Origin of the sequence: Pseudomonas sp. Pse1 (assembly GCF_024519635.1) — a bacterium.
Taxonomy (GTDB): domain Bacteria; phylum Pseudomonadota; class Gammaproteobacteria; order Pseudomonadales; family Pseudomonadaceae; genus Aquipseudomonas.
Genome location: NZ_JALJRO010000008.1, coordinates 112,311 through 168,816, shown reverse-complemented (window position 1 = coordinate 168,816; position 56,506 = coordinate 112,311). Strand labels below are relative to the sequence as shown.

The following is a 56,506-nucleotide window of genomic DNA, read 5'->3' as shown; positions in this document are numbered from 1 at the left end:
ACCCAATAGCGCATAGGCCACCACCAACGCCACGCCGCAGAACAGGGTGAAGGGCGTCAGCCAGTCCAGCGAACCACCGACAAACTGCCGGTCGACCACCTTGAAGCCATCGATAAACGCCCCGAGCGCCACGCCCTGGAAGAAGGTCGCGGTCACCGAACCACCGATAAACGCCTTGTCCCAGATGTGCACCTTGTCGTCCTTGACCTTGAAGCGGAACTCGAACGCCACGCCGCGAAAAATCAGGCCGATGAGCATCAGGATCAGCGGCAGGTAGAGCGCCGACAACACCACCGAATAGGCCAGCGGGAAGGCGCCGAACAACGCCGCCCCGCCCAGCACCAGCCAGGTTTCATTGCCGTCCCAGACCGGGGCGACGGTGTTCATCATCACGTCACGATCGCCCTTGTCCTTGATGAACGGAAAGAGAATCCCGATCCCCAGGTCGAAGCCGTCCATGACCACGTACATCATGATGCCGAAGATGATGATCACGGCCCAGATCAGCGGAAGATCAATACCCATGACTCAATTCCCCTTGTTCAGGCTGTCGCCGTGATCACTTTCGGTGCCGTCATCGGCAGCGGAAAGCGGACGGGCTGGCGTACGTTGCTGGCCAGGGCCACCGTGGCTCGGCTCGGCACCTTCATTGAGCTTCGGACCTTTGCGCACCAGGCGCATCATGTAGCTCAAGCCCACACCAAACAGCGAGAAATACACCACGACAAACAACGCCAGGGTGATGCTCATCTGCACCACGCTGTGCCCCGAAGAGGCGTCAGCGGTGCGCATCACCCCGTAGATCACCCAGGGCTGTCGACCGATTTCAGTGGTGAACCAGCCGGCGAGAATGGCGATCAGGCCCGATGGCCCCATCCACAACGCCAGGTGCAGGAACGCGCGATTGGAATACAGGCGTTCGCGCTTGCGTAGCCACAGACTCCACAGGCCGGTGAAGATCATCAGCATGCCCAGGCCGACCATGATCCGGAACGACCAGAACACGATGGTGGAATTGGCCCGGTCTTCAGGCGGGAATTCCTTGAGCGCCGGAACCTGCTTGTCCAGCGAGTGCGTCAGGATCAGGCTGCCCAGATACGGAATCTCGACCGCGTACTTGGTCCGCTCTTCCTTCATGTCCGGCCAGCCGAACAGGATCAACGGCGTCGGTTCATCACCCACGTTTTCCCAGTGACCTTCGATGGCGGCAATTTTCGCCGGTTGGTGCTTGAGCGTGTTGAGCCCATGGAAGTCACCGATAACCGCCTGGATCGGCGCGACGATCAGTGCCATCCACATGGCCATCGAGAGCATGGTGCGGATGGCCGGGTTGTCACGTCCGCGAAGCAGGTGCCAGGCAGCGGAGGAGCCGACGAAGAACGCGGTGGCGACGAAGGCGGCCGTCGCCATGTGCAGCAGGCGGTACGGGAATGACGGGTTGAAAATGATCGCCAACCAGTCCACCGGAATGACTTGGCCGTTGACGATTTCGTAACCCTGGGGGGTCTGCATCCAGCTATTGGAGGCAAGGATCCAAAAGGTCGAGATCAGCGTGCCAATGGCCACCATGACGGTGGAAAAGAAGTGCAGCTTGCGCCCCACCTTGTTCCAGCCAAACAGCATGACACCAAGAAAGCCGGCCTCGAGAAAGAACGCCGTGAGCACTTCATAGGTGAGCAAGGGCCCGGTGACCGATCCGGCGAAATCCGAGAATCGGCTCCAGTTGGTCCCGAACTGGTAGGCCATGACCAGTCCCGAGACCACGCCCATGCCGAAGTTGACGGCAAAGATCTTCGACCAGAAATGGTAGAGGTCACGGTAGGTGTTGTTGTTGGTTTTCAGCCACAGCCCTTCGAGTACTGCCAAGTAACTCGCCAGGCCGATGGTGATCGCCGGGAACAGGATGTGAAATGAGATGGTGAATGCGAACTGAATTCGGGCGAGATCAAGTGCCTCCAAACCGAACATAAGTCTTCCTCTGTCAGGTAATACGGCTACAGGCTCGTGGCCTGCACCCACCGCCCCCACGGGTATGGAGTGTGGCGAATTGGAATTCGTTCTTTTTTTTCTACCTTCAGCACAACGCAGGGAGTCTGGCCATCTGGCCTTCAGAGCAAATCCTGAAAAGGCTTTGATCTGGATCAAGTAACGATCAAAGAGTAGTCGCATTTTTGCTGACAGACTGTGTGGTCTTTTGCCGCGTGACAGGTTGCCTCAGGAGGTGGACACAAGGTTTCATGAGCCTGACGCAACTTCTGGTTACAACTTGATGATAATCTCGCTGTTTCAGCCGTCAGATTTGCCCGCCGATGCCCACTCCAGAGCCCTTGTTGTTACGTCACCAGCGCCCTTTCCTGGCGTTCTGGCTGGCGCGAATTTTCACCGCCAGCGGTTTTCAGATGCTCACTGTGGCTATTGGCTGGAACCTCTACCAACTCACCGGCAATGTGCTGGATCTGGGCCTGGTGGGGCTGGTGGAGTTCGCGCCACGGGTGCTGTTCATGCTGCATACGGGGCATGTGGCTGACCGCTATGACCGGCGCAAAGTTGCGGCTCTCTGTCAGTCGTTGCAGGCGTTGATCGCCCTCGCCCTGGCGATCGGCAGCGCCACTGATCAGGTGACTCGCGAGATGATTTTCATCCTTGCCTTCCTGCTCGGCGCGGCTCGCTCGTTCGAGATGCCCACCACCCAGGCGTTGCTGCCCAGTATCGTGCCCAGCGCGCTGTTTCCCCGAGCAGTCGCCGCCGCACAATCGGCGCAGCAGTCGGCCACCATCGTCGCCCCGGCACTGGGTGGCCTGCTCTATGCGTTCGGCAGTGTGTGGGTGTATGGCCCGACGGTGGTGCTGTACGTCATCGCCTGCTGCCTGATGCTCAATTTGCCAGCCCGGCAGACCCCACTCAACAAAGGCAAGGCCACGCTCGACTCATTGCTGGCGGGCGTGCGTTTTATCCGCAGCCGCCCGGACATTCTCGGGGCCATCTCGCTGGACCTGTTCGCGGTGTTGCTCGGCGGCGCCACGGCCTTATTGCCGGTGTTTGCCAAGGACATTCTGCTGACCGGGCCCTGGGGCCTTGGCCTGCTGCGCTCGGCACCGGCGGTCGGCGCCTTGCTGATGTCACTCTGGCTGGCGCGATTTGCCGTCGAACGCAAGGTCGGCCGGATAATGTTTACCGCCGTCGGTGTATTCGGCGTGGCAACCATTGCCTTCGGCCTGTCGACTTCATTCTGGTTTTCGCTGGCGGTGCTGGTGGTGCTCGGCGCGGCCGACATGATCAGCATGGTGATCCGCGCCTCGTTCGTGCAACTGGAGACCCCGGATGAAATGCGCGGGCGGGTCAGCGCCGTGAACGGCTTGTTCATCGGCGCCTCGAACCAGTTGGGTGAGTTCGAATCCGGCCTCACCGCACACTGGTTCGGCACCGTACCAGCGGTGGTCATGGGTGGCGTAGGCACACTGGTGGTCACCGGGGCGTGGATCAAACTCTTCCCGACCCTGGCCCAACGCGATCGCATGCATACGCCGGTGCAGAGCCCGCAAGACACGCCAGCCGCTGTTACGCCAGTAACTCCCGCGCCACCGTCAGCCTGACGGCCTTGCCTTGCAGCTGCTCGACCAGTTGCAAGGCAAACGCCAGCGCCGCCCCCGAGCCCTGTGCCGTGATGCAATTACCGTCAACCACCACAGGCTGGTCGACAAAGGTGCAGCCAAGCAGTTGATGACTGACCGTTGGCAAACAGGTCATGCGCCGCTGGCGCAGTACACCAGAGGCTTGCAGGGCCAATGCGGGAGACTCGCCAATCGCGGCAAACAGGCGGCCAGCAGCGGACTGATCCTTGAGCAATTGCTGTAACGGTTGATGGCTGGCCAGGTGTTGACTGCCGACGGCACCGCCGGGCAGGACAATCAGGTCGAAAGGCTGCGCCAGCACGTCCACCAGCATGCCATCGGCAGTCAGGCGCGTACCACGGGCACAGGTCAGCATCCGCCTGGCCTCGATGCTGGCAACTACCACTTCGACTTCAGCACGGCGCAAGACATCGATGAGGGTGACGCTTTGCAGGTCGTCGATACCCTCGGCAAGGGTAATCAGAGCTCTAGAGGTCATGGTCGGCTTCCACAGGTGTGTCCTTGAAGCTTAGCCAGATTTGAAAAGAGTGACCCGGCGGCGCGAGAGGGCGCAGCGCTACTTGATATACAGCTGAGTCGACAGGGTATTGCCCGGGCTGTTGATCGAGGTATTGCTGAACGTGAAAGTACCGCGCTGTTTGCCGGCCAAATCAAAGATATAGAGGAAACCGACGATCTTGCTCACGGCGCCCGAACACTCCGTCAGGTTGCCGTTGTCGTAGGCGCACACCCGTTCACGTACACCGTTGACCTCAATCCCGTCCAGAGCAACCTGCGGCGCGCGACCGTAGCCGACTTCCAGCACGTAGACCTTGATGTTCGGCCCCTCGTGGTCGCAAGTGGTTTGCGCCTGCCTGGGGCGGATGTCTTCCAACCCACAGGACGGCGACTGAACCTTGAGCACCTTGATCTCGGTCAGAGGCGGCGCGGAAGCTGCCGAGGCCACTTGTGCGCCCATGATCCATGCCAGCGCCGCCAACACGCCGAAAAATCTGCTTTTACCTCTGATTCCCATATGCCCCCCCCACAAAACAAGCGCGCAGTATGCACCAGTGGCAGAACCGGCAAAAACACCGCTTGACCCGCCACTTGGTGAATGACGGCCTATCTCACACAGATGCAGGCAGCCATCACCGTTTTCGGCTGGTATGATGCGCGGCTTTTTCCGACCGACAGAAAAATCCAGGCGCCTGCAGCGGTCTGTGCTTTGCTGTTGAAGTCGATACATTCACGGCGCAAGACGCGCCACGGGGAGCAGACATGCTGGAAAGGCTGTTTCAACTCAAGGCACACAACACCAACGTGCGGACCGAGATTCTTGCGGGCGTCACGACCTTTTTGGCCATGGCCTACATTCTGTTCGTCAACCCGAGCATTCTCGGCGAGACCGGCATGGACAAAGGCGCAGTGTTTGTCGCGACCTGCCTTGCAGCCGCCATCGGCTCCGCAGTGATGGGCCTGATCGCCAACTACCCGATTGCGCTGGCACCGGGCATGGGCCTGAACGCCTTCTTCACCTACACCGTGGTCCTGCACATGGGCCATACCTGGCAAGTGGCGCTGGGTGCGGTGTTCATTTCGGCCGTGTGCTTCTTTCTGCTGTCGATCTTCCGCATTCGTGAATGGATCATCAACAGTATCCCGCTGCCGCTGCGCTCGGCTATCGCCGCCGGTATCGGCCTGTTCCTGGCGCTGATTGCCCTGCACAACGCCGGCATCGTCGTCAGCAACCCGGCGACCATGGTCGGCCTGGGCGACCTGAAACAACCGGCACCAATTCTCGCGACCCTCGGCTTTGCCCTGATCGTTGCCCTGGAAGCCCTTGCCGTGCGCGGTGCTGTTCTGATCGGCATCCTGGTAGTGACCATCGCCTCGATCGCCCTGGGCTTCACGCCATTTGGTGGCGTGGTGTCGATGCCGCCTTCCCTCGCCCCTACGTTCCTGCAACTGGACATCAAGGGCGCGCTGGACATCGGCCTTGTCAGCGTGATCTTCGCCTTCCTGTTCGTCGACCTGTTCGACAACTCCGGCACACTGATCGGCGTGGCCAAACGTGCTGGCTTGATGGGCAAGGACGGTCACATGCCGAAAATGGGCCGTGCGCTGATTGCCGACAGTACCGCCGCCATGGCCGGTTCCCTGCTGGGCACCTCGACCACTACCAGCTACATCGAATCGGCAGCGGGCGTCAGCGCCGGTGGTCGTACCGGCCTGACGGCGATCGTGGTCGCGTTCCTGTTCCTGCTGGCCTTGTTCTTCTCGCCACTGGCCGCCAGCGTCCCGGCGTTCGCCACCGCGCCGGCCCTGCTGTTCGTCGCCGTGCTGATGACTTCCGGCCTGGCAGAAATAGACTGGGATGACATCACCGTCGCCGCTCCTGTGGTCATCACCGCCCTGGCGATGCCGTTCACTTACTCGATCGCCAACGGCATTGCGTTCGGTTTCATCGCCTGGACGGCGATCAAGCTGATGTCCGGTCGTGGTCGTGAACTGAATCCGGCGCTGGTGATTCTTTCCATCCTGTTCGTGATCAAGTTGGGTTGGTTCAACGCATGACATTCGATTCCCAGGCTTACGCCGCTCAGCTCGAAGACAAGGTCGCGCGCCTGCGCGATCTGCTGAAACCGTTCGATGCACCTGAACCGACGGTATTCGACTCGCCGCTGGCCAACTTTCGCCTGCGCGCCGAATTCCGCCTGTGGCGTGAAGCCGGCGAGCGTCACTACGCGATGTTTTCCCAGGAAGACAAGCGCACGCCGATCCTGATCGAAGAGTTCCCGATCGCCAGCCTGCGTATCAACCAATTGATGCCGCAACTCAAGGCGGCCTGGCAGGTCAGCGCGCCCCTGAGCCACAAGCTGTTTCAGGTGGAGTTCCTGACCACCCTCGCCGGCGATGCGATGATTACCCTGTGTTATCACCGTCCACTGGACGAGCATTGGCACGCGGCAGCTACTCAGCTCGCCGCAGACTTGAACGTCAGCGTAATCGGTCGCTCGAAAGGCAAGCGCGAGGTGATCGGCCATGATTATGTGGTCGAGAAGCTCGAAGTCGGCGGTCGTACGTTCAGCTATCGCCAACCCGAAGGCGCGTTCACCCAGCCCAACGGTACGGTGAACCAGAAGATGCTCAACTGGGCATTTGACGCCCTGGGCGAACGCTCCGACGATTTGCTCGAACTGTATTGCGGCAACGGCAACTTCACCCTGCCCCTGGCGACCCGCGTGCGCAAAGTGCTGGCCACCGAGATCAGCAAGACCTCCGTGAATGCAGCCCTGAGCAACCTGAGCGAAAACGCTGTGGATAACGTCACTTTGGTGCGCTTGTCCGCCGAAGAGCTGACCGAAGCGCTGAATGAAGTGCGCCCGTTCCGACGCCTGCGCGGCATTGACCTGAAGAGCTACGAGTTCGGCAGCGTGTTCGTCGACCCGCCACGCGCCGGCATGGACCCGGATACCTGCGAACTGACTCGGCGTTTCGACAACATCCTGTATATCTCGTGCAACCCGGAAACGCTGGCAGCCAACATTGCCCAGTTGCATGACACGCACCGCATCACCCGCTGCGCGATGTTCGACCAATTCCCGTGGACACACCACATGGAATCCGGAGTCATGCTGACTCGACGTTGATTGCCTGCTGCGTTAACAGAATAGCCGTCGTCACGACGGCTTTTTTGTCGGTGCTCAAGTGGGATTATCGACCTTGCGCGGCCGCCCACCCTTGCGCCCATTGGCGCGGGCAGCTTGAGCCTTGGCGAGACTGCTTTGCCGGCCATTGCGGCTGGCGATCACCGAGGCCGCCATATCCATCAGCGGTTTACTGGCTTGAATCATCCCGGCGATGGACAGGTGCAAGTCCTTGCCTTCATGACACAGTGCGGTACCGGCAAAACCTACTTGCAACGCCTGTAAGTCCGACTCAGCGAAATCATTAAACTCCGGGTAATGGTCCAGCGGCAGCACGACGGCACTGCCATCCTCGAAACCAATCGCCAGATGCCGCCCTTCGACGCTGACCCGCGTGGCATTCACGCCACTGCGATTCGCCCGACCCCGCTCAATGGCTTCATCCAGCACTGCCGCGGTCAACGGACGATCCACTGGATACTTTGCCTGTATCGTTTTCATAAGATTATCTCCACGCCTTGCGGTGCGCCTTCCAGATCCATCAAGGTTGAATTGCTCCATATCTCATACCGAGCCGAGGCAATCCGGTAGATCGGCCGATTGACCAAATTGAGCAGCACCACCTCATTGATTTTCCCATCCCACAATTGATTGCCCAGACAGGTCGTTTGCAGCTTGGACCACCAGATCCGCCGTGCGCGGCGCAAGTGGACGGACTGCCTGAGGGTTTGGCGCAGCCCTTCCAGAACCGCCAGGGGTGGTCGGCGCGACAGCGGGACGACATCCCAAAGGTCGACAGCGTTGTGCCAAAAGCTGAAAACGAACCGTGCACCCCATGCGCCCGCATCGACATGCACATGCGGCGGGCAATGCTCGTCACGCAACAGGATCACCAGAGACAGTCCCTTGTAGCTGCATATTTTCATGCTAACCCATCCGTTAGGTTTTTTTACTCGGTTCCGACGACCGGCACCTCGGCGCCAGCCGGCAATGCCTGAATCAGGCTAGTCCCGGCCTGCCAACGGCAACATGCAATCTTCGGAAAAATCGGTAAGCAGTTCTTTCCCAGCGCACCGCCGTCCGATCATCGAACACTCTTTGCAGCCCTGATATGCAACTCGGTTGGCCGCCCATTGTAAAAAGTAACTATTCGGTACATTTTGTTTTCACAGGTTGCTTCTTACTCAACCTGCACCAAAAACAACAATGGAGAATGCCTCGATGGCTCCGATCATCCTGGTGCTGAACGGCCCCAACCTGAACCTGTTGGGCACCCGCGAGCCCGCCACTTATGGCCATGAAACCCTGGCTGACATCTCGGCACTCTGCGGCCAGGCTGGCGAGGAATTAGGACTGAAGGTCGAGTTTCGTCAGACCAACCATGAAGGCGAGTTGCTCGACTGGATTCATGGTGCACGTGGCCGCTGCTCAGGGATCGTCATCAACCCTGCCGCCTGGACCCACACCTCGGTGGCGATCCGCGATGCGTTGGTCGCCAGCGAATTGCCAGTGATTGAAGTTCACTTGTCCAATGTCCATGCCCGCGAACCCTTCCGCCATCACTCTTTCGTCTCAGCGATCGCCAGCGCCGTGCTCTGCGGCTTTGGCAGCCATGGTTATCGCCTGGCGCTCGCACACTTCAGTCAGCGCTTGCAGGGATGAACGACATGTCGCAGACCACAACAGTTCTCGCCGGCCTGATTGGAGCCGGCATCCAGGCCTCGCGCACGCCTGCGCTGCATGAGCATGAAGGGGACGCCCAAGGCATGCGCTATCTCTACCGATTGATCGACCTCGATCAGTTGCAGCTCGACAGTACCGCCCTTGGCGATTTGCTGACGGCGGCCGAGCGCATGAACTTCACCGGACTCAACATCACCTTTCCGTGCAAGCAAGCCATCTTGCCGCTGCTTGATGAACTCTCAGCTGAAGCGCAAGGTATCGGCGCGGTCAATACAGTCGTGCTCAAGGACGGCAAGCGGATCGGCCACAACACCGACTGCCTGGGTTTTGCCGAGGGCTTTCGCCGAGGTTTGAACGGCGTCGCACGCGAACGTGTGGTGCAGATGGGCGCCGGTGGCGCGGGAGCGGCGGTGGCCCACGCACTCCTGGGTGAGGGCGTACAAACGCTGATTATTTTTGATGTGGACAGCAGCCGTGCTCAGAGCCTGGCGGATAACCTCAACCAGCATTTTGGCAGCGGCCGGGCCTGCGCGGGCCATGATCTTCCCGGCGCCCTGGCACTGGCCGACGGACTGGTCAACACCACACCAATGGGCATGGCCAAGCTGCCGGGCACGCCGGTGCCCGCCGAGCTGCTGCGAAGCCAATTATGGGTGGCCGAGATTGTTTACTTTCCGCTGGAAACCGAACTGTTGCGTGTCGCCCGAAGCCTGGGATGCCGCACTCTGGATGGCAGCAGCATGGCGGTGTTCCAGGCCGTCAAAGCATTCGAATTATTCAGCGGTGTGGCACCGGACGCCCAACGCATGCTTGAACATTTTCACGGCATAAGAAATTGAAATCCCACGCGGGGCGCTCGCCGCCCCGCCTCTGTTCAAGCCTGCAGGTAACGCAGTACCGATTCGCAGATCATCTCGCGATGCCGTCGCTTGATCGCCTCGTTGGGCAGATCGATCTGGAAAATCTCGCCAATGGTGTGACGGTTCGACACCCGATAAAAGCAGAACGAACTGATCAGCAAGTGCACATCCAGCGCGATCAGCCCCTGCCGGAAAATACCTTCCTCGGCCCCCCGGCTCAGGATCACCCCGAGTGAATCGAGGATAGTGTTGTTCATCGCCTTGATCGGCTGGGACTGCTTGACGAACTCGGCGTTATGGATGTTTTCGATGCTGACGATCCGCACAAAATCCACATTGCGGTCGTGATGGTCGAAGGTGAACTCGACGAGACGCCGGATCGCCTCCTGCGGCGCCAACTCGGCAAGGTGCAAGCGACTTTCGGTGCTGCGAATATCACCGTAGAGCTTCTCCAGTACCTCGACGTACAGTTGCTCCTTACTGCCGAAGTAGTAATAGATCATACGTTTGGAGGTATGGATTCGCTCAGCAATGGCATCCACCCGCGCACCGGACAAACCCTGTTGAACAAACTCGACGATGGCTTCCTGAAGGATGTTCTCGCGGGTTTTCTCCGGGTTGTTCTTGCGACTCTTGCGCGGCTCGAGCGCGGAGGCGCCGGGCGCTAGGGTGAGGTCTGTGGTCATTCTGATTCCGGGCTCATGGCCATCACTGAACAGCTGGCAATTATGAGCCCGCGAGGGGCAACGAAGGAAGTATCAGCCACCGCTTCGCCCCCCTGAGCTTACCAATTTCCTACAACTTGGCCTGACGCACCCCACCGCTGCGCGACTTGGCCATTGCTGCCAGGCGCACCGCAACGTTCGCGGCACCATAACCGGCATAGCCATTCTTGCGCTGGATGATTTCGAAGAAAAAACGTCCTTCAAACGGCTCGGTATACACGTGGAACAGCTCCCCGCCCTGGGCATCGCGGTCATACAGCACGTTGAAATAGGCCAGTTCGCTGAGGAATTCATCGTCGAAATCAAAGCGCGCGGCGAGATCGTCGTAATAGTTGAGCGGAATATCCAGCAGTGGCACCCCGGCCTCCTTGGCGCGGCTGACCTCGGCAAAAATGTCATCGCAATCGAAGGCGATGTGGTGCACACCGGAGCCACGATAGCTCGACAAGGCATGGGAGATGGCAGTGTTGCGGTTCTCGGAAATGTTCAGCGGCAAGCGAATAGAGCTGCAGCGACTGCGCAGCGCACGGCTCTTCACCAGGCCATAAGGATCGGGGAGGACCACCTCATCATCGGCCTCGAAATCCAGCAGGCTTTTGTAGAACAACACCCAGCTGTCGAGGCTGTCGGCCGGCAGTGCCATGGCCATGTGATCGATACGCTTGAGCCCCCCACCCGCATGGGATACGGGCGGCAGCACGAAGTCGGTACCGTAGACGTCGGCGCGTTCATCCACCAGGTAGATCAGGCTGCCATCCGGAGCCCGCACGGCAGCCAACTCCAGTTCATTCGGGCCGACCAGGCCTCGATAGGGTTGTCCCTTGTAAGCTACCGCACGCGCCAGGGCGCTGACGCTGTCCTTGACCCTGACGGCCGTCGCGCACAACGACGGGCCGTGGGCCTCGAAGAAGTTGTGGGCGAAGGAATAGGGCTCGGAATTGAGGATCAGATTGATATCGCCCTGGCGTAGCAAACTGACGTTCTTCGAGCGATGCTGCCCGGCCTTGACGAACCCCAGGCGCTCCAGCCAAAGCGCGAGCTTCGCGCCCAGACTTTCATCGACGGCAAACTCCAGAAACTCGATGCCGTCGTAGGCACTGACAGCCGGCGTATCGAACAGAATTTCGGGTTGCGGTGCCGGGATGGCTTGCTGCGCCAGACGCTCGCGAGTTTTTTCCTCGAGGTACAACAGCGAACGCAGGCCATCGGCGGCATTGGCCCTGGGCGGCGCCGCACGAAAGCCATCATTGAAAATTTCCAGCGACAGCGGTCCGCTGTAGCCACTCTGGATAATCGGTGCAAGAAATCCCGGCAAATCGAATTCGCCTTGGCCGGGGAAGCAGCGGAAATGCCGGCTCCATTCCAGCACGTCCATGGCCAGGATCGGTGCGTCGGCCATCTGCACGAAGAAAATTTTGTCGCCCGGGATATCGGCAATCGCTCGCGGATCGCCCTTGAGCGACAGCGTATGGAAACTGTCGAGTAACACCCCCAGTGCAGGATGGTCGGCCTGGCGCACGATGTCCCACACCTGTTGGTAAGTATTCACGTGACGCCCCCACGCCAGCGCCTCGTAACCTATGCGCAGCCCCCTCGCGCCGGCGCGCTCGGCAAGCAGGCGCAGGTCATCGACGAGAATCTGCTGCTCGCCGGTGCTGTCGGCCGAAGCGTTGCTGCACACCAACACCAGGTCGGTGCCCAGCTCCTGCATCAGGTCGAACTTGCGTTCCGCGCGCTCCAGATTGCGTGGCAGACGCTCGCGGCGGCAGCCTTCAAAATCACGAAACGGCTGGAACAGGGTGATGGCGATGCCCAAGTCAGCGCACAGCTGCCTGATTTCCCGTGGGCTGCCATCGTAGTACAGCAAGTCATTCTCAAAGATTTCCACCCCGTCGAAACCAGCGGCAGCGATGGCTTCGAGCTTCTCCGGCAGGGTACCGCTCAAGGAAACGGTGGCAATGGAACGCTGCATGTCTGAACTCCCGGCGCTAGGCGGTTGTTATTGGAGGGATCGCGGGCTGGCGCGTTGGCATGGCGTAAATTATTGGCCCGGCGCATCATTACAGCAATTCAAAGTGTACCAACCAGTTAGTTTACTGTGCGATTATCGAACAAAATGGCCGTTAGCGAATTGACGATTTTTTGCTCACTGCGCACCATCGACAGCACATTGAGGCCGCGCCTTAACCATCGACCTCAATGACCAAAGACCCAGAACACACCATAAAAATGTCAAAAATCGGGTACACGCTCATGCTTTCATTCAACGCCTTACCCCGCACCGCCGCCCATCCGTATCAGCGCCCGGACACACCTGGCCGACTCGGCTTCATCGCCTGAATCCGGCCCACCACACCGGCGAATACTCTCGACCGATCCCTCTGGCAGCGTACCAACCTGCGCCTGCAGAAGATCGATCACGCGCCCTTGAAGCCCCGACAAGCCTGGCTTGTCAGTCATTGAACGGATGGCACACATGATTCCTTCACAAAGTTCGCGCATGGCTCCCAGCCTGAACGCCACACACGCCGGCATCGGCGACAAGATCCGCGGTGCCATGGCCGTGGGCAAAACCCGCTGGGGCATGCTCGCCCTGGTGTTTTTCGCCACCACCCTGAACTACATCGACCGTGCCGCACTGGGCGTCATGCAGCCAATCCTGGCCAAGGAGATGAGCTGGACGGCGATGGACTACGCCAACATCAACTTCTGGTTCCAGGTCGGCTATGCGATCGGCTTTGTCCTGCAGGGTCGGTTGATCGACCGGGTGGGCGTCAAACGCGTGTTCTTCTGCGCCGTGCTGCTCTGGAGCCTGGCCACAGGCGCCCATGGCCTGGCCACCTCGGCGGTGGGCTTCATGGTCTGCCGTTTCATTCTCGGCCTGACCGAAGCCGCCAACTACCCGGCCTGCGTGAAAACTACGCGGTTGTGGTTCCCTGCCGGCGAACGGGCCGTGGCCACCGGCATTTTCAACGCTGGGACCAACGTCGGTGCGATGTTCACCCCGATGCTCCTGCCGTTGATCCTGCATGTCTGGGGCTGGCAGGCGGCGTTCCTGTGCATGTCGGCGCTGGGCGGGATCTGGCTGCTGTTCTGGGGCCTGAAGTACTTCAACCCGGAAGACCATCCGCGTGTCAAACAAACGGAACTGGACTACATCCAGGATCAGGTCGAACCCGAACAAACCCGAGTCCCCTTCTCGCGCATCCTGCGCATGCGCGGTACCTGGGCCTTCGCCCTCGCCTACTCGATGACTGCTCCCGTGTTCTGGTTCTACCTGTACTGGCTGCCGCCATTCCTCAACCAGCAATACAACCTGGGCATCAACGTGACCCAGATGGGTATTCCGCTAATCATCATTTACCTGACCGCCGATTTCGGCAGCGTCGGCGGGGGCATCCTCTCGTCCTTCCTGATTGGCCGCGGCATCAACCCGATCAAGGCGCGCCTGATGTCGATGCTGCTGTTTGCCTGCTGCATCATCGGCGTGATCATTGCCGCCGGCTCAAGCAACCTCTGGGTAGCGGTATTCGCCATCTCCCTGGCCATTGGTGCACACCAGGCCTGGACTGCGAATATCTGGAGCCTGGTGATGGATTACACCCCCAAGCACATGATGAGCACGGTGTTCGGCTTCGGCGGCATGTGCGCAGCCATCGGCGGGATGTTCATGACCCAACTGGTCGGACACATCCTCACCGTCACCAACAATAATTACACCGTGCTGTTCACCATGATTCCGGCAATGTATTTCATCGCCCTGACCTGGATGTACTTCATGGCACCGCGCAAGATCCCTGACCTGCAAGACTGATCCGCCCTTCGCGCAGGCCTGTCCGGGCCTGCGCAACACGCTTGCTCATCGCCGGCGCTGCTGCCAGGCCGCTGCCAGACCGCTGAGACAGATGATCACGATGCCCACGATCGTCATCAGGCTCGGCGTATGGGCAAACAGCAACCAGCCCAAGAGTCCGGCAAATACAATCTGACAGTAGCCAAATGGTGCCAGCAATGCCGGTGCCGCGTGGCGAAAGGCCTGGGTCAGAAACAGGTGCGCAGTCATCCCGCAGGTCCCCAGCGCCAACATCATCAGCCCGTGGCCGAAGCTCGGCACTTGCCAGAACATCGGCACCAACGCACTCATGACCAGGGTATTGCACAGACCGGCGAAGAAGTTGCTGGTGGTTGGGCTGTCGATTTCGGCGAGCTTGCGCGTCAGTAGTTGATAAAAGCAGAAGCACAGCGCCGAGCAGAATGGCAACAGCACTGCCGGGGTGAACAGTTCACCGCCGGGATGAACAATGATCAGCACCCCGACAAAACCGCAGATCACTGCCAGCCACTGCCCTCGTGTGACGTGCTCGCCGAGCAGCGGCACCGAAAGCGCGGTGACCAGCACCGGAGCGAGGAAGTTGACGGCCGTCGCTTCCGCCAAGGGGATGTACAGCAAACCGGTGGTGAACAACAAACTGGTCCCCAGCAGACACAACGCCCGCAGTAACTGCAGCAATGGCCGGCGAGTACGCAGAACCCGCAATCCCGACTGCGGCAGAAATATCCCCGCCATCAACAGGGTGTGCACCAGATAGCGTGCCCACACCACCATGATCACCGGGTAAAACCCCGACAAGTACTTGGACAGGGCATCGTGGGTAGAAAACAAAAGGGTCGCGCCAATAACCAGCACAATGCCTTTGAAGGGTTGGTTGATACCGGACAGTGGCGTACTCACCCTGCACTCCTTTTGTAGGACTTTGATCGCGATCGAATAATCTAGAACTGAATTCCATTTTTTAACACAAGTGCATTGTAAAAACGTTCGATCAACGTACGAATCTTTCGTGCAAGTCTTCCACCCTCTTGATGGCCAGTGCACTAATGGCTGAACAACTCAGAGGCTTGAGTGGCAGCCGACAGCTCCTGAGTGAACTGCAGCAAAAGGCCAGCCAACTCATGCAAACGCTGCTCGGGCAACCGAGCGCTAGGGCCGGCAACGCTTAGCACCCCTACCACACGCCCATCCAGCGGGTGGCGCACCACTGCGGCGATCGCCGAGGTTCCCAGCGCCGAACTTTCCTGGACCCAGGCATAACCGTTCTCCCGGGTTAGCCTCAGGCGTTCGAGCAGCTCGATATTGGAGCGTGGTGCATTCGGTCCCACCTCCGGTGGCTCGTCATTGACCTGACGCTCTACCAGGGCCAGGGCCTCGGCATCAGTCATGCTGGCCAGCCAGGCATGCCCGGAAGCGGTGTAGAACAACGGCGCCTCGCGGCCCATGTCCGGGTCGTAACGCAAGCCCGAGCGCGCGCCCTGAGACTTGGCAATCCAGGTCTGACGTTGCCCTTCGATCACCCCCAGGCGCACCAGTTCACCGGTTTCCTGCGCCAGACGGTCGAGTACCGGCTGGACAATGTCCGCCCCGCTGCCGGAGAGGTAACGAAAGCCCATGGCGACCAGTTTGGTCGACAGGTGATAACGCAGGTTATCCGGGTTTTGCCGCACATAACCCAGCCGGATGAGCTCGGCGAGCAGTCGATGGGTAGCACTTTTGGGAATCTGCAGTTGCTCGGCCAACACCTGCATCGGCACACCTCGCGGATCGCGGGTGAGGCTTTCCAGCACGCTGAAGACACGTTCGATTTGACTGCCGGCCATGGTGAGCTTCCAAAAAAGGGATGATCGATTCTAAAAGACAAAGCCATCAATGCAAAATCTGGAACCGAATGAATCCCCCAGACTTGCGAAATCATGTGCGTTTACACATCTGATCTCTCCACGAATCGCCATAACTGTTATCCACGTAGCAGGCAATGAAGCCGCTCACACTGCAAGGAAGGTCAACATGCTATGGAAAAAAGCGCGTCCCAGTGACAACGTCAAGGACAGCCGAAAAGCCCCAGGCAATGGATTCAGCTCCACTCAGAAACTCAGCCTGTTGCTGAGTGCCGCTGCCGTTTCCGGCATCATCGCGCTGGAGAGTCTGATGCCTGTCGAAGAAAAAACCGACACCGACATAACCGCTCGGGAGGCCCCGGATCAGTTCAGGGAAGACCCGCAGGTGGCGTTTGTCCGCGCAGTCCTTGGAGACACTGAAGACACCTGGAGTCAGATGTTCGAAATGCTCGAGCAACCCTACCCGCAGCCCACCCTGACGTTGTTCGACAACGGCATCACGTCGGCGTGCGGCTATGCAAACGCAGCCATTGGCCCGTTCTACTGCCCACAAAGCCAATCGATTTACCTGGACCTGGATTTTTTCCGCAAGATGGCTGATCGCGTGGACGACTTCGGTGAGTTTGCCCAAGCCTATGTCATTGCTCATGAAATCGGGCATCACGTACAAACCCGACTGGGTCTGTCTCGACTTTTCGATGAGGCGCAAAGTGCAAACCGGCGTACCGCCGGGGCTGACGGCCTGGAAGTTCGCGCAGAACTGCAGGCCGACTGCCTGGCCGGCGTCTGGGCTCACCACGCACAACAACGCCTGGATTGGCTGGAGCCGGGCGACATACAGGCCGCGCTCAACGCTGCCGCAGCGTTCGGCGACGACTACCGTCGCGGGAACCAATCCTCCAGGGTAATGCCTGAGTCCTTCACACACGGCACATCCGAGCAACGTGTGCGCTGGTTCAAACATGGCTTCGAGCACGCTCGCATCGAGCAATGCGACACCTTCTCGGCGGATCCCCTGTAGTCCGGCAGCCTTGGCTACCGGATGCCATACTCCCTATCGTTCGACAAAGTCGGACGATAGGGAGGGCGACCATCCCACAGACCAACAACGCTTTCCACCACGCGCAATTAGAGGATTCCCACATGTTATGGAAAAAAGGTCGCCGCAGTGACAACGTGGTGGATGCCCGTGGCGAGGGTGGAGGCGGTGGCGGAATGCGCTTCGGCGGCGGCAAGGGATTGAGCCTGACGGCCATCGTGCTGATTGTCGGGATCGGTTGGATCACCGGCCAGGACCCGATGCAGATACTTGGCCAACTGGCTGGCCAGATGGAGCAGCCTTCAGCTCCCGCCACCACTCAGGCGCGCAAGGCACCGCCGGCCAATGATGAGCAGGCGGAGTTCGTCGCGCGGGTCCTTGGGGACACTGAAGACACCTGGGGGCAGATCTTCCAGCAGGCCGGCCGCCAGTATGCAGCGCCCAAGCTGATGCTGTTCAGTGGCCGGGTCAACTCAGCGTGCGGTGGGGCCACGGCGGCCACCGGTCCGTTCTACTGCCCGGCCGATCAGCGGGTTTATCTGGACATGAGCTTCTTCCAGGAAATGTCCCAGCGTTTCGGCGCTGCCGGTGATTTCGCCCAGGCCTATGTCATCGCCCATGAAGTCGGTCATCACGTGCAAACCTTGCTCGGCGTTTCTGCGAAAATCCAGGCGGCTCGCCAGCAAGGCCAGCGCATGGAAGGCGACGGCGGTCTGCTGGTGCGCCAAGAGCTGCAGGCTGATTGCCTGGCAGGTGTGTGGGCCAACAACGCACAAAAACGTTTGAATTGGCTGGAGCCGGGTGATATTGAAGAGGCCTTGAACGCTGCCAATGCCATCGGCGATGACCGTTTGCAGCAACAGGGCCAGGGTCGTGTAGTACCGGACTCTTTCACTCATGGTACCTCGGCACAGCGCGTACGCTGGTTCAAGACCGGCTTTGCCCAGGGTCAAATCAGTCAATGCGACACCTTTGCCTCGAAGAGTCTCTAAATGGACATACGCTGGCTCGCGGTCTGTGCTCTGTTAATCAGCGGCTCTGCGGTGCACGCCGCCGAACAGGGAGTCAAAGACATCAGCCCCGGTCGCCTGGATCTGGGTGTCGGCGAATTGGCCGTCGGCGTCAGCCAGAATTCACCGCAAATCCAGCGGGTGTTGATCATCCTCCACGGACGCCTGCGCAACGCCGAGACCTACCGGCAGAGCGCCGAAAAGGCGGCTCGCGAAGCAGGACAAAGCGCCACAACCCTGGTGATCGCACCGCAGTTTCTCAATGAAGCCGACATTGCCCGCCACGATCTGCCGGACAAGGTGCTGCGCTGGCGCGGCAACGAATGGATGGCCGGTGACTTGTCTACCGGTCCCGAAGCCTTGAGTTCCTATGCAGTGCTCGATCGATTGCTGACCCGTTTGAGCAACCGCCTGGAATACCCGACGCTCAAGGAAGTCGTCATTGCCGGGCACTCGGGTGGCGCTCAAGTCGTGCAGCGCTTTGCCATGATGGGCGAAGACCAGCCGGCCTTGCGCCAGGCCGGGGTCAAGGTCCGTTATGTCATCGCCAACCCATCGTCCTACGCCTACTTCGACAAGCAGCGAGCGGTCGCGGTTGATCCGGCGAAATGTCCGACCTTCAATGACTGGAAATATGGCCTGAACCACCTCCCGAGCTACGCCAAGGGCCAGACAGCGAAGACCCTCGAGCAACGCTACATCGAACGCGACATTACCTATCTGCTGGGGGAACTGGACACCAATGCTGCCCAACCCGCCCTCGACAAGACCTGTGCAGCCCTCGCCCAGGGGCCTTCACGCCAGGAGCGCGGGCTCAACTACTTCAAGTACCTGACGCAGCGCCACCCGCACGACTTGAATCAGCATCTGGTAGAGGTTCCTGGCGTAGGCCATAACGGCGACAAGATGTTTACCTCACCCGAGGGCCTGGACGCGCTGTTTCGCTGGTAAACCGCTGCGGGTTCACCCCAACAACATCTGGCGCAGCGCCAGGCAATCAGCCGCATGCCAGTCCGCCAGCTCGGGCCATGGGTTATCCGGCAGGTTCACCAGCACCGTGTGAGTGCCCGCCGCCCGACCACAATCCAGATCGAAGCGATAGTCACCGACCATGACCATCTCTGCTGGCGCAACCTGCCAAGCCTCAGCCAGTTTCAGCAAGCCGCCGGGATGGGGCTTGGGGGGGGCATCGTCGCGCCCGAGCACGTCCTCGATTGCGAAACAGTCCGCCAGGCCAATGGCCTGAAGCGTCACATGCGCCAGCTCGCGGGCATTGCGGGTGAGAATCCCCAGGCGATAACCGCACCCTGCAAGCTCACGCACCAATTCCACCGCGCCGGGGGCAGGTTTGGAACCCAGTGCCAGGTCGCGTTCATGCTCCAGCAGCCAAGCGTGTTTGGCGGCCGCCTCCTCGGCGGGCAAGGCCGCGAGGTGGGTCAGGATGTCGTGCTCCGGGGGGATCGCCAGGGCCTGGCGGATCGCCGCAAAGTCATGCACGGCGACAGTCAGGGTTCCGTCCATGTCGAATACCCAATGACGAACCTGCGACAGACTCATGCCCAGTCCTTGCGGTGGCGGATCAAGCCTTCCTGAGTGACCGAGGCCACCAGTTTGCCGGCGCGGTTGTACACGCTACCACGGGAGAACCCTCGCGAATTACCGGCCCATGGACTGTCCATGGCGTAGAGCAGCCAGTCATCGGCACGCAGATCGGCGTGGAACCACAGGGCGTGATCGAGGCTGGCGACCTGCATATCTTTCTGCCAGACCGATTTGCCGTGGGGCAACATCGAAGTGGTCAGCAAGCCGAAATCCGAGGCATAGGCCAGCAGGTATTTGTGCAAGGCCGGGATGTCTGCCAACGCACCGTCGGCGCGAAACCAGACGTACTTGATCGGATCCCCGGGTTGCGGATTGTAGGGATCCTTCTCGGTGACCGGGCGCACTTCGATCGGCTTCGGGCACAGCAACTTCTCGCGCATGTGCTCCGGGATCAGATGCGCCAACTGCTGGGTGATTTCCAGTTCGGTTGGCAGGTTCTCCGGACCGACCACAACCGGCATCTCGGTCTGGTGGAAGAAGCCTTCTTCGTCGTACTGGAACGAGGCGCTGCAGGTGAAGATCGGGTTGCCCTTCTGGATCGCGGTCACCCGGCGCGTGCTGAAGCTGCCGCCATCGCGTACCCGGTCAACCTGATAGACCACCGGCAAACCGGCGTCTCCCGGACGCAGGAAATAACCATGCATCGAATGCACATGCCGCGCCTCTTCAACGGTCTGACTGGCTGCAGACAGCGACTGGCCCAGCACCTGGCCGCCGAACAGCTGGCGAAACCCGAGGTCCTGACTGCGACCACGGAACAGGTTTTCTTCGATGGGTTCCAGGGTCAGCAAGTCGACCAGATCATCCAGCACATGACTCATTCAGACTCTCCTACAGAGCAATGCCGCGCAGTCCTGGCTGCTGCGGTCGATTCGGATGTTGGCCGGAGCCAACCAATACACGCATTGTAAACATCCGAGCTGGCTTAGCCATGCATGGTTTTCAACCATTGCTCGCGGGAAATGCGGTAAAGCAGGTGACGGCTCAGCGGATGATCGGGCGCCACCTTGGGATGATCGAAATCTCCCGCCGGATCGTGCTTCATGCCAATCGCCTGCATGACTTTCTCCGAAGGCAGGTTATCCACCGCTGTAAACGCCACCACCTGATCCAGAGACAAGCGATCAAAACCGCAACGCAGAGCGGTCCACGCCGCTTCACTGGCGTACCCGAGCCCCCAGTGTTCACGCGCCAGGCGCCAGCCGATTTCAATAGCAGGAGTGAACGTCGCCTCGAACCCGACTGCCCCCAAACCGGTAAAACCGATGAACGCGCCGCTGTCCTTGCGTTCCAGCGCCCACGCGCCGAAACCATGCTCGGCGAAATGTCCACGGATTCGCCCGATCAATTCGGCACTTTCCAGGCGACTCAAGGGCGCCGGAAAGTAGCGCATGACCTGTGGGTCAGCGCACATCGCGGCAAATGCCGGTAAATCCTCATCACGCCACTGCCGCAGTAGCAAGCGTGCACTTTCCAGTTGCAGTATTGGCTCCATTGCTCCACTCCGTTGCGCTGCCACCCAGTCTATATCGCTGGTAGGATCCTTCACTCATTCACGCCGCGTTATCCACATGCCCCTGCCCCTGATCTACCACGAAGACTACAGCCCCGAGTTTCCCTCGGAGCATCGCTTCCCCATGGACAAATTCCGCCTGCTGCGCGATCACCTGGTGGACAGTGGCCTGACTCGGGACCAGGATCTGCTGCGTCCGCAGATCTGCCCGCCGGACGTTCTCGCCCTGGCCCACGATCGCGACTATATCGACCGCTATATGCAGGGCGAGTTGTCCCGTGAAGACCAGCGGCGCCTCGGTCTGCCCTGGAGCGAAGCCCTGGCGCGGCGCACAGTGCGTGCCGTCGGTGGTTCGCTGCTCGCAGCCGAGCAGGCGCTGCAACATGGCCTGGCCTGCCACTTGGCGGGCGGCACCCACCACGCCCACTACGATCATCCGGCCGGCTTTTGCATCTTCAACGACCTGGCGGTGATCAGCCATTACCTGCTGGAAAGTGGCCGTGTCGGACGCGTGCTGATCTTCGACTGCGATGTGCATCAAGGCGATGGTACGGCCCGGATACTGGAACATACCCCGGACGCAGTGACGGTTTCCCTGCACTGCGAAAAGAATTTTCCCGCACGCAAGGCCAAGAGTGACTGGGACATCCCTTTGCCCATGGGCATGGGTGATGACGATTACCTGAAGGTGGTCGATGACGCGCTCAGCTACCTGCTGCCGCTGTACCAGCCTGACCTGGTGCTGTACGACGCAGGCGTCGATGTGCACAAGGATGACGCCCTGGGTTATCTGAAGCTGACAGACGCCGGTGTCGCTGCGCGTGACGAAAGCGTGATGCACCATTGCCTCGGACGGGACATTCCGGTGGTCGGGGTAATTGGCGGCGGCTACAGCAAGGACCGTCAGGCCCTGGCGCGGCGCCACGGCATTCTGCATCACAGCGCGCAACGGGTCTGGCAGTCATCAGGCTGTCACTGAACCCTGGATGTTTTACCCACAATGGCTGTGGAGCGGCCTGTGGATAACCTGAGCGAAAGGACCTGCAGACCACAGGACACCTGGCCTACGGAGCACTGATTGTTTTTTGACCAGCTAAAATCTGCTGCGAGGCCCGGCCGCCTCTGCGAGCCGGGTCACGTACTGTTAGAATGCGCCGCTCATTCCACCGAACCGCAGCGCTCGCCATGACTCAGTCCACCGCCCCCTTCCCTCGCCACGTTGCCATTATCGGCGGCGGCCCTGCCGGCCTGATGGCCGCCGAGGTATTGAGCCAGAGTGGAATCCAGGTTGATCTGTATGACGGCATGCCATCCGTGGGGCGCAAATTCCTGTTGGCCGGCGTTGGCGGCATGAACATCACCCACTCCGAGGCCTACCCGGCTTTTCTTTCGCGCTACGCCGAGCGGGCGCCGTACATGGCACCGCTGCTGCGCGAATTCGGCGCGCAAGCACTGTGCGAATGGATTCACGACTTGGGAATCGAAACCTTTGTCGGCAGTTCCGGACGAGTGTTTCCCACCGACATGAAAGCGGCCCCCCTGTTGCGTGCCTGGCTCAAGCGCTTGCGTGACAGCGGTGTAGTTATCCACACCCGCCACCGCTGGCTGGGCTGGAATGCCGATGGCAGCGCGCGCATCGCCAGCCCCGACGGTGAGAAAGCAGTGAAACCCGACGCCTTGCTGCTGGCCTTGGGCGGCGGCAGTTGGTCACGTCTGGGCTCGGACGGCGCCTGGACGTTGCCTCTGGAACAAAAAGGTATCGACCTGAACCCCTTGGCACCGAGCAATTGCGGGTTTGACGTCGCCACCTGGAGCGAGCTGATGGTCAGCAAATTCGCCGGAGCGCCGCTGAAAAATATCGCCATCGGTTTGAATGACGACCTGCCACGCCTCGGCGAGTGCGTGATCACCGCGACCGGTATTGAAGGCAGCCTGATCTACGCGTTATCGGCCAGCATTCGCGACGCCATTCAACTGAACGGCTCGGCAACGGTACACATCGATCTGCTGCCCGGCCGCCCTGTGGATAAAATCCAGGCGGCGCTGAACAAGCCCCGCGGCTCACGCTCCATGGCCAAGCACCTGCAGAGCCAGTTGGGCCTGGACGGTGTCAAGGCTGCCTTGCTGCGCGAACTCACCGGCGCGGACACGTTCGCTGATCCGCTTGCCCTGGCCCAGGCCATCAAGGCCCTGCCACTGACACTGGTCAAGACCCGTCCACTGGACGAAGCCATCAGCAGCGCCGGCGGCGTGAAGTTCGAAGCGATGAACCAGAACCTGATGCTCAACGCCCTTCCAGGCGTGTTTTGCGCAGGTGAAATGCTCGACTGGGAGGCGCCGACGGGCGGCTACCTGCTGACTGCCTGCTTTGCCAGCGGACGAGCAGCAGGACTGGGAGTAAAGGACTGGCTCAGCGGTAAGTGATGAGCTGCAAGCTACAAGACTGAAGCGGTGCATACCGCTTGTGTCTTGCAGCTTGAAGCTGCCCACGTCCTACTTCTTCTTACGCGGCCCGGTATTGAACACCGGCACTTTGCGCACCGGTTTCACCGGCACATCGGCCACAGTCTCGCCACTGTCGACCCACTTGCCGAGGTTGCGTTTACCGCCGCCGGAAGCCTTGGGCTTCTTCGGTTTTTTCGGCTTCTTGATCACCTGACCACTGGCGTCGGTGTCCGGCACACGATGATCGGGCTCGAAGTCCTGCTCCTGATGCCGGGTCAGGGGCTGACGGGTCAGCATCTCAATGGCCGACAGCAGATTCACCTCATCGGCACACACCAGCGAAATCGCCTCGCCGGTAGCGCCGGCACGCCCGGTGCGGCCGATACGGTGGATGTAGTCCTCGGCCACGATCGGCAGGTCGAAGTTGACCACCAGCGGCAGGTCTTCGATATCCAGACCACGCGCCGCAACGTCAGTGGCCACCAGAATCTGGATGTCACTGGCCTTGAAGCGGTCCAGCGCCCGCTGGCGAGTGGCCTGCGGTTTATCGCCGTGAATACCGTCGGCATTCACGCCAAGACCTTGTAACTTATCCACCAGCGCATCGACGCCGTTACGGGTCTTGGCGAACACCAGCACCTGTTTCCACTTGCCTTTGCGCATCAGGTGCACGAACAGTTCCGGCTTGCGCTTTTTGTCGACCGTGTACACCCATTGCTTGACGGTGTTGGCCGCCACATTACGCGGGCTGACCTCAATGCTCAGAGGGTCATTGAGCATCTGCCCGGCCAGCAGGCGGATCTGCTCGGAAAATGTCGCGGAGAACAACAGCGTCTGGCGCTTTTTCGGCAACGCCTTATAAATGTTCGCCAGCTCTTCGGAAAAGCCCAGGTCGAGCATGCGATCCGCTTCGTCCAGCACCAGGGTCTGCAGCTGGTTGAATTTCAGCGCGTTCTGGCGGAACAGGTCCAGCAGGCGACCCGGTGTCGCCACCAGCAAATCGACACCTTTGCGCAGTTTCATCATCTGCGGGTTGATGCTGACGCCGCCGTAGACCGCGTAAGTGCTCAGCGGCAGGTGCTCGGCGTACTGACGCACGCTTTCATGCACCTGCTCGGCCAGCTCGCGGGTCGGTACAAGGATCAGTGCCCGCACCGAGTTGCTGCTGACTTTCGGCCCTTCCATGGCCAGCAATTGCAGGAGCGGCACGGCAAAACCGGCGGTCTTGCCGGTACCGGTCTGGGCCGCAGCCATCAGGTCGCGACCGGCCAGTACGGCGGGAATGGCTTGCGCCTGCACCGGAGTCGGGGTCTGGTAACCGAGCGTCTCGAGGGCGCGCAGCAAGGGTTCGATCAGGCCAAGAGTGGCGAAAGTCATTGGGGTACCGTAGGAGAATGTCAGCGCATCTGTGCAATGCGCGGCAGTTTACCTTAAATCACTGCGGTTTCTGCTTACGCCACTGCGGCAAGCCGATCAACACCACGGCACCGATGATGACCGTCATCGCCAGCGCCTCTTCGAGGCCAATGGTTTCGCCGGCAAAGACAATCCCCAGCAGCACTGCCACCGCCGGGTTCACGTAGGCATAGCTGGTGGCAGCGGCAGGCCGCACATGCTTGAGCAGGTACATATAGGCGTTGAACGCGACGATGGAGCCGAATACCACCAGGTACATCAGCGCGATCCAGCCTTCAATGGGTGGCAGGGCTTGCAGGTGCTCACCGGACAACACACTGCCAATCATCAGCACCACGCCACCTATCAGCATCTCGGCCGCACTGGCCATCGCCCCTTGCGGCAGTGGCAGGTGCCTGCTCAACACGGAGCCGAATGCCCAGGCCGCAGCGGCGAAGATCAACAGGGCAGCCCCCAGCGGGCTGGATTGCAGGTTGGAGCCGAGGTTGAGCATGGCGATGCCGATCAGCCCCATGATAATGCCCGCCCATTCCAGGCGAGTGTTACGGGTGCCCCAGAAATAGCCGAACAACAGGGTGAACAGCGGCACGGTCGCGACCGCCAGCGCAGCCACACCGGAAGCCACACCGGCGTGCTCGGCCACGGTCACCGCGCCGTTGCCACAACTGAGCAGCAACACGCCGATGATCGCCGCCGCCTTCCACTGCTGCCAAGTCGGAGCCGGCACCCCGCGCCAGCGCAGAAAGCCGTACAACAGCGCCCCGGCGAGGATAAAGCGCACCCCACCGAGCATCAGTGGCGGCCAGGATTCCACGCCGATGCGAATCACCAGGTAGGTCGACCCCCAGATCACGTACAGCGCAAAAAAGGCACCAATCAATGGTAACGGGAAACGGCGAAGACCAGGCATGGGAGGCTCTAAGGCAGGACAAGTGGAGCGTTATTCTAGAAACCCGACAGACGGAACATAAGTTACAAAACCTGTTTATGAGGCCGGTACACTTTTCAAAGCACGGAGTTAGTCGCTATAAACCGTGCTTTCGAAAGCCAGCTGTTTCTGGAGCCTGTTTATGGACAAGTACGACCGAATGCTGCTCAGCGCCTTGATGGAAAATGGCCGGGCGTCTTACGCCGAGCTGGCGAGAAAAGTGAACCTTTCGGCTCCGGCCGTCGCCGAGCGAGTCGCCAAGCTGGAGTCCAACGGGGTAATCACTGGCTACCAGGCGAATGTCGACTTGGCCAAGGTCGGTTTACCGATCCAGTGCCTGATCGAACTGCGCCTGACCCAGCATGGCAACCAGAAAGCCTACGACGAACTGCTCGAGATCCCCCAACTGACCGAGTGTTATCGGGTAACGGGGGATGCCTGCGTGATCATGCGCGGCGCGGTGGCGTCGATGATCGAACTTGAAGCCTTGATTAATCGCGTCGCCCGCTTCGGCTCCAGCAAGACGTCAATCGTGCTGTCGAGCGCCTTCGACAAACGTGTGCCGTTGGCACAACTGGAAAGCTCGGGCAGGTGAGGGACTTCAGACCCCGCGATGGCGCTGGAGATGATCGTTGATTTTCGCCGCTGGGACTTTCTGCAGGCGGCACAAGAATTCATGGGACAGCTCACGCAACCCATGTTTTTCACGCAACTCGTGCGCCAGGTGCGCCGTCAGATTGGCTGCCATTTCCGCGTCGGCCATCGCCCGGTGCGCCTGCCCGGTATGAGGCAATTGTGCGAAGGACGTGAGGGTGCCCAGCTTGTGGTTGGGCGCCGCCGGCATCAGGCGGCGGGCCAAAAGCAGCGAACAGGCGAAGTTCTGCAGACGGGTCCGCTTGATCCGCCCCAGCTCGAAGTCCCAGAACTTCTGGTCGAATGCCGCGTTGTGGGCCAACAGTGGCGTAGTGCCAACGAACTCGTTGACCTCGTTCATGACCTGCTCGGCGCTCGGCGCCGTGCGCAACATGGCATTGCTGATGCCGGTCAGTTGCTCGATGAAGGCCGGCACCCGCACCCCGGCATTCATCAGGCTCTGGTAACGGTCGACAATGCGTCCCTGTTCCAGCATGACCACAGCGATTTCGGTGGCTCGGCAGCTGCTGCTGGGGGAGATCCCGGTGGTTTCAAAGTCGATGACGGCTATGCGTTCCAAACCTGTTCCTTGCGTTCAATGTTCAATTTTTAAGCAGCAACGCGCCTTCGATCGGCACGTAGCGGCTGGCCGCGCGAATCAGCGAATTGGCGGTCAAGCCGGGCACACCGTAAGCCACCGCCTCGACCCGGTGCTTACTGATGATGCGCTCCAGCAACATGTCGAAATCGCCGTCACCGGAAGCCAGTACCACTTCATCGACGTGATCGGCAGCGTCCATGACGTCCAGGGTAATGCCGACGTCCCAGTCGCCCTTGGCCGAGCCATCGCTGCGCTGTATGTAAGGCTTGAGCTTCACGGTGAAACCGAGGTTACGCAGGATCTGCTGGAATTGTTGCTGCTTGCTGTCGCCCCGATCGATGGCGTAGGCATAGGCCTCGACAATCTGCCCACGCTGACTGATGTCAGCCCACAGGGCGGCATAGTTGAAATGACAACCGTAAGCCTGGCGCACGGTGTAATAGAGGTTCTGGACATCGGCGAACACTGCGATTTTCTTCACCGCACTTCCTCTTGGCGCACGCAGGCGGTTGCTCGGACTCAGGGTCCGAAAAGTCGCTCAGTATGCCAGTCATGAAGAAGATTCCGCGAATAAACAGTCCGGGGCGCCACAGCGCCCCGGACGAATGGCGGGTCAGACGAAGGAATCGTCGTCGCCAAACAGGGATGAGTTGTCGTCGCTGTAATCAGTGTCGGTCAATCCACCCTGATCGTTGCCGTAGCTGTCGTTGCCGGCCATGCGTTGCTCGTCGCCCCAACTGCTGTCGCTGACCTGGGCAGGCTCTTCCTTGATGACCTCGACAATCTCTTGCGGATTCTGATTGCTGTGAAACAGGCTGCTGATGCCTTGTGCCAGCATCACGCCACCGGCAACGCCCGCTGCGGTTTTCAATGCGCCACCGAGAAAGCCACTGCCGGCAGCCGGGGCCTGCGGCGTTGGTGCAGCATAATTCTGCGGCGCAGCAGCAAAGCCCGGCCGCGTGGACTGGGCGGCAGCGGCAGAGCCTCCGGGCTCACGCCAGCCATTGCCACTGAAGGCTGCCGGGGCTTGGGCTGCGGCTGGCGGCGCCTCACGGTTACCACCAAAAATGCTCGACAGGAAACCGCCGCCACTGGGTGCCGTCGCGGGTGCCTGGGTCTTGGCTCGTTGCAGTTCGTCCTGGGCTTGCTGCAGCTGTTGCGCGAGTTGCTTATTGTGTTCGTCGAGACGTTTGATGGCCGCCTCTTGCACCAGAATCGCCTGAGTCATGAAATAGCCTGCGGCGGGCTGCCGGTTCAGGTGCTCCTTGATCCGTGCCTCGGCCTGAGCGTCTCGCGGATCGGCCTGGGTTTCGGCCTGCTGCAGACGGGAAAACAGTCCATCGATCAGGGTTTGCTCTTCGCTGTTCATGACTACCTCTCGGATTGCCGGAAAATCGTCGACCTCTTCCCTTGTGGATGAGGTGCCCGGCAGTTATGGGGCCGACACAGCTTGTTTCAATGAGCTTTACCGAACGTTTACCTTTGTTCAGGAAGTGCGCGCATCGGTTACAGTGTCGCTACACCTTGCAACCTGCGAAAGCGACCGATGAATCCGTTAGATGTACTCCGCGACTCCCTGTATTTCTTCAAGCGCAACCTGAGCGGCATCGTGCCACTGTGCCTGCCGTTGGTGGTGATCGAGGCCATGCTGCAACAACTGGTCGACCACACTCAGGGGCCCGAGGCATTTCCGGGTTACAGCGTGATTGTCGGGTTGCTGGTGTATCCGTTGTATACCGCGGCACTGATCCTCTTTCTCGATGCCCGCAGCCGAGGCGAGTCACCACGCACCCGTGATCTGCTAGCGGCCTCGGCCAGCCTGTGGCCACGCTTCGCCCTGCTGACCGCGGTCAACACCCTGATGATTCTGGTGGGCCTGTCGCTCTACTTCCTGCCGGGCATCTGGCTGATGGTGATGCTGGCCTTTGCCGAGTACCTGCTGGTGCTGCGAAACATGCAGCCTCTAGCCGCCATCCGCGAAAGCATGCGCATGGCCCGGGGCAATTTCCTGCGCATTCTGGTGTGCATTCTCTGCGTGATGGCACCGCTCTGGTTGCTCAAGGGTGCGAGCGTGTCGGTGTATCCGGAGCCGAATCCGATCCTGTCGGTGATCATCGAGAGTGGTCACAGCTTCCTGCAGTTGTTCACCAGCGTGGTGCTGTTCCGCTTGTTCATGCTGATCAGCGATGCCGCTGACAACAACCCTGGCAATGCCTGACAGCGCCACCCTTGGGCTGCGACCTCGCTCTCGGTTATGCTCGGCTCAATCTTTTGTAACGCCATAAGCCGAGCCCATGACCCGACTACTGCGCTACACCCTGCTGGGCCTGCTGATCGTCGCAGGCCTGTTGCTGACCCTGACCTACAGCCTGACCTGGCGCCCCGACGCCAAAGAAACCCTGGCGGTTCGCTGCACCGCCGACGCCCCGCCGCTGGTGTCAGGCCAGGCGCTGAAAGTCATGACCTGGAACGTGCAATATCTCGCCGGCAAACGCTATGTTTTCTGGAACGACTTGGCCCAGGGCAACGACGAAGCGCCGACACCGGAGGACATGGCCTTCAGTCTCGATGAAGTGGCACGGGTGATTCGTGACGAGCAACCGGATGTGGTGCTCCTGCAAGAACTGGATGACGGGGCCAAGGCCAGCGACTATCAGGACCAACTGAAATTACTTCGCGAGCGCGTCGCCGACATCTACCCCTGCAGCACCTCGGCCTTCGACTGGAAGGCTGACTTTGTCCCGGACCCTCATATTGTCGGCAGCGTCGGACGGCAACTGGCGACCCTCAGCCGCTACAAGATCGAAAGCGCAGAACGCCTGCAATTGCCGGAGCAACCGGGCAACCTCATCAGTCGCCAGTTCCAGCCGAAAAACGCCTTGCTGGTGAGTTATCTGGGGCAAAGCGACGGTGGGCAAGTCGCCGTGCTCAACACCCACCTGGATCGGGCTGTGCAGCCGGACGACACCCTGCAGCACCAGGTCGTGGCCGTGGCCAAGGTGCTGGATCAATACGAAGCGCGCGGCACGCCCTGGCTGATCGGCGGAGATTTCAACCTGCTGCCGCTGGGACAGTTCCAGCGTCTGCCTGCCGAACAACGCACGCCCTACTCCGCTGACAGCGCGCTGCACCTGCTGTGGGACAAATACCCGATGATTCCCACGAATAACGAAGCCAGCGGCATCAATCGCGAACGCTGGCTGACCCATTACCCCAACGACCCCGGCCTCAACGGCCCGGATCGCACCGTCGACTACCTGTTCTACAGCTCGCGAATCAAGCGTGTGGAAGCCGAAGTGCGGCAGGACGACACGCTGCGCATCTCCGATCACTTGCCGGTGATCGCGCGGTTTCTGTTGCCGGCAACCCCCTAGACGCCAATTCGATCAGGACTTGCGCGGCTTGGCTCGCGCCGTGGCTTCGGCCACCAGCGGGTCATCCGGCCAATAGTGCTTGGGGTAACGCCCCTTCAAGTCCTTCTTGACCTCGACGTAGGTACTGCGCCAGAAGTTCGCCAGGTCCTGGGTGACCTGCACGGGGCGCCGCGCGGGTGACAACAGATGCAGCTTGACCACCTGCCGGCCGCCGGCGATGCGCGGGGTTTCGGCCAAGCCGAACAATTCCTGCAGGCGCACCGCGAGAATCGGCGGCTGCTCGCTGTAATCCAGGCGAATCGACGACCCCGAAGGCACGCTCAAGGTCTGCGGCGCCTGCTCGTCGAGACGTTGCGGCATAGGCCACGGCAGCAAGTTATGAACGATGCTCGACAGGTCCAGGCTGGCAAAATGACTGAGCCGCGAAACCCGTCCCAGGTACGGCATCAACCAGTGCTCCAGGCCATTGAGCAAGGCTGTATCACTGACGTCTGGCCAGTCGCTGACACCCAGCTGGTCCAGGTCCAACTGGCGCAACAAGGCGACCCGTGACTGCCACTGGCGCAGCGCCGGCGTCCATGGCAACAACTCCAGGCCCTTGCGTCGCACCAGATTGACCAACGCCTGACTGCGTGCGCTTTCATCCAGCCCGGTCAAGGGCTCGCGGCTCAGCACCAACTCACCCACCTTGCGTTGACGTTCGGCACGCAGCACGCCTTCGCGCTCGTCCCAATCCAACTGATCGACGCAACGCACCTGCTCGGCCAGCACCGAGTCAAACAGTGCCGGATCGAAATCCGCCGCCAGGTAAATCCGCTCTTCGCGCTGGCCTTGACGACTGCCCAGGTCAGCGACCACCAGCCACGGCTGTTTCATCAAGCTGTCGGCTTCGGCGAACAACGCGGCGCGACCATTGGCCAACCGATACTCGGCGCCGCCAGCGCGCCGTTGCTGGGCCACCCGATCGGGATAGGCCAGCGCCAGCAAGGCACCGAGCCAGCGCGGATGGTCAGGATCGGCGACCGCTTGTTCAGCGGTTCCCCGCAGGTAGCCGCGGTATTGCCGTGCCAGTTGCCGCGCCCGCTGCACGCCGCCTTGTGCACCCCGAGCGGCACGCGCTTCGCCAGACAACAGCACCAACCGGCTGTGCAAATCCGCACCACCGCCGCGCAAAATATCCCGCTCGCCGAGCAGCGCTGCAACGTCGCACGCCATGTTCGCCAAACCCAGCGCCTGGCCGCGCAGCAACAAATGAGCGATGCGTGGATGCGCTGGCAACTCGGCCATGGCCTGGCCGTGACGGGTGAGTTTCCAGTCCTCGGGTGAGGCACCTTCGAGGGCTCCCAGGCGTTCGAGCAGATCCTGGGCTTGCGCATAGGCCGCGCTCGGCGGCACATCGAGCCAGACCAACTGCCCCGGCGTCACGCCCCACCGCCCCAGTTGCAAGGCCAGGCCGGCGAGATCCGCCGAAAGAATCTCCGCACTGGCATAGGCTGCCAGTTGCTCGTGCTGGTCCTGCGACCACAAGCGATAACACACCCCCGGCTCCAGGCGTCCGGCCCGACCGGCACGCTGGGTGGCACTGGCGCGGGAGATGCGCTGGGTGTCGAGGCGAGTCATGCCGCTACCCGGATCGAAGCGCGGGACTCGCGCCAGGCCGGCGTCGATCACTACTCGCACACCGTCGATGGTCAAACTGGTCTCGGCGATGTTGGTGGCCAGCACTACTTTGCGTTGTCCCGCCGGCGCCGGATCTATCGCTGCGCGTTGTGCCGCCAGATCCAGTTCACCGTGCAGCGGGCACAACAGCACATTGCTTCGCTCGCCCAGGGCATCGACCAATTGCTGATGCACCCGACGGATTTCCGCCTGACCAGGGAGGAACACCAGCAGGCTGCCCGTTTCATCGTGCAAGGCTTCAAGCACTGTCTGCACCAGTCGTGGCTCGATGAATTCGCCGGGTTGGAACGGACGACCCCAGCGCATCGTCACCGGATACATGCGCCCTTCGCTGCGCAGGATCGGTGCGTCGTTGAGCAAGCCGGCCAAGCGCTCGCCTTCCAGGGTCGCCGACATCAACAGGATTTTCAGCGGCTGCTCATCGCGAAACAGTTCGCGGCCATTGAGACTCAGGGCCAGTGCCAGATCGGCGTCGAGGCTTCGCTCGTGGTATTCGTCGAAAATCAGCAGGCCCACGCCTTCCAGCGCCGGATCTTCCTGCAGGCGTCGGGTGAGAATGCCTTCGGTGACGACTTCAATGCGGGTATTGGGGCCGACCTTGCTGTCCAGGCGAATCCGGTAACCGACGGTCTGCCCGACCTTTTCCCCCAGCTCGCTGGCCAGGCGCTCGGCGGCGGCGCGCGCTGCCAGGCGGCGCGGTTCGAGCATGAGAATGGTCTGTCCGGCCAGCCAGGGCTCGTGCAACATCGCCAAGGGCACGCGGGTGGTCTTGCCGGCGCCGGGGGGTGCTTCGAGCACCGCCTCATGGCGTTGCGCCAAGGCTTCACGCAGTGCGGGTAAAACTTCATCAATCGGCAATGAGATCATGCTGGCTCCAAAACAGAGCGGCGAGTATAACGGCGAACTGCCTGACGTTAATCACGGTCCTATGGTTGACCGACGACGTTTCGTTCCAAGTATTCCCGGGAGATTTCTTATGCGTGTTCCGTTTCGCCTGATTGGCGGTGTACTGGTCGCGAGCCTGCTGACCCAACTGACTGCATGCGGATCGATCTTCTATCCTGATCGGCGCGGCCAGATCGAAGGCAAGATCGACCCGGCGATTGCCGTGCTGGATGCCGTGGGCCTGCTGTTCTATGTAATCCCCGGATTGATCGCCTTCGCTGTCGACTTCGCCACTGGCGCGATTTACTTCGAGCCGGGCAAGACCGCACAGATCGCCCCGGAAAAACTGCAGCAAGCCATTGGCGCCGACGGCCAGGTCGACAACGCCAAGCTGCAGACCATTCTGGAACACGAACTGGGCCGCAGCTTCCCCCTGGACGACCCACGCCTGATCCAGCACAAGGGCAGCGCCCAGCAACTGGCTTCCCTGGGTCTGCAACCCGCAGCCTGATCCCCGGCACCGAAGGAACGATGCACCCATGACCAACAGCCAGGAACACGCTCGCCTGTTACGCCTGGCCACCCGCGCTTCGGTGGCGGTGGCTTGTACGCTGGTGATCGCCAAGGCCATTGCCTGGTGGTTGAGCGGTTCGGTGAGCATGCTCGCCGGCCTGACCGACTCGGCGCTCGACGGCGTGACCTCGCTGCTCAATCTGCTGGCGGTGCATTACGCGCTGCGCCCGGCGGACGACGATCATCGCTACGGCCATGGCAAGGCCGAATCCCTGGCCGGCATGGCCCAGGCGCTGTTCATCGGTGGCAGCGCCGTGCTGATTGCGTTGCAGGCGTTTGAGCGGATCAAGCATCCGGAACCGGTCGGTGCGCCCTGGCTGAGCATCGGCGTGATCGTGTTCTCCCTGGCTCTGACCGTGGCCCTGCTGATTCTGCAGCACCGGGTGATTCGCGCCACCGGCTCCAACGCGGTCCGCGCCGACTCCCTGCACTACCGCTCCGACCTGCTGCTCAACGGCAGCATCCTGATTGCGCTGGTACTGGCCGGGTTCGGCTGGCATCAACTGGACGCCTGGTTCGGCCTGGGGATTGCTGCCTACATTCTGTGGAGTGCGATCCAGATCGCTCGAGAAAGCTTCACCGTCTTGATGGATGAAGAACTGCCGCCGGATGTCAGCCAACACATGCTGGAGCTGGCCTGCGGCGTGCCTGGAGTCCTCGGTGCGCATGACTTGCGCACACGGATTTCCGGCAATCAGTGGTTCGTACAGTTGCACTTGGAATTGCCGGGCGAACTGACCCTGTCAGTCGCCCACGCCATCAGCGACCAGGCCGCCGACGCCATTCACCGCGCCTACCCACGCGCCGAAGTGCTGGTGCACGCCGATCCACAGGAAGTGGTCAAGGCCGCGCGCGATCAGTAATTGACCTGATAACCTCGCGAGGCCAGGCAATTGCCCTGAGCCTGGCGATAGGCCTGCACCACCTCGGGCGCCGGCTGATACGTCATCGCCCGTGGGTCGAAGCCCGACTGTTCCACCGCCCAGCGATAGCACTCGTAACCGTCCTGGTCGATCTGTTGCTGCGACTGACCGTTGGTTGGGTAAGCCAGTACGTCGTAGCCATTGCTGGCCGCTGGCGGTTGCTGATCGGAGACGCCCATCGGTTGCGGTACCACCACGTACTCCCGAGTCGTGGATTCGTAGCTGTAATAGGCGCCAGCGGCGAGAAAAAACAGCGAACCGCCGACCCACATTTCACGCGCGTAGTCCGGCAAGTAGCTGACCCGAATTCCGTACGGTGGACGCACTACGACATAGTGCGGCCCTCGTGGGCGATACCAGTAACCGCCCGAGTAGAAATAGTCATCGCCGCGATACGGCACACGATAGTTGCGCTCGGGAAAACGATCGATCACATAGCCGGGTCGGTATTGCGGCCCGGGCCCCCAGCCATTGCCATGCCCGTCGGGCCGTCCGAGCCAGTGAGTGTCATAGGCTGGACGCGGGCCTTGGGTGTTCGACTGCCAGTGCGGGGCGTCGTTGTAGCGGCGCGGCACATCTTGGTAATAACCGCGCTGTGGCTCCTGGGTTTGGCGGACGGCGTCCGGCCGCGGCTGGATCGGCAGGTCAGTGGCCGGCGCTTGCGGAATGGGCAGCGAGTTGTATCGCGCATTAGGGTCCCAGGCAGGTTTTTCCTGGCGCTGGCCTCCCTGATGCCCCTGGCCATTGTGCTCGAACTGGCGGCTGTTATCGCCCCGGATAACCTCGTTGTTCTGCGGCCGAGGCTGGTTCTGCTGCTGAGGGTTCTGCGGATGCGGCTGATTGCCGTCCGGATGACCCTTGCCACCCTGCGGGTGCTGACCACCACCATTGCCGTCCTGGCTGTTCTGCTGAAGGCGCTGCTCCTGGCCCTGGTTTTCCGCCAACGTCGACACGCTGACACTCACACACATCACACCAACACCCGCCAACTGCCAGAGGCGCGACTTCATGCTATTCCTCACAACGCTCAAGACCTGTACATAAGACTGGAAAAGCCCAGGCCGGTTCGGGGAAAGGTTATCAGTCACGCGACTTATTTCGCAGGCAATAAAAAGGGGAGACCCGTCGGCCTCCCCTTGAAAACTTCGTCCGTGCTCGACGCTTTTGACGCCGGCTCACCTCACGCCGTCTTGTGGACAGTGTGTAGCCCGGGGGCCAACTCGACTCCTATTGGAGCGGTGGCCGCGGCTGGCCTGATTCGGCGGGCCGCTGTGGACTGTATGTCCGGGCAGTGATTCTGGTGATAATAATAGGCCTGGGGTGGCGACAGAGGATTGCGAAGATTGCTCAAATAAACATGACTTGCGCAATTTTTAACCCCTGATGGATAATCTGCCGCAATTGATATGACAAAGGCCTGTTTCATGAGCAAACTCGACCGATACGACCTGAGCATTTTGGCGGAATTGCAGCGCGACGCGCGCATCTCCAATCAGGAGCTGGCCGAGCGCATCGGCCTGTCACCCTCGCCTTGTTCGCGGCGGGTTAAACAACTTGAAGACGACGGTTTCATCTCGCGCCAGGTCGCCCTGCTGGACCGCAAGATGCTTGGCCTGAGCCTGACCGCCTACGTGCTGATCGGCATGGACCGCCACACCCCGGAGCGTTTCGAAAACTTCGAAGCGGCGATCCGTACCTTGCCCCAGGTCCTGGAATGCAGCCTGGTCACCGGGATGGATGCGGACTACCAGCTCAAGGTTGTCGTACCGGACATGGACCACTACCAGAAACTGTTGCTCGGCCACCTGACCCGCATCGATGGCGTGACCAGCGTGCGCTCAAGCTTCGTGCTGAATCAGGTACTCAACAGCACCGAGCTGCCGCTGACTCACCTGCGTAGCTGACGCCTGCACCGCCCTGACCTGCGGCACACCGCCGCAGGTCAATGCCTGCCCCCTGCCCCGTCGCGTATACTCCCCCGGCCTTTTTGCCACGCCCGCGCTGGAGATGTTCGATGGATCCTGCACTGTTCGAAGAGTGGATGATGACCGGCCTGGTCAGCATCCTGATCATTTTCATGGGTTTCATTGTCTGGGACCTGGCGAAGAAGTCCAAAGCCGGACGCTTCGGCTCGTTCATCCTGTTCTTCGTCCTGGGCCTGGGTGTGGCCGCCTTCATCATCAAGAGCGTGGTGATCGGCCTGATCGAATCCGGCGCTTTATAAGCGCGCCGGCACTTCCTTCCACTGGCCCTGATCGAGGCCGTCAATCGTCCAGTCACCGATGCGCACGCGCACCAGGCGCAAGGTCGGCAACCCGACCGCCGCCGTCATGCGCCGCACCTGCCGATTGCGCCCTTCACGAATCACCAGCTCCAGCCAATGGGTTGGCACACTTTTGCGAAAGCGCACCGGCGGATTGCGCGGCCACAGTTCAGGCTCATCCAACTGCCGCGCCTCGGCCGGCAGCGTCATGCCGTCATTCAGCTCGACACCATCACGCAGACGCTGCAACTGCTCAGCCGTCGGCTCGCCCTCCACCTGTACCCAATAGGTTTTGGCCAGCTTGTGTTTGGGGTCGGCGATCCGCGCCTGCAACTGCCCGTCGTTAGTCAGCAACAGCAAGCCTTCGCTATCGCGATCCAGCCGTCCGGCGGGATAGACCCCGGGCACGTCGATGAAATCCTTGAGCGTCGAGCGGCCGTCGCCGTCACTGAACTGGGTCAGCACATCGAAGGGTTTGTTGAACAGGATCAGCTTCGGATCGACCGGCGGCGCCTTGGCGACACGACGCGCGGCGGCAGAAGGTTGTGCGGGTTTCGCACCAAGACGGCGGGAAACAGGACGAGGGGGACGGGACATGGCACACACGGCATTTAACGGTCAGGGCTGACAATGCTAGTGCCCCGACCGCCAAATGACCACGATAACCGTTAGCGGAACGGCGGCTCGTCGAAGCTGCGCAGTTTGCGCGAGTGCAACGAGTTGAGCTCGGTGCGCAGCAGATCCACAGCCGCGATACCGATCTTCAAGTGCTGGCTGACCGCGCGTTCATAGAAGGCGTTGGCCGAACCCGGCAGCTTGATTTCGCTGTGCAGGGGTTTGTCGGAGACGCACAGCAACGTGCCGTACGGCACCCGCAAACGGTAACCCTGGGCGGCGATGGTGCCGCTTTCCATGTCTACCGCCACGGCTCGCGACAGGTTGATCAGCGGCCGTTCCTGAGCCCAACGCAGCTCCCAATTACGGTCGTCGTAGGTCAGCACGGTGCCGGTGCGCAGGCGCTTCTTCAGGTCTTCGCCCTTCTCGCCGGTGACGTTGGCCGCCGCTTGTTGCAGCGCCAGTTGCACCTCGGCCAGGGCCGGGATCGGAATGTTCGGTGGCACCACCCGGTCAAGAATCCCGTCGCGGCGCATGTAGGCGTGGGCCAGTACGTAGTCGCCGATGGTTTGCGACTGACGCAGGCCGCCGCAGTGACCGATCATCAACCAGCAATGCGGACGCAGTACTGCCAGGTGGTCGGTGATGTTTTTTGCGTTGGACGGACCGACGCCGATGTTGACCAAGGTCACACCGTGACCGTCGGATGCCAGCAGGTGATAGGCCGGCATCTGGTAGCGGTGCCAGACCACGCCGGCGGCAATCGCCGAGGCCTCGCCGTGATCCATGCTCTTTTCGATGATCACGTTGCCCGGCAAGACCATGCGCACAAAGCGCGGGTCATTACGCAGTTGTTCCAGGCCATGGACGATGAACTGGTCGACATAACGGTGATAGTTGGTCAACAGGATCCACGGCTGCACATGACGCCAGTCGCTGCCGGTGTAGTGCACCAAGCGGCGCAGGGAAAAGTCCACACGCGCCGCATCGAACAACGCCAGTGGCAGCGGATCAGTGTTTTCCCAGTCATACAGGCCATCGGCAATGCCGTCGGTGGCCGCCGACAGGTCGGTACTCGGGAACACCCGCGCGAGCACCGCCGCCGTCACGCCGGAGCCGGCCAGTTCATCGCCCTGCTCGACCACATACGGGTAGGGAATGTTCTGCTCGCTGACACCCACTTCCACGGTTACGGTGAAGTCGTGCATTAGCGGAACCAGTTGCTCCAGCAGGTACTTACGGAAAGCCGCCGGATGAGTGACGGTGACGCTGTAGGTGCCGGGCAGTTGCACCTTGGCATAAGCACGGGTGGTCTGTGGGACTTCACCCTGGCACAGGTAAGTCAGGCGCAGTTCAGGGTAGCGGAACATCGCACGCTGTTCGGCATCAGGTTCGATACGGTCTTTCAGATAACGCTTGAGCGCCTGGCTCAGCGCGGTGGTGGCCCGCTCATGTAGAGCGGCAAGCCGGTCCACAGCTTGTTCAGCGGTTTGAACGACAACAAAGGCTTCGGTCACGATCAGCTTCCTGTGTTCTGACTTGCAGGCCTTTATCTTGCCTGCAACAGGACGTCACGGAAACAGTGGCAACCGAGCAATGCTGCAATATCTTCGGTCACAGCAATCAAAACCCCTGCACAGCCGAGCGCGCAACAATGGCTTCGACATCCAGTCCACGGGGCAACGCCCCATAGACTCGGCCGGCGCTGCCCAACCGACTGGCAATAAACCCATCGCTGACACTGGCATTACCCGCCTCAAGCAACAATTTGGCCTGCAGGCCCAAGGCAATGTCTTCGGTCAGTTGCCGGGCGCGGTACTGGATATCGCTGGTGTCCTTGAACGCGGCGTGCAGTTGGTTGAGGTGGGCCGCCAGGCGCTTGTCGCCATGCCCGTCCCCCAACTCGCTGAACAAGGCATCGAGCACACCCGGTTCTTTCGACAGGGCGCGCAATACATCCAGGCACTGCACGTTGCCCGAACCTTCCCAGGTCGAATTCACCGGGGCCTCGCGATAGAGGCGCGGCAGAATGCTGTCCTCGACATAACCGGCACCGCCCATGCACTCGGCGGCCTCATTGATCATTGCCGGCGCACGTTTGCAGATCCAGTACTTGCCCACCGCCGTCACCAGTCGCGCGAACTTGCCTTCCTGGCCGTCATCCAGATGGTCCAGCGCCCGCCCCATGCGCAGGCTCAGCGCCAGCGCGGCTTCGCTTTCAAGGGCCAGGTCGGCCAGTACGTTTTGCATCAAGGGCTGCTCGCTAAGCAGCTTGCCGCCGACCCGGCGATGGGCGCAGTGATGGCTGGCCTGGGTCAAGGCCTGGCGCATCAGCGCACTGGAGCCGACCATGCAATCGAAGCGGGTCATGGCCACCATTTCGATAATGGTCGGCACGCCACGCCCTTCCTCGCCGACCATCCACGCCAGGGCGCCACGGAATTCGACTTCACTCGAGGCATTGGAGCAATTGCCCAGCTTGTTCTTCAGACGCTGGATGTAGAACTGGTTGCGGCTGTCATCCGGACGGTGGCGTGGCAGCAGGAAACAAGTCAGCCCCTTGTCGGTTTGCGCCAGCGTCAGGAAGGCGTCGCACATCGGCGCCGAACAGAACCATTTGTGACCCACCAGCTCATAGGCCTGGCCCGGCCCTGCGGCGCCGATCGGGTAGGCCTTGGTGGTGTTCGCGCGCACGTCAGTGCCGCCCTGTTTCTCGGTCATCGCCATGCCAATGGTGACGCCCGCCTTGTGCGCCATGCCGACGTTACGCGGATCGTACTCAGTCGCCAGGACTTTCGGCAGCCACTGCCGGGCGATGTCCGATTGCAGGCGCAAGGCGGGCACGCTGGCGAAGGTCATAGTCAGCGGACAGCCGCTGCCAGCTTCGGCCTGGCTGTGCAGGTAGGTCATGGAGGCGCGAGCGACATGGGCGCCGGCTTGCGGATCGGTCCAGGGCAAGGAGCTCAGGCCATGTTCGATGGCGGTGCGCATCAGTTCATGGTAGGCCGGATGAAACTCCACCAGATCGACACGATGACCGTAGCGATCATGACTGGAAAACACCGGCTTGTTCTGATTAGCCAGGAACCCCGCCGCCATCAACGGCCCACCGGCCAAAGCGCCATAGGCATCGATTCGCGCCTCGGCCCAACCGGCCCCGTAGCGTCGCGACCACTCTTGCAGCGGCAGGTCGATGCGATAGAGGTTGGCGCCGTCCAGAGACGGTGGCTGGTTAGTGACTTCGTGGGTTTCGGCGAACTGATGCAGGTTCATGGCGGGCCTCCTTGGGTCAGCTGAGATCCCCAGTTAAGCACCACCCCGCCAGCCGACAAAGTGGCATATCAGCCTAAATGCCGGCGCTTTCACCTTGTTTTACGCACAGTACATGACGACAAAGTGCCGCCTGCAGCTCCTCGAACTTAACCGGCTTCGACAGGAAATCGGTCCACTCCACGTCGATATCAACGCCGCTCAACGCAGGGATCGCAGCCAGCACCGGCAAGCCGGCGTAACCCGGCAGCGCGCGCATTTGTCCGGCGAGGAAGGGTAATGGGCTGTCGAGCAGCACGGCGTCGAACGACTCCCGGCGCAGACACTCCAGCGCGGCAGGCCCGGTGTCGACACTGCGAACCCGGTATCCAAGCTTGAGCAGCATCCCGCGCACGACCAACTGATTGATACTGTTGTCATCCACCAACATCACCAGGCAATCCTGGGGTGCGCGCAGGCTCACCGAATCGGCAGATTGCCGCGCACTGACCGCAACGGGCGGCGCGCTCATTACATCGAATTCAACATCCAGCTGAAAGCGACTGCCCCGCCCCGGTTCGGAGCGATGGGTGAGGCGCCCGCCAATCAATTCGACCAGTTGTCGACAGATCGCCAATCCCACACCCAGCCCACCATATTCACGAGTCATCGAGCCATCGAGCTGGAAGAAACGCTGGTACATGGTGGCCTCGCCCAGATCGGTGAAGCCGATGCCGGTATCAATCACGGCGAAGGACAGCACCTGCCGCCCCTCTTCACCCGGCTTGCCACTGACGCGCAGCGCCAAGCCGCCAACATGGGTGAACTTGATCGAGTTATCCAACAGGCATTCCAGGCACTGCACCAGCTTGGCACTGTCGCCAAACAGCCGATCCGGCAGGCCCTGCGCCACTTCCACCTTGAAATCCAGGGTCTTGGCTGCGGCATTGGCGGCGAACTGCTGCTGCAAGGTGTCGACCACCGAGCGCAGGCTGAACGGCTCGGGATAGACCTTGAGCCGACCCGCCTGCAGTTCGGTCAGGGTCAGGATACCGTTGACCATGCGCATCATGTCCCGCGCGGAGCCGGCTGCGGTCTGCTGATATTGCTCCAGCTCCGGGTCCAGCTCGACGGTCTGCATCAGTTCCAACGAACCGATCACCCCATTCATCGGCGTGCGCAACTCATGGGTCAGGGTCGCGAGGAATTCATCCTTGAGCTGGTTACTGTGGGCCAGTTGCTGGTTCAACACCTCCAGCTTCTGGCCAGCATCGAGCAGGGTCTGCGCCTGTTGCTCACGCATGGTGTTAATCCGGTCAGCGAGGGCCAGCGACAACAGCGCAACCTCAATGGCCGAGCCGATCTGGCTGGCGTACATGGTCAGGAACACGTTCGGCAGGTAGCCCAGCACCATCAACGTATTGACGATGCCGCCGAGCAAAAACGCCGACCAGGCAATGATGAAATAGCGTGCCACCCGCAGGCCACGCCACCAGGCGAAAATCCCCGCCGCGAAAATCACCACGGTGAAAATCAGCGCCAACGCGGTAGCCAGACGCAGGGCCAGCGCATAGCTGGTCATCAAGGACAGGCCAACGACGACCGCACTGAAGGTCACGAGGGTCAGTAACAGGCGATCGAGCCAAGGACTGTGATTGGAGGTTTGCAGGAAACTACGGGCGAACTGGCTGCCAAAAAGCGCCGCGCAGCCGATGAAAAACGGCGTCGCGGCATTGGCCCACCAAGGGTTGTTTGGCCAGAAATACTCCACTGCGGCGCCATTGACCGACAACTGGTAAAGACCAAAGGAGGCGATATAGAAGATGTAATAGAGGTAACTGGTGTCCCGCACGCTCAAGTAGATAAACAGGTTGTAGACCAGCATTCCGAGCAGTACACCGTAGATCAGGCCAAGCACGTAGAGGCGCACGGGCTGGTCTTCCAGGTAAGCGGTGCTCGACCACAGCGACAACGGCGCCTGGATCGAGCCCTGGCTTTGCAGGCGCAAATAAACGGCTTTCTGCTCGTTCGGAGCGAAAGGCAGGTCGAACAAGTAATTGTTCTGGCGAATTTCCCGACTGGCGAAGGGCAAGGCATCGCCGGTGCGCCGCTGCAATTGGTAATGACCGGCGGCGTCAGGCAGGTACAGGTCGATACGATCCAGCGGTGGGTAGGCCAGTTCCAGCAGCCAGGTGCGCCGGACTTCGGGATTGGTCGGGCGATAGTGCAGGTCGACCTTCAACCAGAACGCCGAACGCGAATACCCGGCGTTCAAGGTGGCTTTCTTGTGAGGTTTGAATTGTCCGGCCGCTGCGTAGCCCAGTACGTCATCGATACTCGCTGTGCCGGCGACGTCTTCGTACACCTGCATGATGCGACCCAATGGCAGGGTTTGGGTCAGTTCATCAAAATCCGCTGCGGTCGCCAGAAGGGGCAAGCTCAGCAGCAACATCAGCAAATAGCGCATAAAGCCCCAGCATGGCCTGTCCGGTGCGTCAGGAAGCCCCCCATTTCCTTTTGAGCAGACGTCGACCCGGTAAACCTGTTATTGGTTTGGATCCACTCTAGCATAGCCGTTGGTGGCGTTTGAACACCATTGAAATTTTTAGTTTGAAGGCTCTAGGACGGGCCTTTCAGACCTATACAACGCCACAAAGCTGTAGAAGCAGTCAGATTATGACAACCATCCAACACCCTCGAAGACAGTCGAAGATCGGTCTTGTATACAAAACCACTGCCAACGCTGGACGACGCACCGATAAAACAGGTTTGGTGGTAAGCTCGCGCACCATGAATATCTACAGCTCTCGCCCCGTTGTCCTCTGTCTCTCCGGCCACGACCCAAGTGGTGGCGCCGGCTTGCAGGCAGATATCGAAGCCCTGCTCGCTCAGGGTTGTCATGCGGCCCCGGCCGTCACCGCCCTGACTGTGCAAGACACCGTCAATGTCAGTGACTTCCGCGTCCTCGATCGTGAGTGGGTCCTGGCGCAAGCCAACGCCGTGCTCAACGATTCGCAGGTCGCGGCGGTCAAGCTGGGCATGCTCGGTTCTCTGGAAATGGTCGACACCGTGGTCGAGCTGCTCCAGGCGCACCCGCACCTGCCGATGGTCTGCGACCCGGTGCTGCGCGCCGGTGGTGGCGGACGCCTGGGCAAGGACGAGGTCGGCTACGCCATGCGCGAGCGCCTTCTGCCATTGGCGATCATCGCCACCCCTAACCTTCCTGAAGCGCGCATCCTCGCCGAACTGCCCGAAGGCACGGCTGACCAATGCGCAGAAAAACTGCTGCCGTTCGTCAAACACCTGCTGATCACGGGTGGTCACGGTGACGAACACGAAGTCCATAATCGCCTTTACAGCCGCGACGGTCATCGCGAAACCTTTACCTGCCAGCGCCTGCCGGGCAGCTACCACGGTTCCGGATGCACCCTGGCCAGCGCCCTCGCCGGTCGCCTGGCCCAGGGTGAACATTTGGCCAGCGCCGTGCGGTCGGCACTCGACTACACCTGGCGAACCCTGCGGGACGCCGAGCAGTTGGGTCGGGGCCAGTTCGTGCCACGCCGTCTGCCGCTGGATTTTTGCTCGTAACACCATGAGGCTTGCCCGATGAAACTACGTGGCCTGTACGCCATTACCGACAGTCAGTTACTGGCCGGCAAGTTCCTGCCTTATGTGGAGGCGGCGCTGGAAGGCGGCGTCACCCTGCTGCAGTACCGTGACAAAAGCGATGACGCATCCAAGCGCCTGCGCGAGGCCGAGGCACTGCACGACCTGTGCGTACGCTACAAGACCCAACTGATCATCAACGATGACGCCGAACTGGCGGCGCGCCTCGGCGTCGGCGTCCATTTGGGTCAAACCGACGGCCCATTGACCCCGGCCCGCTCGCTGCTGGGACGCCAGGCCATCATCGGTTCGACCTGCCACGCGCAGCTCGAATTGGCCGAACAGGCGGCAAAAGAAGGCGCCAGCTACGTCGCCTTTGGCCGTTTCTTCAACTCTACGACCAAGCCCGGCGCGCCAACCTGCAGCCTCGAGTTGCTTAAGCAGGCCCGCAGCGTCCTGCACCTGCCGATCTGCGCGATCGGCGGCATCACCCTGGACAACGCCCCCCCGCTGGTGGCCCATGGGGTCGACCTGCTGGCGGTGGTCCACGGCCTGTTCGGTGCCGAGAACACCGGTGAAGTCACCCGTCGCGCCCGCGCCTTCAATAAATTGTTCACTTCCTGATTTCCGAGAGCCCAATCATGTCGCGTTCCGAAACCCTGTTTGCCAACGCCCAGAAGCACATTCCCGGCGGCGTCAACTCGCCCGTTCGTGCGTTCAAGAGCGTGGGCGGCACACCGCTGTTCTTCAAGCATGCCGAAGGCGCCTACGTTACTGACGAAGACGACAAGCGCTACGTCGATTACGTCGGCTCCTGGGGCCCGATGATTCTCGGCCACAGCCACCCGGATGTGCTGGATGCCGTGCGCAAACAACTGGAACACGGCCTGTCCTACGGTGCGCCGACCGCGATGGAAACCGAGATGGCCGATCTGGTCTGCTCAATCGTACCGTCCATGGAAATGGTGCGCATGGTCAGCTCCGGCACCGAGGCCACCATGAGCGCCATTCGCCTGGCCCGTGGCTTCACCGGTCGCGACAGCATCATCAAGTTCGAAGGCTGCTACCACGGTCACTCCGACAGCCTGCTGGTCAAGGCCGGCTCGGGCCTGTTGACCCAGGGCGTACCGAGCTCTGCTGGTGTACCTGCAGATTTCGCCAAACACACCCTGACCCTGCCGTTCAACGACATCGCCGCCGTGGAAAAAATGCTCGGTGAAGTGGGCGCTGACGTTGCCTGCATCATCGTTGAGCCGGTCGCCGGCAACATGAACTGCGTGCCGCCAGCCCCGGGCTTCCTCGAAGGCTTGCGCAGCCTGTGCGACAAGCACGGCGTGGTGCTGATTTTCGACGAAGTGATGACCGGTTTCCGCGTCGCCCTCGGTGGCGCCCAGGCGCACTACGGCGTAACGCCGGACCTGAGCACCTTCGGCAAGATCATCGGCGGCGGCATGCCGGTGGGCTGCTTCGGTGGCAAGCGCGAAATCATGTCGCACATCGCGCCGCTGGGCCCGGTCTACCAGGCGGGCACGCTGTCGGGCAACCCGCTGGCCATGGCCGCCGGCCTGACCACCCTGCGCCTGATCAGCCGCCCAGGCTTCCACGCCGAACTCAGCGACTACACCAGCCGCCTGCTCGACGGCCTGCAACAACGTGCCGATGCCGCCGGCATCCCGTTCGTCACCACCCAGGCGGGCGGCATGTTCGGCCTGTATTTCAGCGGCGCCGACGACATCGTGACCTTCGATGACGTAATGGCCAGCGATGCCAATCTGTTCAAGCGCTTCTTTCACCTGATGCTTGAAGGGGGTGTGTACCTGGCACCGAGCGCCTTCGAAGCAGGCTTCACCTCGATCGCCCACGGCGAAGCCGAGTTGCAACTGACCCTGGACGCTGCCGAGCGCGCCTTCGCCGCATTGAAGTAAGCAAGACCGCTGACGTCGACCATTGTCGGCGTCAGCCTTCGCTTACATTGCGCACTTTTAGCCGCACCGACTACCCAAGAGCCCACAAAAGCGCTAGATATAGTTCCCGCGCAGCAGAAAAACGAGTAAAGACTTTGTAAGGAAGGTCCTGCTTATTTCATAATGCGCGCTTATTGGATCCCTCGCTGGGTCCGCGCGCCCTTCAGAGGTAAGTCGATTCCCATGAACCGCACCGGCCGCACCCTTGCACTGGGCTGCCTGTTGCTCCTTCAGCCGCTGCTGGCGCACGCGCAAGCAGGCGGTAACTCGTTGTTGGTGCCGGCAATGGGCCGTTGCAGCCTCGATACCCAGCCTGAGGACTTGCAGGAGGCGCTCACCGCCTGCCAGAAAGCCTCGGACGAAGGGGATGCAGAAGCACAATACGAGTTGGGCGAATTCTACTACGACGGTAAAAACACCCCGCGCGACCTCAATCAAGCCCTGAGCTATTTCGAAAAAGCCTCTCTGCAAGGCCATGCCCAGGCGCAATTCAAACTCGGCACCATGTTTTTCCACGGCGAAGGCGTTCAGGCCAATAACGTCCAGGCCTACATCGTGCTGAAAATGGCTGCGGTCAACGGCGCAGAGGATGCACTGGACACCGCCGACGAAGTCGCCGAGCACATGCAGCGCGATGAGCTGGAAGTGGCCACTCAGGTTCTGGGGCAAATTTTCCGCAAATACCTGATGGAACTGCAAAGTGCGGATGGGCGAACGCCGTTCTCACCACTGCCCTGAGTTCGCCCCTATCACGGTATTGAACCTTACTTCTCGGGCATCGGCATCGGGAACGGCATCACATTGCCAACCCCACCACGGGCCTCGCTGATTTTCGGCGTACCCAGCCGCTCGACCTCATCAATGCGCACAATCGAATGCATGGGCACAAAACTGCGCACCACGCCCTCGAACTGCGCCTTGAGCTTTTCTTCGCTCGGATCGACCACTACCTGCGTCCGCTCGCCAAAGACGAACTCTTCTACTTCCAGGAAACCCCACAGATCACTCTGATAGATCTGCTTGGCGTACATCTCGAACACCTGGCCCTGGTTGAGGAAAATCACCTTGTAGATTGGAGCTTCGCGTTTGGTCATGGCGGGCGAGTAACACGTCGAGGGATAAAAAGAGGGCGCAAACTATAGCATAGCCGCTGGACGCACGACGGTAGGAACCTGGGGACTTGTTCCCTATAATGCGCGGTTCTTTGAATCACGTGATGATCCCGTCCATGGCCAAGAAGCTTTACATCGAAACCCACGGTTGCCAGATGAACGAGTACGACAGCTCGCGCATGGTTGATCTGCTGGGTGAACACCAGGCCCTGGAAGTCACGGCACGCGCCGAAGATGCCGACGTGATTTTGCTCAACACCTGCTCGATCCGCGAGCGTGCCCAGGACCGGGTGTACTCCCAGCTGGGTCGCTGGCGCGAACTGAAACTGGCCAACCCGGACATGGTGATCGCTGTCGGCGGCTGCGTGGCCAGCCAGGAAGGTGCGGCCATTCGCGATCGCGCGCCTTATGTCGACGTAGTGTTCGGCCCGCAAACCCTGCATCGCCTGCCGGAAATGATCGACGCCGCGCGCATCAGCAAGTTGCCGCAGGTCGACGTCTCGTTCCCGGAAATCGAGAAATTCGACCACCTGCCCGAACCGCGCATCGACGGCCCCAGCGCCTATGTGTCGGTGATGGAAGGTTGCAGCAAGTACTGCACTTTCTGCGTGGTGCCCTACACCCGAGGCGAAGAAGTCAGCCGGCCCTTCGATGATGTGATCGCCGAGATCATTCACCTGGCGGAAAACGGCGTGCGCGAAGTGACCCTGCTCGGGCAAAACGTCAACGGCTATCGCGGCACTACCCACGACGGGCGCCTGGCGGACCTCGCCGAGCTGATCCGGGTGGTGGCCGCAGTCGAGGGCATCGAGCGCATCCGCTATACCACTTCGCACCCGCTGGAGTTTTCCGACAGCCTGATCCAGGCCCACGCCGAAGTGCCGGAGCTGGTCAAACACCTGCACTTGCCGGTGCAGTCGGGTTCGGACCGGATTCTCTCGGCGATGAAGCGCAATCACACCGCGCTCGAATACAAATCCAAACTGCGCAAGCTGCGGGCCGCCGTGCCAGGAATCTGCATCAGTTCGGACTTTATCGTCGGTTTCCCCGGCGAGACCGAAAAAGACTTCCAGCAGACGATGAAACTGATCGAGGACGTCGGCTTCGACTTCTCCTACTCGTTCGTCTATAGCCAGCGTCCGGGCACCCCGGCCGCCGACCTCGCCGACGACACACCGGAAGAGTTGAAAAAGGAGCGCCTCAACGCGCTGCAACATCGCCTCAATCAGCAAGGCTTCGAAATCAGCCGACAAATGGTCGGTTCGATCCAGCGGATTCTGGTCACCGATTACTCAAAAAAAGACCCGGGCGAGCTGCAAGGCCGAACCGAGAATAATCGAATCGTCAACTTCCGCTGCGATACTCCGACCCTGATCGGCCAGTTTGCCGACGTGCACATCGACGCGGCGCAACCGCACTCGCTGCGCGGTTCGCTGGTCTTGTAACAGCGGATACCCCCTGTAGGAGCGAGCCTGCTCGCGATGGTCGTCAACGATGACGCGTGCATCCTGAATGAACGCGGAGCATTGAAGGTCATCGCGAGCAGGCTCGCTCCAGAAAGGCTGATTGGCCTTACATAATTTAAGAGCTTTCGCACCCAGCCCACTGGCGTTATCCTTGATTTCACCTTCATTGCCCAAGGGCGGCTGAATACAACCTTGAACGCACCCATAGAACCCCATCGTTTTATTCTCGAGCCCTTTGAGGCTCAGCGCTTCGCCAATCTGTGCGGGCAATTCGACGAGCACCTGCGCTTGATCGAACAGCGCCTGGCGATCGTGATCCGCAATCGCGGCAATCAGTTCGAACTGATCGGCGAGAGCAAACACACCACCTCCGCGGAAAACCTGCTGCGCCGTCTCTACCGGGAAACCAAGGGTAGCGAGCTGTCGCCGGACATGGTTCACCTGTTCCTGCAGGAATCGGCCGTGGAAGAGCTGGACAACCATGCCCCCGCCGAACCTGCCGTGGCCCTGCGCACCAAGAAAGGCATGATTCGCCCGCGCGGCTTGAATCAGCAGCGCTACGTGAAGGAAATTCTCGCCAACGACATCAACTTCGGCATTGGTCCGGCCGGTACCGGCAAAACCTATCTGGCCGTCGCCTGTGCGGTTGACGCCCTGGAGCGCGAGCAGATCCGCCGCATCCTGCTGGTGCGCCCGGCGGTCGAGGCTGGCGAGAAACTTGGCTTCCTGCCCGGCGACCTGTCGCAGAAGATCGACCCGTACCTGCGTCCGTTATACGACGCGCTGTACGAAATGCTCGGTTTCGAATACGTCGCCAAGTTGATCGAACGCCAGGTCATCGAGGTTGCGCCGCTGGCCTATATGCGCGGCCGCACCCTGAACAACAGCTTCATCATTCTCGACGAAAGCCAGAACACCACTGTCGAGCAGATGAAAATGTTCCTGACCCGGATCGGCTTCGGTTCGACCGCTGTCATCACTGGCGACATCACCCAGATTGACCTGCCGAAGGGCACCAAATCCGGGCTGATCCATGTCACCGAAGTGCTCAAGGACATCCCCGGCATCAGCTTCAGCCACTTCATGCCCAAAGACGTGGTCCGTCACCCACTGGTGCAGCGCATTGTCGAAGCCTATGAACGGTTCGAGAATCACGCCAGCGACGCATCACCCAAGGACAATCGCCGCGATGCTTGAGCTTGACCTGCAACTGGCCACCGATGCCGCGGCTCCAGGCGAAGCCCAGTTCCGCCAATGGTGTGAGCTGGCGCTGCGCCAGCGCACAGCCGACTCGGAAATGACCATTCGCCTGGTCGACGAAGCCGAAGGCCGTGAGCTCAATCACACCTGGCGGCAAAAGGATTACGCCACCAACGTCCTGTCGTTTCCCGCCGACGTGCCCGACGAGTTTCTCGATATTCCGCTGCTCGGCGACCTGGTGATCTGCGTCGCCGTGGTTGAGCGCGAAGCCGCCGAGCAAGGCAAGGCGCTTGAGGCACACTGGGCCCATCTGGTGATTCACGGCTGCTTGCATCTGCTGGGTTACGACCATATAGATGACGACGAAGCCGAAGAAATGGAAGCACTGGAACGAACGTTGCTTGCCGAACTGGGTCATCCGGACCCTTATGCGGATGACGAAACCGACATCATGACAACAAAGGATTCAGAGTAATCGCTATGAGCGAAGATCGATCGAGCAACGGGCAGAAGTCCTGGCTGGGTAAACTGACCCAGGCTTTTGCCCACGAGCCGAAGAACCGCCAGGAGCTGCTTGAGCTGCTGCGCGATGCACACCAGAACAAACTGTTGGACAGCGAAGCGCTGGCCATCGTCGAAGGCGCCATCCAGGTGGCTGACCTGCAAGTGCGCGACATCATGGTGCCGCGCTCGCAGATGGTCAGCATCAAGGCGACCCAGACACCCCGCGAGTTCCTCCCCGCGGTGGTCGACTCGGCCCACTCGCGCTACCCGGTGATCGGCGAAAGCCACGATGACGTGATGGGTGTGCTGCTGGCCAAGGACTTGCTGCCGTTGATCCTCAAGGAGAACGGCGACAACTTCAACATCAAGGACCTGCTGCGCCCGGCCACCTTTGTGCCCGAGTCCAAGCGCCTGAACGTGCTGCTGCGCGAGTTCCGCGCCAACCATAACCACATGGCCATCGTCATCGACGAATACGGCGGCGTGGCGGGCCTGGTGACCATCGAAGACGTTCTGGAGCAGATCGTCGGCGATATCGAAGACGAACACGACGTCGAGGAGGACAGCTACATCAAGCCGCTGCCCAGCGGTGACTTCCTGATCAAGGCCCTGACTCCGATCGAAAACTTCAACGAATTCTTCGACAGCGAATTCTCCGATGACGAATTCGACACCGTCGGCGGCCTGGTGATGAGCGCTTTCGGGCACCTGCCAAAACGCAACGAGATCACCGAAATCGGCGCCTATCGCTTCCGCATCCTGAATGCCGACAGCCGCCGTATCCACCTGCTGCGACTGACCCCCATCGCCCGGTAACCCCTAAGGATTGAAATGCGCTGGATAACCCGCCCCGGCTGGCCCGGTAACCTGCTGGCCGTGGCGGCCGGTGCACTCACCACCCTGGCACTGGCGCCGTTCGATATCTGGCCGCTGGCGTTACTGGCGGCCGGCTTTTTCTATGCTGGACTGCGCCAACTGACGCCGCGCCAGGCATTGGGCCGGGGCTGGTGTTTCGGGTTTGGCCTGTTCGGCGCGGGCACCAGCTGGATCTACTACAGCATCCACCACTTCGGCGGCGCTTCAGTGCTGCTGGCGGGGTTCCTGATGCTGCTGTTCACCGCCGCGATTGCCTGGTTCTTCGCCCTCCCCGCCTGGGTCTGGGCGCGCTGGCTGCGACGCAATGAGGCGCCGCTGGCCGACGCCCTGGCCTTCGCCGCCTTGTGGGTAGGCCAGGAAGCCTTTCGTGGCTGGTTCCTCACGGGGTTCCCCTGGCTCTATTCCGGCTACAGCCAACTCGATGGCCCGCTGACCGGCCTCGCTCCGCTGGGCGGAATTTGGCTGATTTCCTTCTGCATCGCCTTGAGCGCCGCCCTGCTGTACAACCTGCCGCGCCTGATCAGGGCACCGCGCAAGAGCTTCCTGGTGATTGGCCTGTTGCTGCTGGCCGCACCCTGGGCCGTCGGCCTGGCACTCAAGGGCCACGCCTGGACCAGCCCCTCGGGCGAGCCGCTGAGCGTCGCGGCCATTCAGGGCAACATCGAACAGAGCATGAAGTGGGACCCGGCGCAGCTCAACTCGCAACTGGCGCTGTACCGCGACATGAGCCTGAGTTCCAAGCGTGTCGACCTGCTGATCTGGCCGGAAACTGCGGTGCCGGTACTCAAGGAGTCTGCCGAAGGCTACCTGACCATGATGGGCAAGTTCGCCGCCGAGCGTGATTCGGCGTTGATCACCGGGGTACCGATTCGCCAGGTGGTGCATCAGGAGCGACGTTTCTACAACGGTATCACCGTGGTCGGCGAAGGCGATGGCACCTACCTCAAGCAAAAGCTGGTGCCGTTCGGCGAGTACGTGCCGCTGCAGGACATCTTGCGTGGGCTGATTGCGTTCTTCGACCTACCCATGTCCGACTTCGCCCGCGGCCCGACCGACCAGCCGATGCTCCAAGCCAAGGGCTACCAGATTGCACCGTTCATCTGCTACGAAGTGGTCTACCCGGAATTCGCCGCTGGCCTCTCGGCCCGCAGCGATCTGCTGCTGACCATCAGCAACGACACCTGGTTCGGCACCTCGATTGGTCCGCTGCAACACCTGCAGATGGCGCAGATGCGCGCATTGGAAGCCGGTCGCTGGATGATTCGGGCGACCAACAATGGCGTGACCGGGCTGATCGATCCATTCGGCAAGATCACTGTGCAGATCCCGCAGTTCGAGCGCGGCATCCTCTACGGCGAGGTCGTGCCCATGCACAACCTGACGCCGTACCTGAAATGGCGCTCCTGGCCGCTGATCATCCTCTGCGTGCTGCTGTTTGGCTGGGCGCTGATTGCCAGCCGAATGGCCAAGACGGTCTAGGACTGCACTCTCGGCACTGGGGTTATCGATAAAACATCGAGTACCCCAGTTGCCCGACCGCCTCATTGAGCAACTGCCCCGAGCGCCAGATCGACTTGAACGTCGGCATCCAACCGCCCAGGGGCTCGGCGTTGTCGGTGCCGAGAAACCCCATGGGCGCCGGTACCACCTGCAGACCCGCCGCCTCGAAGCTCCACACGGCGCGTGGCATGTGCCAGGCATGGGTGACCACCACTACCCTTTTCAGACCCAGCGGCAGCAGCAATTCGGCACTGAACCGGGCATTTTCCCAAGTGGTGCGACTACGCCCCTCCTGCCAACGCACCGTGACCCCGAAATCCTCCAGCATTGAGTCAGCCATCAACTTGGCTTCCGTCGGCGGCGTGCCGTAATGCAGGCCGCCGCTGGTCAGCACCGGCAGCCCCGAAGCCTTGGCCAGGCGTGCCGCATAGCGTTCGCGATCCAGAGCCACGCCGGTGGGCTGGTCGGTCCCCCAAGCCAGGTCGCCACGCTCGCGGCCCGCGCCCAGCACGACAATGACATCCGCGCGCTCGGCCAGGCTCGCCCATTCGCTGCGCGCCAGCGGTGGCTCGCGCTCCAGCGCCTTGGCGCCCCACTGTACGACTACCGGCAGACTCATCAGCCAGAAACCGCCTGCTCCCAGTACAAAACAACAGGCAGCCAAGCGCGGCCTCGAGCGGCGCAACCACCAGGCAAGCACCAGCAGCAGCAACAGTAGGCCGGGCGGCAAGAGCAATTGTTTGACGAAATAACGAAAAGGCATCGAGCATCTCCAAAGATGCCCGAAGCCTAAGTGGGTTGAAGCAAGGCGACAACTGACGTGACTGGCCTTTCCATCAAAAAGCCGTCACCCGTGACTGCACACGTACGTGCCTGATCACTTACTTGACTCGCCGGGACCGGACCTTTACCGCGTCCCCGCCAGGGACCTTATCCTTCAACCAGATGACTTTGGCCGAACGAGGGGTCTCCTGATGCATCTCTGCCTGCAACAAGCCTCCCTGCACCGCGTGCTCACTTCGGTTCAGATACGCCTTGATCAAGTCGAACTCTGCGCGGCTCAATCCGCGAAGTTCCAGCTCCAGCGGACGCTCATCGCGCAACCGCCCGGCTGTCTTTGCTGCGTCCAGGGCCATCCCCAGACGGTCTATCAGTTTTTCGTACAACTCGGGTTGCGTTACTGTTGCATGCGACTCCACCATCCCTCACCTCATTGAAGATAAGACTCACTCCCCAACTAGAGCTTAGCTTCGTCGACAAAACAGGCTTCACGCCGCGACCAACGGCCCCAACAGTGGGTCACCCGGCAATCAGGGTTTCCCTAGGCCGAGCGCGGTCATGTATGCTACGGCGCTTCCTGTAAATCCGCTTTCAGCGCGGCTGGACACCGAAAACGCCCGGTTTGGCGTGATCAACCTCCAGCGTTGCCTTGAAGAGGATGAGGCCACCCCTATTCAGTTCAAAAGTAGCCATGCACGAACAATATCAGCCCCGTGAAATAGAAGCCGCCGCCCAATCCTTCTGGGACGAGCAGAAGTCCTTTGAAGTCAGTGAACAGCCAGGCAAGGAGACTTACTACTGCCTATCGATGTTCCCTTACCCCAGCGGCAAGCTACACATGGGGCACGTGCGCAACTACACCATCGGCGACGTGATCTCCCGCTACCAGCGCATGCTCGGCAAAAACGTCCTGCAGCCCATGGGTTGGGACGCCTTCGGCATGCCGGCGGAAAACGCCGCGATGAAGAACAACGTCGCACCGGCCAAGTGGACCTACGAAAACATCGCCTACATGAAATCCCAGCTGCGTAGCCTGGGCCTGGCGGTGGACTGGTCCCGCGAAGTCACTACCTGCAAGCCGGATTACTATCGCTGGGAACAATGGCTGTTCACTCGCCTGTTCGAAAAAGGCGTGATCTACCGCAAGAACGGCACCGTGAACTGGGACCCGGTCGACCAGACCGTACTGGCCAACGAACAGGTGATCGACGGTCGCGGCTGGCGCTCCGGCGCGCTGATCGAAAAGCGCGAAATCCCGATGTACTACTTCAAGATCACCGCCTACGCGGATGAGCTGCTGGAGAGCCTCGACGAGCTGACCGGCTGGCCTGAACAGGTCAAGACCATGCAGCGCAACTGGATCGGCAAATCCCGCGGCATGGAAGTGCAGTTCCCGTACAACGTCGACTCAATCGGCGAAGCCGGCACCCTGAAAGTCTTCACCACCCGTCCGGACACTCTGATGGGCGCCACCTACGTGGCCGTGGCTGCCGAGCACCACCTGGCCACCCTGGCGGCGCAGAACAACCCTGAGCTGCAAGCGTTCATCGCTGAATGCAAAGGCGGTAGCGTGGCCGAGGCCGATGTCGCTACCCAGGAGAAAAAAGGCCTGCCAACCGGCCTGTTCGTCGAGCACCCGCTGACCGGCGAGAAGCTCCCGGTATGGGTCGCCAACTACGTGCTGATGCACTACGGTGACGGCGCGGTAATGGCTGTGCCGGCCCACGACGAGCGCGATTTCGAATTCGCCCACAAGTACAACCTGCCGATCAAATCCGTGGTGCGCACCAGCTCCGGCGAAACCAACCCGGCACCCTGGCAGGACGCCTACGGCGAGCACGGCACCCTGATCAATTCCGGTGAGTTCGACGGCCTGGACTTCGTCGGTGCGTTCGACGCAATGGAAGTCGCCCTGATCAAGAAACAACTCGGCGCCTCGCGCACCCAGTTCCGCCTGCGCGACTGGGGCATCAGCCGTCAACGCTACTGGGGCTGCCCGATCCCGATCATCCACTGCGCAGCCTGCGGTGATGTGCCGGTGCCGGAAGACCAGTTGCCGGTCGTCCTGCCAGAAGACGTGGTACCCGATGGTGCCGGTTCGCCGCTGGCACGCATGCCCGAATTCTACGAGTGCAGCTGCCCGAAATGCGGCCAGCCGGCCAAGCGTGAAACCGACACCATGGACACCTTCGTCGAGTCCTCGTGGTACTACGCCCGCTACGCCTCGCCTCACTTCGAAGGCGGCCTGGTGGAAAAGTCCGCGGCGGATCACTGGTTGCCGGTCGACCAGTACATCGGCGGCATCGAACACGCCATCCTGCACCTGCTGTATGCGCGCTTCTTCCACAAACTGATGCGTGATGAAGGCCTGGTCAGCTCCAACGAGCCATTCAAGAACCTGTTGACCCAGGGCATGGTGATCGCCGAGACCTATTATCGTCGCGAAGCCAACGGCGCCTACACCTGGTTCAACCCGGCCGACGTCGAACTCGAGCGCGACAGCAAGGCCAAGGTGATCAGCGCCAAGCTGAAATCCGATGGACTGCC

The 56,506-nt window shown here is 61.0% G+C and carries 55 protein-coding genes (2 of these 55 only partly in view); 28 read left to right on the top strand and 27 right to left on the bottom strand.

Going from position 1 to position 56,506, the window contains the following annotated elements; translation table 11 throughout:
* Both cydB and NR126_RS14430 read right to left on the bottom strand, forming a co-directional pair.
* A protein-coding gene (cydB, locus tag NR126_RS14435; protein ID WP_027617821.1) for a cytochrome d ubiquinol oxidase subunit II crosses the window boundary here: on the bottom strand, positions 1 to 525 show its 5' portion. The gene continues 483 nt to the left of window position 1, outside the view; the window shows 525 of its 1,008 coding nt (coding positions 1-525); its start codon is at positions 523 to 525; its stop codon lies beyond the left edge, outside the window.
* A 3-nt stretch (positions 526 to 528) separates the two neighbouring features.
* Complete coding sequence (locus NR126_RS14430) at positions 529 to 1,968, bottom strand: cytochrome ubiquinol oxidase subunit I (RefSeq protein ID WP_027617820.1); 1,440 nt, start codon at positions 1,966 to 1,968, stop codon at positions 529 to 531.
* Positions 1,969 to 2,309: 341 nt separating this feature from the next.
* Between NR126_RS14430 and NR126_RS14425 the strand changes: the two genes are divergently transcribed.
* Entirely contained in the window at positions 2,310 to 3,593 is a 1,284-nt protein-coding gene (locus tag NR126_RS14425; protein ID WP_027617819.1) for an MFS transporter, read from the top strand.
* Here NR126_RS14425 and NR126_RS14420 read toward each other — a convergent pair.
* Together NR126_RS14420 and NR126_RS14415 are read right to left on the bottom strand one after the other, a co-directional pair.
* A complete protein-coding gene (locus NR126_RS14420) occupies positions 3,559 to 4,110 on the bottom strand; it encodes a DJ-1 family glyoxalase III (RefSeq protein ID WP_027617818.1) in 552 nt (183 codons plus the stop codon). The genes NR126_RS14425 and NR126_RS14420 overlap by 35 nt on opposite strands.
* 78 nt (positions 4,111 to 4,188) lie before the next feature.
* Positions 4,189 to 4,590, bottom strand: a complete 402-nt coding sequence (locus NR126_RS14415) for a DUF4879 domain-containing protein (protein WP_256351151.1) — start codon at positions 4,588 to 4,590, stop codon at positions 4,189 to 4,191.
* A gap of 302 nt (positions 4,591 to 4,892) precedes the next feature.
* Here NR126_RS14415 and NR126_RS14410 point away from each other — a divergent pair, with 302 nt between their 5' ends.
* Positions 4,893 to 6,188: an NCS2 family permease gene (locus NR126_RS14410; RefSeq protein ID WP_027617816.1), complete on the top strand. Its 1,296-nt coding sequence runs from the start codon at positions 4,893 to 4,895 to the stop codon at positions 6,186 to 6,188.
* Positions 6,185 to 7,264 carry a tRNA (uridine(54)-C5)-methyltransferase TrmA gene (gene trmA, locus NR126_RS14405; protein ID WP_256830495.1) on the top strand — a complete coding sequence of 360 codons (1,080 nt, stop codon included), beginning with the start codon at positions 6,185 to 6,187 and terminating at the stop codon, positions 7,262 to 7,264. Before NR126_RS14410 ends, trmA begins: the two co-directional genes overlap by 4 nt.
* A gap of 54 nt (positions 7,265 to 7,318) precedes the next feature.
* Here trmA and NR126_RS14400 read toward each other — a convergent pair whose 3' ends face one another.
* Together NR126_RS14400 and NR126_RS14395 are read right to left on the bottom strand one after the other, a co-directional pair.
* Entirely contained in the window at positions 7,319 to 7,762 is a 444-nt protein-coding gene (locus tag NR126_RS14400; RefSeq protein WP_027617814.1) for a DUF2442 domain-containing protein, read from the bottom strand.
* Positions 7,759 to 8,187: a DUF4160 domain-containing protein gene (locus NR126_RS14395; RefSeq protein ID WP_256830492.1), complete on the bottom strand. Its 429-nt coding sequence runs from the start codon at positions 8,185 to 8,187 to the stop codon at positions 7,759 to 7,761. The genes NR126_RS14400 and NR126_RS14395 overlap by 4 nt, the downstream gene beginning before the upstream one ends.
* Positions 8,188 to 8,482: 295 nt before the next feature.
* Between NR126_RS14395 and aroQ the strand changes: the two genes are divergently transcribed.
* Both aroQ and NR126_RS14385 read left to right on the top strand, forming a co-directional pair.
* Positions 8,483 to 8,923 carry a type II 3-dehydroquinate dehydratase gene (gene aroQ / locus NR126_RS14390; protein ID WP_027617812.1) on the top strand — a complete coding sequence of 147 codons (441 nt, stop codon included), beginning with the start codon at positions 8,483 to 8,485 and terminating at the stop codon, positions 8,921 to 8,923.
* Between the two features lie 5 nt (positions 8,924 to 8,928).
* Positions 8,929 to 9,783 (top strand): shikimate dehydrogenase, encoded by an 855-nt coding sequence (locus NR126_RS14385; protein WP_027617811.1) that lies wholly within the window; start codon positions 8,929 to 8,931, stop codon positions 9,781 to 9,783.
* A gap of 35 nt (positions 9,784 to 9,818) precedes the next feature.
* Here NR126_RS14385 and NR126_RS14380 read toward each other — a convergent pair whose 3' ends face one another.
* Positions 9,819 to 10,496 (bottom strand): TetR family transcriptional regulator, encoded by a 678-nt coding sequence (locus NR126_RS14380; RefSeq protein ID WP_256830522.1) that lies wholly within the window; start codon positions 10,494 to 10,496, stop codon positions 9,819 to 9,821.
* Positions 10,497 to 10,599: 103 nt separating this feature from the next.
* Positions 10,600 to 12,501: a 3-dehydroshikimate dehydratase QuiC gene (gene quiC, locus NR126_RS14375; RefSeq protein ID WP_105754451.1), complete on the bottom strand. Its 1,902-nt coding sequence runs from the start codon at positions 12,499 to 12,501 to the stop codon at positions 10,600 to 10,602.
* 504 nt (positions 12,502 to 13,005) lie between these two features.
* Between quiC and NR126_RS14370 the strand changes: the two genes are divergently transcribed.
* Positions 13,006 to 14,343 carry an MFS transporter gene (locus NR126_RS14370; protein ID WP_027617808.1) on the top strand — a complete coding sequence of 446 codons (1,338 nt, stop codon included), beginning with the start codon at positions 13,006 to 13,008 and terminating at the stop codon, positions 14,341 to 14,343.
* Between the two features lie 45 nt (positions 14,344 to 14,388).
* On the opposite strand, the gene NR126_RS14365 is transcribed toward NR126_RS14370, so the two are convergent.
* Entirely contained in the window at positions 14,389 to 15,261 is an 873-nt protein-coding gene (locus NR126_RS14365; protein WP_033866067.1) for a DMT family transporter, read from the bottom strand.
* A gap of 143 nt (positions 15,262 to 15,404) precedes the next feature.
* Entirely contained in the window at positions 15,405 to 16,184 is a 780-nt protein-coding gene (locus NR126_RS14360) for an IclR family transcriptional regulator (protein WP_027617806.1), read from the bottom strand.
* 187 nt (positions 16,185 to 16,371) lie between these two features.
* On the opposite strand from NR126_RS14360, the gene NR126_RS14355 reads away from it, so the two are divergent.
* From NR126_RS14355 to NR126_RS14345, 3 genes are all read left to right on the top strand, one after another.
* Positions 16,372 to 17,223, top strand: coding sequence for a neutral zinc metallopeptidase (locus NR126_RS14355; RefSeq protein WP_256830491.1), 852 nt, complete (start codon positions 16,372 to 16,374; stop codon positions 17,221 to 17,223).
* A gap of 122 nt (positions 17,224 to 17,345) precedes the next feature.
* Positions 17,346 to 18,233, top strand: a complete 888-nt coding sequence (locus NR126_RS14350) for a neutral zinc metallopeptidase (protein ID WP_105754449.1) — start codon at positions 17,346 to 17,348, stop codon at positions 18,231 to 18,233.
* Entirely contained in the window at positions 18,234 to 19,202 is a 969-nt protein-coding gene (locus NR126_RS14345) for an alpha/beta hydrolase (protein ID WP_256830490.1), read from the top strand.
* A 12-nt stretch (positions 19,203 to 19,214) separates the two neighbouring features.
* On the opposite strand, the gene NR126_RS14340 is transcribed toward NR126_RS14345, so the two are convergent.
* The 3 genes from NR126_RS14340 to NR126_RS14330 form a co-directional block, all read right to left on the bottom strand.
* Entirely contained in the window at positions 19,215 to 19,808 is a 594-nt protein-coding gene (locus tag NR126_RS14340) for an HAD family hydrolase (RefSeq protein WP_027617802.1), read from the bottom strand.
* Positions 19,805 to 20,674, bottom strand: a complete 870-nt coding sequence (gene tesB / locus NR126_RS14335) for an acyl-CoA thioesterase II (RefSeq protein WP_027617801.1) — start codon at positions 20,672 to 20,674, stop codon at positions 19,805 to 19,807. Before tesB ends, NR126_RS14340 begins: the two co-directional genes overlap by 4 nt.
* A 104-nt stretch (positions 20,675 to 20,778) precedes the next feature.
* Entirely contained in the window at positions 20,779 to 21,348 is a 570-nt protein-coding gene (locus NR126_RS14330; RefSeq protein ID WP_027617800.1) for a GNAT family N-acetyltransferase, read from the bottom strand.
* Positions 21,349 to 21,424: 76 nt separating this feature from the next.
* On the opposite strand from NR126_RS14330, the gene NR126_RS14325 reads away from it, so the two are divergent.
* Together NR126_RS14325 and NR126_RS14320 are read left to right on the top strand one after the other, a co-directional pair.
* Positions 21,425 to 22,345, top strand: coding sequence for a histone deacetylase (locus NR126_RS14325; RefSeq protein WP_256830488.1), 921 nt, complete (start codon positions 21,425 to 21,427; stop codon positions 22,343 to 22,345).
* 206 nt (positions 22,346 to 22,551) lie between these two features.
* Complete coding sequence (locus NR126_RS14320; protein WP_256830487.1) at positions 22,552 to 23,790, top strand: TIGR03862 family flavoprotein; 1,239 nt, start codon at positions 22,552 to 22,554, stop codon at positions 23,788 to 23,790.
* Positions 23,791 to 23,859: 69 nt separating this feature from the next.
* Here NR126_RS14320 and NR126_RS14315 read toward each other — a convergent pair whose 3' ends face one another.
* Both NR126_RS14315 and yedA read right to left on the bottom strand, forming a co-directional pair.
* Complete coding sequence (locus NR126_RS14315; protein WP_027617797.1) at positions 23,860 to 25,188, bottom strand: DEAD/DEAH box helicase; 1,329 nt, start codon at positions 25,186 to 25,188, stop codon at positions 23,860 to 23,862.
* Between the two features lie 58 nt (positions 25,189 to 25,246).
* Positions 25,247 to 26,137, bottom strand: coding sequence for a drug/metabolite exporter YedA (gene yedA / locus NR126_RS14310; RefSeq protein WP_027617796.1), 891 nt, complete (start codon positions 26,135 to 26,137; stop codon positions 25,247 to 25,249).
* 160 nt (positions 26,138 to 26,297) lie between these two features.
* On the opposite strand from yedA, the gene NR126_RS14305 reads away from it, so the two are divergent.
* Positions 26,298 to 26,750, top strand: a complete 453-nt coding sequence (locus NR126_RS14305; protein ID WP_027617795.1) for an Lrp/AsnC family transcriptional regulator — start codon at positions 26,298 to 26,300, stop codon at positions 26,748 to 26,750.
* A gap of 6 nt (positions 26,751 to 26,756) precedes the next feature.
* Here NR126_RS14305 and NR126_RS14300 read toward each other — a convergent pair whose 3' ends face one another.
* From NR126_RS14300 to NR126_RS14290, 3 genes are all read right to left on the bottom strand, one after another.
* Entirely contained in the window at positions 26,757 to 27,368 is a 612-nt protein-coding gene (locus tag NR126_RS14300; RefSeq protein WP_027617794.1) for a PolC-type DNA polymerase III, read from the bottom strand.
* A gap of 22 nt (positions 27,369 to 27,390) precedes the next feature.
* The gene (locus NR126_RS14295) at positions 27,391 to 27,870 is read right to left on the bottom strand and encodes an NYN domain-containing protein (protein ID WP_027617793.1); all 480 of its coding nucleotides are present in this window, start codon (positions 27,868 to 27,870) and stop codon (positions 27,391 to 27,393) included.
* A gap of 132 nt (positions 27,871 to 28,002) precedes the next feature.
* Complete coding sequence (locus tag NR126_RS14290) at positions 28,003 to 28,758, bottom strand: DUF2076 domain-containing protein (RefSeq protein WP_105754444.1); 756 nt, start codon at positions 28,756 to 28,758, stop codon at positions 28,003 to 28,005.
* Positions 28,759 to 28,935: 177 nt separating this feature from the next.
* Here NR126_RS14290 and NR126_RS14285 point away from each other — a divergent pair, with 177 nt between their 5' ends.
* Entirely contained in the window at positions 28,936 to 29,607 is a 672-nt protein-coding gene (locus NR126_RS14285; protein ID WP_027617791.1) for a YciC family protein, read from the top strand.
* A 76-nt stretch (positions 29,608 to 29,683) separates the two neighbouring features.
* Positions 29,684 to 30,763, top strand: coding sequence for an endonuclease/exonuclease/phosphatase family protein (locus NR126_RS14280; RefSeq protein ID WP_105754442.1), 1,080 nt, complete (start codon positions 29,684 to 29,686; stop codon positions 30,761 to 30,763).
* 12 nt (positions 30,764 to 30,775) lie between these two features.
* On the opposite strand, the gene hrpB is transcribed toward NR126_RS14280, so the two are convergent.
* On the bottom strand, positions 30,776 to 33,310 hold the full coding sequence (hrpB, locus tag NR126_RS14275; RefSeq protein WP_105754441.1) for an ATP-dependent helicase HrpB: 2,535 nt from the start codon (positions 33,308 to 33,310) through the stop codon (positions 30,776 to 30,778).
* A 109-nt stretch (positions 33,311 to 33,419) separates the two neighbouring features.
* On the opposite strand from hrpB, the gene NR126_RS14270 reads away from it, so the two are divergent.
* Complete coding sequence (locus NR126_RS14270; protein ID WP_027617788.1) at positions 33,420 to 33,839, top strand: hypothetical protein; 420 nt, start codon at positions 33,420 to 33,422, stop codon at positions 33,837 to 33,839.
* Positions 33,840 to 33,867: 28 nt separating this feature from the next.
* Positions 33,868 to 34,764: a cation diffusion facilitator family transporter gene (locus NR126_RS14265; protein ID WP_027617787.1), complete on the top strand. Its 897-nt coding sequence runs from the start codon at positions 33,868 to 33,870 to the stop codon at positions 34,762 to 34,764.
* Here NR126_RS14265 and NR126_RS14260 read toward each other — a convergent pair.
* On the bottom strand, positions 34,758 to 35,834 hold the full coding sequence (locus NR126_RS14260; RefSeq protein WP_256830484.1) for a DUF6515 family protein: 1,077 nt from the start codon (positions 35,832 to 35,834) through the stop codon (positions 34,758 to 34,760). The genes NR126_RS14265 and NR126_RS14260 overlap by 7 nt on opposite strands.
* Positions 35,835 to 36,248: 414 nt before the next feature.
* Here NR126_RS14260 and NR126_RS14255 point away from each other — a divergent pair, with 414 nt between their 5' ends.
* Both NR126_RS14255 and NR126_RS14250 read left to right on the top strand, forming a co-directional pair.
* A complete protein-coding gene (locus NR126_RS14255) occupies positions 36,249 to 36,728 on the top strand; it encodes an Lrp/AsnC family transcriptional regulator (RefSeq protein ID WP_027617785.1) in 480 nt (159 codons plus the stop codon).
* Between the two features lie 110 nt (positions 36,729 to 36,838).
* Positions 36,839 to 37,048 carry a DUF2788 domain-containing protein gene (locus tag NR126_RS14250; RefSeq protein WP_016773053.1) on the top strand — a complete coding sequence of 70 codons (210 nt, stop codon included), beginning with the start codon at positions 36,839 to 36,841 and terminating at the stop codon, positions 37,046 to 37,048.
* On the opposite strand, the gene NR126_RS14245 is transcribed toward NR126_RS14250, so the two are convergent.
* The 4 genes from NR126_RS14245 to NR126_RS14230 form a co-directional block, all read right to left on the bottom strand.
* The gene (locus NR126_RS14245) at positions 37,043 to 37,684 is read right to left on the bottom strand and encodes a pseudouridine synthase (protein WP_256830483.1); all 642 of its coding nucleotides are present in this window, start codon (positions 37,682 to 37,684) and stop codon (positions 37,043 to 37,045) included. The genes NR126_RS14250 and NR126_RS14245 overlap by 6 nt on opposite strands.
* A gap of 71 nt (positions 37,685 to 37,755) precedes the next feature.
* A complete protein-coding gene (gene amn / locus NR126_RS14240) occupies positions 37,756 to 39,219 on the bottom strand; it encodes an AMP nucleosidase (RefSeq protein WP_027617783.1) in 1,464 nt (487 codons plus the stop codon).
* A 106-nt stretch (positions 39,220 to 39,325) separates the two neighbouring features.
* Positions 39,326 to 40,975, bottom strand: a complete 1,650-nt coding sequence (locus NR126_RS14235; protein ID WP_105754437.1) for an acyl-CoA dehydrogenase family protein — start codon at positions 40,973 to 40,975, stop codon at positions 39,326 to 39,328.
* Positions 40,976 to 41,048: 73 nt separating this feature from the next.
* Entirely contained in the window at positions 41,049 to 43,418 is a 2,370-nt protein-coding gene (locus NR126_RS14230) for a hybrid sensor histidine kinase/response regulator (RefSeq protein ID WP_256830479.1), read from the bottom strand.
* Between the two features lie 323 nt (positions 43,419 to 43,741).
* On the opposite strand from NR126_RS14230, the gene NR126_RS14225 reads away from it, so the two are divergent.
* The 4 genes from NR126_RS14225 (at position 43,742) to NR126_RS14210 (ending at position 47,259) form a co-directional block, all read left to right on the top strand.
* Positions 43,742 to 44,539 carry a hydroxymethylpyrimidine/phosphomethylpyrimidine kinase gene (locus NR126_RS14225; RefSeq protein ID WP_256830478.1) on the top strand — a complete coding sequence of 266 codons (798 nt, stop codon included), beginning with the start codon at positions 43,742 to 43,744 and terminating at the stop codon, positions 44,537 to 44,539.
* Between the two features lie 18 nt (positions 44,540 to 44,557).
* Complete coding sequence (gene thiE / locus NR126_RS14220; protein WP_027617779.1) at positions 44,558 to 45,181, top strand: thiamine phosphate synthase; 624 nt, start codon at positions 44,558 to 44,560, stop codon at positions 45,179 to 45,181.
* A gap of 17 nt (positions 45,182 to 45,198) precedes the next feature.
* On the top strand, positions 45,199 to 46,482 hold the full coding sequence (hemL, locus tag NR126_RS14215; RefSeq protein WP_027617778.1) for a glutamate-1-semialdehyde 2,1-aminomutase: 1,284 nt from the start codon (positions 45,199 to 45,201) through the stop codon (positions 46,480 to 46,482).
* Between the two features lie 222 nt (positions 46,483 to 46,704).
* Entirely contained in the window at positions 46,705 to 47,259 is a 555-nt protein-coding gene (locus tag NR126_RS14210; protein WP_105754434.1) for a tetratricopeptide repeat protein, read from the top strand.
* Positions 47,260 to 47,285: 26 nt separating this feature from the next.
* Here the strand turns inward: NR126_RS14210 and NR126_RS14205 are convergent, their stop codons facing one another.
* Positions 47,286 to 47,615, bottom strand: coding sequence for a DUF1820 family protein (locus NR126_RS14205; RefSeq protein ID WP_027617776.1), 330 nt, complete (start codon positions 47,613 to 47,615; stop codon positions 47,286 to 47,288).
* 134 nt (positions 47,616 to 47,749) lie between these two features.
* Between NR126_RS14205 and miaB the strand changes: the two genes are divergently transcribed.
* The 5 genes from miaB (at position 47,750) to lnt (ending at position 53,158) form a co-directional block, all read left to right on the top strand.
* On the top strand, positions 47,750 to 49,078 hold the full coding sequence (gene miaB, locus NR126_RS14200) for a tRNA (N6-isopentenyl adenosine(37)-C2)-methylthiotransferase MiaB (RefSeq protein WP_177327224.1): 1,329 nt from the start codon (positions 47,750 to 47,752) through the stop codon (positions 49,076 to 49,078).
* A gap of 213 nt (positions 49,079 to 49,291) precedes the next feature.
* Positions 49,292 to 50,296: a PhoH family protein gene (locus NR126_RS14195; RefSeq protein ID WP_027617774.1), complete on the top strand. Its 1,005-nt coding sequence runs from the start codon at positions 49,292 to 49,294 to the stop codon at positions 50,294 to 50,296.
* Complete coding sequence (ybeY, locus tag NR126_RS14190; RefSeq protein ID WP_105754433.1) at positions 50,289 to 50,774, top strand: rRNA maturation RNase YbeY; 486 nt, start codon at positions 50,289 to 50,291, stop codon at positions 50,772 to 50,774. The genes NR126_RS14195 and ybeY overlap by 8 nt, the downstream gene beginning before the upstream one ends.
* A gap of 5 nt (positions 50,775 to 50,779) precedes the next feature.
* Complete coding sequence (locus NR126_RS14185; protein ID WP_027617772.1) at positions 50,780 to 51,619, top strand: HlyC/CorC family transporter; 840 nt, start codon at positions 50,780 to 50,782, stop codon at positions 51,617 to 51,619.
* A gap of 15 nt (positions 51,620 to 51,634) precedes the next feature.
* Positions 51,635 to 53,158, top strand: coding sequence for an apolipoprotein N-acyltransferase (gene lnt / locus NR126_RS14180; protein WP_256830476.1), 1,524 nt, complete (start codon positions 51,635 to 51,637; stop codon positions 53,156 to 53,158).
* 22 nt (positions 53,159 to 53,180) lie between these two features.
* Here lnt and NR126_RS14175 read toward each other — a convergent pair whose 3' ends face one another.
* Together NR126_RS14175 and NR126_RS14170 are read right to left on the bottom strand one after the other, a co-directional pair.
* The gene (locus NR126_RS14175) at positions 53,181 to 53,942 is read right to left on the bottom strand and encodes a YdcF family protein (RefSeq protein WP_027617770.1); all 762 of its coding nucleotides are present in this window, start codon (positions 53,940 to 53,942) and stop codon (positions 53,181 to 53,183) included.
* A gap of 118 nt (positions 53,943 to 54,060) precedes the next feature.
* Entirely contained in the window at positions 54,061 to 54,381 is a 321-nt protein-coding gene (locus tag NR126_RS14170; protein ID WP_027617769.1) for a hypothetical protein, read from the bottom strand.
* A gap of 269 nt (positions 54,382 to 54,650) precedes the next feature.
* Here NR126_RS14170 and leuS point away from each other — a divergent pair, with 269 nt between their 5' ends.
* Positions 54,651 to 56,506 carry the 5' portion of a leucine--tRNA ligase gene (gene leuS, locus NR126_RS14165; RefSeq protein ID WP_256830475.1) on the top strand. Its footprint extends 751 nt past the window's final position, so 1,856 of the gene's 2,607 nt are visible here — the first part of the coding sequence; it begins with the start codon at positions 54,651 to 54,653; its stop codon lies beyond the right edge, outside the window.

Bases quoted from the DNA above. Each gene is read 5' to 3' on its own strand.
- lnt (WP_256830476.1), top strand. From the start codon at position 51,635: ATGCGCTGGATAACCCGCCCCGGCTGGCCCGGTAACCTGCTGGCCGTG.
- NR126_RS14410 (WP_027617816.1), top strand. From the start codon at position 4,893: ATGCTGGAAAGGCTGTTTCAACTCAAGGCACACAACACCAACGTGCGG.
- NR126_RS14285 (WP_027617791.1), top strand. From the start codon at position 28,936: ATGAATCCGTTAGATGTACTCCGCGACTCCCTGTATTTCTTCAAGCGC.
- NR126_RS14370 (WP_027617808.1), top strand. From the start codon at position 13,006: ATGATTCCTTCACAAAGTTCGCGCATGGCTCCCAGCCTGAACGCCACA.
- NR126_RS14430 (WP_027617820.1), bottom strand. From the start codon at position 1,968: ATGTTCGGTTTGGAGGCACTTGATCTCGCCCGAATTCAGTTCGCATTC.
- trmA (WP_256830495.1), top strand. From the start codon at position 6,185: ATGACATTCGATTCCCAGGCTTACGCCGCTCAGCTCGAAGACAAGGTC.
- NR126_RS14235 (WP_105754437.1), bottom strand. From the start codon at position 40,975: ATGAACCTGCATCAGTTCGCCGAAACCCACGAAGTCACTAACCAGCCA.
- hemL (WP_027617778.1), top strand. From the start codon at position 45,199: ATGTCGCGTTCCGAAACCCTGTTTGCCAACGCCCAGAAGCACATTCCC.
- NR126_RS14315 (WP_027617797.1), bottom strand. From the start codon at position 25,188: ATGACTTTCGCCACTCTTGGCCTGATCGAACCCTTGCTGCGCGCCCTC.
- NR126_RS14185 (WP_027617772.1), top strand. From the start codon at position 50,780: ATGAGCGAAGATCGATCGAGCAACGGGCAGAAGTCCTGGCTGGGTAAA.
- NR126_RS14400 (WP_027617814.1), bottom strand. From the start codon at position 7,762: ATGAAAACGATACAGGCAAAGTATCCAGTGGATCGTCCGTTGACCGCG.
- ybeY (WP_105754433.1), top strand. From the start codon at position 50,289: ATGCTTGAGCTTGACCTGCAACTGGCCACCGATGCCGCGGCTCCAGGC.
- NR126_RS14205 (WP_027617776.1), bottom strand. From the start codon at position 47,615: ATGACCAAACGCGAAGCTCCAATCTACAAGGTGATTTTCCTCAACCAG.
- NR126_RS14255 (WP_027617785.1), top strand. From the start codon at position 36,249: ATGAGCAAACTCGACCGATACGACCTGAGCATTTTGGCGGAATTGCAG.
- NR126_RS14245 (WP_256830483.1), bottom strand. From the start codon at position 37,684: ATGTCCCGTCCCCCTCGTCCTGTTTCCCGCCGTCTTGGTGCGAAACCC.
- NR126_RS14340 (WP_027617802.1), bottom strand. From the start codon at position 19,808: ATGAGTCTGTCGCAGGTTCGTCATTGGGTATTCGACATGGACGGAACC.
- NR126_RS14250 (WP_016773053.1), top strand. From the start codon at position 36,839: ATGGATCCTGCACTGTTCGAAGAGTGGATGATGACCGGCCTGGTCAGC.
- NR126_RS14265 (WP_027617787.1), top strand. From the start codon at position 33,868: ATGACCAACAGCCAGGAACACGCTCGCCTGTTACGCCTGGCCACCCGC.
- NR126_RS14360 (WP_027617806.1), bottom strand. From the start codon at position 16,184: ATGGCCGGCAGTCAAATCGAACGTGTCTTCAGCGTGCTGGAAAGCCTC.
- aroQ (WP_027617812.1), top strand. From the start codon at position 8,483: ATGGCTCCGATCATCCTGGTGCTGAACGGCCCCAACCTGAACCTGTTG.
- NR126_RS14320 (WP_256830487.1), top strand. From the start codon at position 22,552: ATGACTCAGTCCACCGCCCCCTTCCCTCGCCACGTTGCCATTATCGGC.
- NR126_RS14415 (WP_256351151.1), bottom strand. From the start codon at position 4,590: ATGGGCGCACAAGTGGCCTCGGCAGCTTCCGCGCCGCCTCTGACCGAG.
- thiE (WP_027617779.1), top strand. From the start codon at position 44,558: ATGAAACTACGTGGCCTGTACGCCATTACCGACAGTCAGTTACTGGCC.
- NR126_RS14225 (WP_256830478.1), top strand. From the start codon at position 43,742: ATGAATATCTACAGCTCTCGCCCCGTTGTCCTCTGTCTCTCCGGCCAC.
- NR126_RS14330 (WP_027617800.1), bottom strand. From the start codon at position 21,348: ATGGAGCCAATACTGCAACTGGAAAGTGCACGCTTGCTACTGCGGCAG.
- NR126_RS14210 (WP_105754434.1), top strand. From the start codon at position 46,705: ATGAACCGCACCGGCCGCACCCTTGCACTGGGCTGCCTGTTGCTCCTT.
- NR126_RS14425 (WP_027617819.1), top strand. From the start codon at position 2,310: ATGCCCACTCCAGAGCCCTTGTTGTTACGTCACCAGCGCCCTTTCCTG.
- NR126_RS14325 (WP_256830488.1), top strand. From the start codon at position 21,425: ATGCCCCTGCCCCTGATCTACCACGAAGACTACAGCCCCGAGTTTCCC.
- NR126_RS14355 (WP_256830491.1), top strand. From the start codon at position 16,372: ATGCTATGGAAAAAAGCGCGTCCCAGTGACAACGTCAAGGACAGCCGA.
- NR126_RS14170 (WP_027617769.1), bottom strand. From the start codon at position 54,381: ATGGTGGAGTCGCATGCAACAGTAACGCAACCCGAGTTGTACGAAAAA.
- miaB (WP_177327224.1), top strand. From the start codon at position 47,750: ATGGCCAAGAAGCTTTACATCGAAACCCACGGTTGCCAGATGAACGAG.
- NR126_RS14260 (WP_256830484.1), bottom strand. From the start codon at position 35,834: ATGAAGTCGCGCCTCTGGCAGTTGGCGGGTGTTGGTGTGATGTGTGTG.
- NR126_RS14305 (WP_027617795.1), top strand. From the start codon at position 26,298: ATGGACAAGTACGACCGAATGCTGCTCAGCGCCTTGATGGAAAATGGC.
- NR126_RS14350 (WP_105754449.1), top strand. From the start codon at position 17,346: ATGTTATGGAAAAAAGGTCGCCGCAGTGACAACGTGGTGGATGCCCGT.
- quiC (WP_105754451.1), bottom strand. From the start codon at position 12,501: ATGCAGCGTTCCATTGCCACCGTTTCCTTGAGCGGTACCCTGCCGGAG.
- yedA (WP_027617796.1), bottom strand. From the start codon at position 26,137: ATGCCTGGTCTTCGCCGTTTCCCGTTACCATTGATTGGTGCCTTTTTT.
- NR126_RS14385 (WP_027617811.1), top strand. From the start codon at position 8,929: ATGTCGCAGACCACAACAGTTCTCGCCGGCCTGATTGGAGCCGGCATC.
- NR126_RS14280 (WP_105754442.1), top strand. From the start codon at position 29,684: ATGACCCGACTACTGCGCTACACCCTGCTGGGCCTGCTGATCGTCGCA.
- NR126_RS14230 (WP_256830479.1), bottom strand. From the start codon at position 43,418: ATGCGCTATTTGCTGATGTTGCTGCTGAGCTTGCCCCTTCTGGCGACC.
- NR126_RS14270 (WP_027617788.1), top strand. From the start codon at position 33,420: ATGCGTGTTCCGTTTCGCCTGATTGGCGGTGTACTGGTCGCGAGCCTG.
- tesB (WP_027617801.1), bottom strand. From the start codon at position 20,674: ATGAGTCATGTGCTGGATGATCTGGTCGACTTGCTGACCCTGGAACCC.
- NR126_RS14420 (WP_027617818.1), bottom strand. From the start codon at position 4,110: ATGACCTCTAGAGCTCTGATTACCCTTGCCGAGGGTATCGACGACCTG.
- NR126_RS14290 (WP_105754444.1), bottom strand. From the start codon at position 28,758: ATGAACAGCGAAGAGCAAACCCTGATCGATGGACTGTTTTCCCGTCTG.
- NR126_RS14395 (WP_256830492.1), bottom strand. From the start codon at position 8,187: ATGAAAATATGCAGCTACAAGGGACTGTCTCTGGTGATCCTGTTGCGT.
- NR126_RS14345 (WP_256830490.1), top strand. From the start codon at position 18,234: ATGGACATACGCTGGCTCGCGGTCTGTGCTCTGTTAATCAGCGGCTCT.
- NR126_RS14175 (WP_027617770.1), bottom strand. From the start codon at position 53,942: ATGCCTTTTCGTTATTTCGTCAAACAATTGCTCTTGCCGCCCGGCCTA.
- hrpB (WP_105754441.1), bottom strand. From the start codon at position 33,310: ATGATCTCATTGCCGATTGATGAAGTTTTACCCGCACTGCGTGAAGCC.